This is a genomic window from Rothia sp. HMSC058E10 (assembly GCF_001809415.1).
Lineage (GTDB): Bacteria > Actinomycetota > Actinomycetes > Actinomycetales > Micrococcaceae > Rothia > Rothia dentocariosa.
On record NZ_KV797609.1, the window covers coordinates 1 to 57671 of the forward strand.

Here is a 57671-nt window from a genome sequence, read left to right on the forward strand (position 1 = left end):
AATCATCTACATAAATAACATCTGACCTATAAGGATACTTAACCCGTTGACCCTTTAGCCCTTCCCAGTCAATACGAGACTTAAGATAGTCATCTGCCGGTGGTGCATTATTAAAACCCCTACTATAGGTACCGCCTCCGTTGGGTATTCCCCTCTCTGCCATCTCGGGTACAGCTTGACCGTGGGCAACGGGCACCAAGTGATCGTCGCCGAAGCCGTGAAAGGTATGCCGTGGTTGGAGCTTGGGCACTACATGCTCGATGCCCAGCAGGCTGGTGCGCGTCCATGTGGCAATGCGGTCTTGGATTCCGTTGATGCGGGTTTTGACGGCATTAACGGTGTTTTGGGTTTTAATGACAACAGGGGACGTCTTAACCCGATCAACCGTTCTGGAGATAACGGGGACTTTCATCGCCTGGTTGCCGGTGGCGCGTGCTACGGGCGGCCCGGCTTTGAAGAGCATCCCTATGAGTGCGGCTGTGAGTGCTTCTTTCCCGCCTTCCTGAAGAGCGTAAGCCTGCACTTTATCCCAGTCGATATTGCCGTCGGGGGTGTGGAAATCCATGCCATCAGCGGCACCGTTGGCGGCACCAGAAATAAAACCAACACCGCCGGCCAAGAGGATACTTGTCGGCGCTATGAACAGCGAACCAATAACACCTACAAGAGCCAGAAGGCGCAGACTCTGCTGCATGAAACGTTCGCCTTCTTGGCTCTGATACTTACGGTAATCTGCAACCGTCATGGGGCGCTCACCCCGAGGGTCCACATACTCCAGCGGATTATTGCCTGCATATGCGTAAACGTCAGCAAACCAGGATGAACCAGCTATTGCGGCCTTCGGGTCTGTTGAGAGGAAACGACGTGAAGGGCTGTCATAGACGCGAGCGCCTAGCATATCTAGACCGGCTACGCGTAGCGACCCTGCACCCGTGAACTCGAAACCGGTGGGCAGCCCGGGAATCGGGGTAGCGTTTGCAGAAGGTACGCCCCAGTCTGTCGGCAGTCCGGGTGTGCTACCTAATGCCGAATCGAGGGTGTTGCCGGTCAACCCGGGGACGTTGAGGGTATGCCAAGGTGTCACTCCGCCGGGTATACCCGCCTGCGAAAAGCCGCCGTCAGAGCTGGGTGCGCTCGTTGCCCCAGCACCCAGAAGATGCGGAATATCCGACCTGGCATCCCACATGAGAGGCACTGTAATGCCCTCACCATCAGAAACAGCGGATACCTCACCCACCGCGTCAGAAATCAGTGAAGTGTGTGACATACCTACACGTGAGGAAACAGAGTCTGTTACCGATGTCAGACCGCCGTAGGCACCCCAGCTATATTCGCGAGAGTATGAGGCGCCGGTGAGCTTATCGGTCGTGACTTCACCACTACGTTCGCCTGCCAGATTGTAGGTGTATTCCGTGATGGTATGAGCGGCAAGCTCCCCAGCGTCGCCTCGTGCACCTGCGTATGCGCGAGCCTCAACGGCGACTAACTGGTTCGCTTCGTTATGGGTGAAGATACGCTCACCCTCCAGAACACGAGAGCCTGCAGCCGAGCGTTCAGATCCGTTAGAACTATCGAGAGCAAAGACGCGCTCGCGCATCATGACTCCGGCTGTGTACTCCCACTCCCACACGTGGGATGCTGAACGGGCGCCCACAAGCTGCCCGGCATCGTCATAGGAGTACAGCACAAGACCATCCTGTGAAGTATCAGATCCCGTTGAGTCCAACCCAATCACGCGGCCGTTATGGTCACGGATTACTTGTGTGCGTTCAAGAACCTTTGATTCTTCAAACCCTCGGACATCGGTGAGCGCCTGTTCCCGCACATAGTCTGAGATTAGCCCGGTAGCGCGCTCGTGTGTCCAGGAAGACACCATATCTCCCACCCGAATCCGCGTGAGACGTCCCAGAGGATCGTAGGAGAATACTGAAGAGATAACATCGTGAGCGGGCTGTCCCGTGGCATGTGTTGTTACAGCTACCGTTCGACCAGCACCATCTACGGTACGTGTAGATTTTGCGTAAGGGGTTACTGACGTGATCAGATAACCATCGGCATCATACGAGTACGTCAGCGTATATGCGCCGGTTTTGATAAAGGTATTCAAAGCGTGAAGACGCTCGTACATATCGTCGTCTGCATGAGCGTTGCTTTGATCGTCCGATCTTAGGAATCCTGAACGGCTGCGAGAGATCAGACGGTCGGAGGAGTCATAGACAAAACGATGCTCAAGGTACGGCTTTTCGATGCCAGCAAAGGCGGAAGAATCGCGAACCCGGAGTGCAGAAGCTGAGGCGTAGTCACGCACCGTCACGGTTCGATGACCAATAGATGATGCTCCGGGGGAGTACGAATACTCCGCCGCGCACACACCATTGACGCTCAAAGACGCGAGCAGACCGCCCCCCTGATAGTCGTAGGAGTATGCACGGGTTCGCTCACCATTATTTTCAGACAGCAGGCGACCTGCGGCATCGTAGGTGTATGTAGATGTTATCTCTGCCGTAGAACCCGCGCCCTTAACGGTGCGGATAAGCTGACCTGCGGCGTCATAAATATACGTGGTGACCTGGCCGGTCGCATCCAGGGTGCGCACCATCTGCCCAGCAGCGTCATACTCGAAATGGGTGCGATACCCTAAGGCATCTACAGCAGTCACTAGCTGACCGGCTGCATCATAGATGAATCTGCGGGTACCAGCGCTGTTATCACTCATGCGGATCAGGCGTGAGCACCGGTCGTATGCATACGTTGCCGTGCGAGCCCCATGCTGCACCCGTACAATCCGGCCAAGGGCATCGTACGTCGTATGCTCAGTTGTGCCGTCAGGATAGGTTCGGGCAATAATTCGAGATGCGGCGTCGTAGGTTAGCGTTGTGTACGCCCAAGCGGTAGGTTCTTCCCACTCCACGTTCTCGCTCACTGCCGGCTTCTGCTCGGGTACGCTTAGCCCCACACCTATACGCCGCAGACGCCCAGCTTGATCATAGTCGAATGTTTGGGTGCGTCCCGCCGCAGATACCTCGCGTATCAGCCGGTTTGCCGCATCGTAGGTGCGGCGGGTGAGCCCGCCATGAGCATCAAGAGTTTCAACGGGATTGCCTGCGGCGTCATAGGCTGTAAACTCGGTAACAGTTTCGCTGTTTCTTGGGGATGCACTCGGTGACTTTGAGTTTTGAGATGCACGTCTAACCGGCTGCGAAGAGTGGGTGTTGTTCTCGCCCTCAATAATCACCCGTCCCAGATAATCGACGTGACGGAATGAAGATCCGAGTATGCCGCCGGAGGACGTAGTTTCTTTGCCCGTTCTACGGTTTACAGTGCGGTGCGTAACAACACCGGTAGCATCCGTAATCTGGCTAATTTCGCCAGCCAAGTCGTAGTCAAACTCACTCCGGGCACCCAGAGGATCTGTTACCGCAATAAGTTGTGACAGGCCATCGTATTCATAGTTGGTTACGGCACCGAGGGCATTAATAGTCTTGACCATGTTGCCCCAGGCATCAAATACTGCACGGTTGGTACGACCCAGTGGATCGGTGACAGCGGTGATTTGGTTGCCGTTATTGTACTCAAAGTGTGTGACATGACCGTAAGGATCTGTCAAAGAAACGGGCAGCTGACCTATAGGCCGCGATGTATCGCGTACACGGTGAGTGTCGCTTGAAGTGAGGTTTTGGCGAACAAAAGCAGGAACCAGCTCTTCGGGAGCAAGCTCAGGGTACGTGAGGGACCAGCGTGAACCGGCAGCATCCGTAACCGAGGCGAGTTGCCCGGCGGAGTTCCAATGGGTAGAGGTTACGTGACCTAGAGCATCCCTAACCTGCACTATTCGACCGTGTTTGTCGTACTCTAGATGGACTGTATCGCCAACGCCGTTTGTTATGCTGATCAGCTCTTGACGTGCGTTATAGGTGTATGTGGTACGTACACCGGTGGGGTCAGTAACGCTTAGAAGGTTGCCGTACTCATCCCAGCTATATTCTGTAGTATGCCCATTCCCATCGGTCATAGTGATGGGGTTTGGGTTTGCACCTGTTGATTCGTAGGTATATGACACTACCACGGGATCACCGGGGTTGAGCCGATCACGGAAATCACATACAGAGGTCGTGAGCAGGCGGTTATGTTCGTCCCAGGTGTACTTAGACAGTGCGCCCTCGGGGGTAAGTTGTTTCGCTAAACGACTGTGAGAGTCGTAGGAACGGCTTATCGTAGAACCATCGCGTTCAGTAACGCTGATGCGGTTGCCGAACTTATCGTAGCGCATGACTTGGCGGCTGCCATCAGCAGCCGTCATAGAGCTAAGACGTCCGTGTTCATCCGAGCGCCAAATATTAGAGCTGTCGCCGGTTATCGCGTCAGCAACAATCGTCATAATGCCCGGAGCATAGACGAAAGACACTTCACGGGAATGTTCAGTCAGCTGGTGGACCACACGTCCTTGGCCGTCATAGGTATTAGTGACTTCACGGTGGCCGTTCACATCCCAGACTTCTTCAATAAGGCGCTTAGCATTATGGGTGTAACGACGAATACCGTCGGGACGGTTAACCGCTGCTAGCAGATCATCATCGTCGTAAATGTAGGTGACGGTATCAAGTATCTGCACATCATGATCTATAAGGTAGGTGCTGGCAGAGTCAGGGCGAATACGGTTATCACGGGGTGAGCTGCCGTAGCGTATCTGAAGACCTCGACCTGAGGCCGGGTGAACAATGTCAGTCAGCTCTAACGCACCCGTTGCGGAATCCGATGAGTAAAGAGGCAGCGTTAAGGTTGCATAATGCCCCTCCATCACGCCTGTCCAGGCACCAGAAGGATCGTAGAAGTATCGAACGTGCTTGGAATTGTAAACAACCCAATAATATGCGGGTGCAGTAGGTGCGCTGACCTTGCGCCCAGCGTTCTCTGCCGTCTTGATTGCTTTTGTCGTCGCTGTGGAAACATAGCTGTAAAGCTCGTCGCCGGGAACAGTTTTGCTAAGCCAATACGATTCGGAAGGAACACGACCAAAACCGTCGCCCATACGAGGGAATGCAAGAGTCCGACCATCAGGCGTGTGCCATACAGCGCCCGTGTTACTCAACGTAAGCTGAGTATCAAGCGTAGAAGACCAACCGAGACCAAAGATGCCCGAAGGGGCTTCTTCGGGATAGGTAACGGCAACGCTGTTGTACATACGTTCAAGCTTGATGAGCGATGCCGCAGGAGCATGCTCGAAGGAGAGATCACACTCATGCTCAATGAAATTCCCTGTGGCAACATTTACGGGATCAAGCGCATATCCCGCTGAGTATACCGCGCCGGTTATTGTCGCACGAGAAACGTCAATACTCGGACGATCTGTAGATATTTTCTGTTCCTTCAGATAATTCCGGATATACCCCGTATTAAGGTACTGCGGATAATCCAAAAAATCTGCTTCAGAATAAATAGGGCCTAACATTCCTTGAGAACCAGCCGTCGCGAAAGCTTCCGCAACAGTGAGAATCCAACGAACATCAGATTGGTTGGCATCAACCCATTTTGCTAGCGAGTTAAAAAGGCTTGTAGCATCAAAAAAACCCCATGACGTATGCTCAACAAAAGAGCTATAGCATTTGGTGATATTGGAGTAAAGCTCGGCAATTCTTTGATCTAATGTGGAGTTCTTCTGCGCAAATGTCACGATGTTGCCAGGAATAGCCGATGTAGTCTCGGTAGCATCCTGGGCGGCATCCCGAGCCCTCTTCTCGGCGCGATGCGTACGGTTGCGCCCGATAACCTCTGCATTTCTGCCTGTATTACGGGATTTAATAATCGGGGCGCGTTCGTCGAACTTGGGACCTTCGCTATCTAGATTAGGCTGTGGTCGGGGAGGGTAATAGGCAGCGGGATCTTTCTGAAAACTTATAAATGTATTGCGATTATCATTTTCAATGTTATCTCTAATCTTCTTCTTTTCTTCCTCCCAATGTGCCATAGCCTCACGGAATTTTTTACGATTCTCATTTTCTTGGTGTGCGGCATCAGTATATTTCTGTAGGTCGGCAGCGGCATCGCCTAAGGCTGTAATCAGGTTTTTACATTCAGAGATGGAATATTTACAGTTCTGATCAAAAACTCGTGCGAAATGTCCTTTAAACTCACGTTGGGCTATGCCAATATACCGCTGCCGTTCCGGAAGCTGTATTTCTAACTTTCTTTTTAAATACCTGAATATACTGAGCAGAATATCGGCATGATTAAAATCGAACTCAACATCACGTTCTAGAACGTGCATGTTGTCGTATTCGCCCATAGTTTATGTATCTTCCGTGATGCGTGGCTGGAAACTATGCTGAACCTAAGTGAAAGGTTGAAGCTCAACTTATGTTACCAGATGTGAACCCCCGATATGAGCACATCCTGTAGGGGTCTGAGGCGTTGCATAAGCCTGTCTAGTCATCTGGAATACTTGAGCCCCTCGAAAACTTTCGAGGGGCTCAAAACTCGCGCACTTCCATGCACATGGACCGCGAGAGTTCTGGTGCTAATCAATAACCGGGCGGATGGTCTCAACCGAGACGATACCACCGTGCTCGGCGGTTGAGACCTGCAGGACTACCGCATCCCCTGGCTCCATATAGGGGTCTTCGGTGGGAAGAATTTTCGCCGAACCCTTCATAAGGTGACCCTTAAGAGCCTTGAAAACCAACGGGAGCACGGGGCGATGCGTGCACAGCAGCGAAGGAACTTCCTTCACGAACAGCGATTCGGTCACTTTTGCCGTGCGTTTAGGATGCCCTGCCGCGCCGCTCTCTGAGAGGGACTTCTTCTCTTTGATCGCGATTGCATGGTCGTTCGCATAGGGCGCCACGGTCTGCATGCACCGCAGCCATGGAGACGAAAGCAAACGGGTGGGGGAGTATGCCTCCAGAAGGCGGCTATGCGCAAGCGCCTGGCGTTTACCGGTTCCCGCGAGCGGACGCTCGTCGTCGGCGGCAGTCCAGTTAGATCGTGGTTTTGCCTTGGCGTGCCGCATAATGACGACCGGGCGGGTGTGCAGAGTACCGGCTTTATGGTGAGCAACGAGCGCATCCAAAGGCTCGTGGTCGGTGCTGTTGCTCAAGAGCTTGCGTGCCTCTTTGGGGGTTACCCAGCGGATTTCATCAACTTCGCCTTCGTCAGCGCGGGGATGCTCACCCACGGGCAGCTGCGCGGCCCAGTAGAACACATCCTTGGGGCGCCCCGAGACCATATAGTTGGTGACCGCCAGCGGCACGCCGAGGGTTATTCTGAGGGTGACTTCTTCGCCTACCTCACGAATGGCGGTTTCAACGAGTGATTCGCCCGCATCCTGTTTGCCTTTGGGCCAAGACCAGTCGTTATAGCGGGGCCGATGAATCATGAGCACCTCAAGTTTTTCGCCGTGCAAGCGCCAGACGAGGGCACCTGCGGCAACGACTGGCGCTGTATTTTCGCGGGTGCGGGTGATGGCGAGTGAATTATCGTATACGTGGGCGGAATAGTACGTTGATTCGGTGGTCACGGGATCCTCTACGAGCTGGTAGTGATGATGCGGTGTACTCCCATTCTAGGGGAAAAATCTTCAGAGGCGTCACCGTCCCGTAACCTTGTGTTCACCTTCGTAGTAAAAATCCGAATGTTACGTGGCTTGGCACCCTGTGGAGCACAATTATGGGCATACAGTGTGGCTTTCAGACCGAAAATTCGCATAGTGCTACTTTTCGGTCTGAAAGCCACCTGCATACAGAAGTTACGGAAAGGGGGGGCACTAAATCTTGTCGTGGTTCTTCCGGGAGCGCGAGCGCAGGTAATAGGACTGCACATCGCGCAGCGGGTTGCCGTCGGCATCGGTATCGAAACGCTTCCACGTGCCGTCACCCGAGAGGTGCCAGGTGCGGGATTCATCGCTCATGTAGACCGTGAACATGTCGAGCAGGTACTTGATATGGCGAGGGTCTTTGACCCTTACGAGCGCCTCAATCCGGCGGTCGAGGTTGCGGTGCATCATATCGGCAGACCCGATATAGACGATGGGCTCGCCCGCATTCTCAAACGCGAAGATGCGCGAGTGCTCCAGGAAGCGCCCAAGTACCGAACGCACCCGGATATTCTCGCTGAGGCCAGGCACACCGGGGCGCAGGGCGCAAATACCGCGCACGACCACATCGACGGGAACTCCCGCCTGTGAGGCACGGTAGAGGGAATCGATAATCGCCTCGTCCACCATGGAGTTGCACTTGATCTGGATGCGCGCCTCCTTACCAGCCTTATGATTCTCAATTTCGCGGTTGATGCACTCGATGAGCCCGCTGCGCAGCGAACGCGGGGCAACCAGCAGCGACTTGTAGGTGGTTTTTGGCGCGTACCCGGAGAGCTGGTTGAATAGGCGCGAGACGTCCTCACAAATCTGCTCGTCACAGGTGATAATGCCGAGGTCTTCGTAGAACCGCGCGGTGGAAGGATGGTAGTTGCCGGTGCCGATGTGCGCGTAACGGCGCAGCTGGTTGCCTTCGCGGCGCACTACCAAGGAGAGCTTGCAGTGGGTTTTCAGTCCAACCAGACCGTAGACCACGTGCACGCCCGCGCGTTCGAGTTTGCGCGCCCAGGAGATATTAGCTTCCTCGTCGAACCGTGCCTTAATCTCAACGAGCGCGACAACCTGTTTGCCTGCCTCGGCGGCTTCGATCAGCGCATCGACAATGGGGGAGTCGCCGCTGGTACGGTAGAGGGTCTGCTTGATAGCCTGTACCTTCGGGTCGGCCGCCGCTTGCGCAAGAAACGCCTGCACACTGGTGGCGAAGGAATCGTAGGGGTGGTGCAGAAGCACATCGTGATCGCGGGTTGCGGCGAACACGTCCGCCTCTTTGGCGGTTTCGGCGGCGTTGAGCCAGCGGGAGGTATGCGCAATATGCTTGGGGTAGTGTAGGGCAGGACGGTTAGCGCGCACGATCGCGCCCATACCGCGCAGATCCAGTGGCGCAGGGAGCTTGTATACTTCGGAGTCGTCGATATTGAGCTCAGAAATGAGCAGGTCGAGGATCGTGGGGTTGATCGTATCTTCAACCTCAAGACGCACGGGCGGACCGAAACGGCGGCGCAGCAGCTCCTTTTCGAGGGCCTGCAGCAGGTTCTCGGCATCGTCCTCTTCAACCTCAAGATCTTCGTTACGGGTTACGCGGAAGACATGGTGCTCAACAACCTCCATGCCGGGGAAGAGCGTGTCAAGGTGCTCGGCAATGATAACCTCTAGCGGAATATAGCGGGATTCCTTGCCGGTCGTGTTGGCGGCGCGGGGACCATCCACCGAAATCATGCGGTCAAGCTGATCGGGCACCTTCACACGCGCGAAAAGTTCCTTTCCGGTCTGCGGGTTGCGCACCAGCACCGCAAGGTTCAGCGAAAGCCCCGAAATATAGGGGAAGGGGTGCGCCGGATCTACCGCGAGCGGTGTGAGAATCGGGAAAATATCGCGCAGGAATTCTTGGCGCAAACGGGTTTTAGCGTCTGCATCCAAGTCATCCCAGCCCACAATATGAATGTTCTGTTTTTTCAGCTCGGGAAGTATCTGCTCGTGGAATACCTGGGCGTGGCGCTTTTGTAGGCTGTGAGCGGCGGTCGAGATCGCCTCCATCTGTTCGTCAGGACTCAACCCTGCGGCGGAAGGTACCGCCAGTCCGGTAGCGATGCGGCGTTTGAGCCCCGCCACGCGCACCATAAAGAACTCGTCAAGGTTCGAGGCCACGATAGAAAGAAAATTCAGGCGCTCCAGCAGGTACAAATCAGGGTCTTCGGCGAGCTCCAGCACCCGGGAATTAAAATCGAGCCAGCTGCTTTCACGGTCGAGAAAACGCTCGGCGCCAAAATCGCCTTCGATATTGGGTAGATCGAGTTTTTCTCCCGCCTCAATGCGGTCGGCACGGGTATCGGCACGCTCAATCTTCGAGATATCGTTTCCGATGTGAATCAACCCGGTCATCGGTGCCGGTTCGGTATTCTTTTTGGTATGCGGGTGGGGTGCCACAGGCTATTCCTTACTATGTTGAGGGACTAAGTTTACGATGCGCCGCTCGTCATCGAGCACAACGCAGAAAGAACGTTCGGTACGGGTATGAGCCGGTAAAGAACCCGCGCCCCACCCCGAATAAACGCTAGATGCTGCCGGTCGAGATAACCGCTGTGGTAACAGCGGAGAGCACACCCGCATCCACACCGTTAGACGAACTCTTGCCGGACCCGCGTTCGGGGGCATACATGCGATCCACGGTCGCAACTGCGAACCCTAACGATTCATAGAGCTTCAACGCAGGGGCGTTATCGGCGTCCACATACAGTTCGATTGCATGCAGAGGCTCGCCGTTTTCGTCGGATGCAAGCGCCAAATACGCCAGGGCACGCAGGGTCACGGTGCGCCCCAGACCGCTACCCTGGGCGTTTGGACTGACCCCCACCACATAAATCTCACCCGCAGGCACCAGATCATCGAGCGGCTGCCCCGGCTCGGTCTGAGCGGTGGGAATTTTTGTCCACGTAAACGCCGCAATATTATGCGGATCTTCCCGCTTAGAGATGAGAAAGAACCCCTCCGGGCGGAACCAGTCGCTGCCGGTGCGCTCGCGTAAGTCCGCGAGAGTCAGGCGACCTTGTTCGGGGTGCTCGGCGAAGGCTTCCGCGTTAACGCGAAGCCAGGGGTTTTCGTCGGCGGGGGTGAAGGTGCGCAGCTCAAGCGAGTCGGGCAGGGTGCGCGCATCCGAGAGCTCGGCAAGATTCTCACGGGTTTGTTCGTCGAGCGGAAGTACCATTTTGTACAGCACGCGTACCGGGGTAAAACCTGCGGTTTCGGCGAGCTCATTGGCGGGACTCTCAATACCGGTGTCGGTTGCGCTTCCGTGTACCCAGAGGTTGTAGTTGGCGGCCTCGCTTCCTAGATCCTGAATAACGCGAGTGAAGAAGGCGGGACCGAGCCCCTGCCCGCGCATCTGCGGGTGAACGGCTGCCTCAAGTACACCGGGCTCGTCAGAGTCTTCGGGGGAGGGAACGGCAACGAGCACAGCCTGTAACTCGGAATTATCGGCGGCCGGAGTGAATGCGAAAACTTGCGGTTTAACCAGACTCTCACCGCGCACCGCTTTCGAGAGCTCCACCAGAGTTTGTTCGGAGAAAGCCGGGGTGCCGTCGTGCTTCTGTACGGCGCGTGCGAACTGCGTGAAATGCTCTAGAAGCTCAGCATTGAGGGGCATATTTTCGTAGTGCCCAGAGTCGAGGGTGAAGTTTTCGGGTGATGCCGCCATTCTCGCCTTCTTTCACATTGCCTACTGTTTAACTTTACCGGGTGAAAGCCTGCGTTTGAACCGGTTTGATGCAATAAGCGCAATCTTCGGCGCACCAGAAAAAGAAAAGTATTTCGCCGCGCCGTTAGTCTTCGGCAGAAGGATCATGATGGGTATTCTGCGCGTGGAACGAATACCCCACATTACGTACCGTGGTAATCATCTGTTCGTGCTCAGAACCGAGCTTTGAACGCAGTCGACGAACGTGTACATCGACCGTGCGCGTACCACCATAGTATGAATCGTAGCCCCAGACCTCCGAGAGTAGCTGCGCCCGCGAAAATACTCGCCCGGGATGCTGCGCCACAAACTTCAAAAGCTCAAATTCCTTGAAAGTCAGGTTGAGTGCTGCCCCGTTCAGATGCGCCGAATAGGTTTGTGCATCAATGACCAGATTGCCGATGCGGATAATCTGCTGGCTGCGATCATCCGTATCTTTGAGTTCGGGCGCCGTAACCAACAGGCGCAGGCGCGCATCCATTTCGGAGGGCGAAGCCTGGTCCAGCACAATATCGTCCACCTGCCACGAGGCGGAAACAGCCGCCATTCCGCCCTCGGTCAGGACAATCATGAGCGGGATAGTGATCCCCGCAGTCTTCAGAAGTTGGGCGGTATTGCGTGCTTTGAGCAGGTTTTGGCGCGCATCCAGAATAACAATATCGTGTTCCGTGCCGATAGTACTCAGGGGCGAATCGAGGGGAAGCTCAATCACACGGTGGCTGAGCAGGCTGAGGGCAGGAATGAGTTCTTGCGCTCGCGGCGCATCGCTCAGTAACGCAATGCGGTACATACACCCTCCTGAATCTGCAATCCTTACTCGCACGGTTTTGTACTATTTTACTCATGCCTTTGTGTGCTCTTCGGGCACAGTACCTTCAACGGAGCTAAAACACGCAGCAGCGGTGCGCGTTAAAGTTATTTTTACCCAGGAGAGAGCGCCGTGATCCGTGCTTTAGCTCAGCTATCTATGGTACTTTTAAGGCATGGACAACATCTTGTACTTAGAGATCTTCTTCATCTGTTTGATGGCTCTCATCTCGGTATGCATCGCCGTTGGTGCATACGCAGTACTTAAGGGTCTCTTCGCAGGGCAGAAGTAGAGCGTAAAATTTTTTGAGCCGAGGAAGGCTCACGGTGCCCCCGGTTAACGCTGAGGCACCCCGGCGGGGGTGCGCAGACAGTGCCGGGGGCTTTTGCATGCCCGGCTCTCGTGTATCCCAGCCTATGGCGAAATAGCCCACGTTTTGAACTGCTGGCCATAGAAAACCCCTAAAATAGAGGAATGGCAATTGAAATTCCAACCAACCTAACCCCTGAGCTCGTTCCCTTCGCGTGGCTTCTGGGTACCTGGGAAGGTACCGGAACCATGTGGTACGAAGGACAAGAGAACACCCCCTTCGGGCAGATTATTAACTTCACCCAAGACGGTCTGCCGTACCTTGAATACCGCGCCGAGTCTTTCCTGCTCGACGATAACGGGCAAAAGCTGCGTCCTATCACTATCGAAACCGGTTTTTGGCAGATCGACCGTCCTCTCACGGATGCTGACGGCGGGTTCGGGCTGGTACCCAAAGATATCGTCCCCGCTTTTGCCGATGCGGAATCGGTTGAAACTCTGCGCAACGAAGATGACGGGTTCAATCTGATCGCCACTATCGCGCACCCCGGCGGCATCAGCGAAAACTACGTAGGCATGATTAAGGGACCGGTTGTGCGCATGCAGACCGGTAACCTGCTGCGCGACGAAATATCGCACGACTACGCCGGATCCGTGCGCCTGTGGGGGCTGGTGAACGGCAACCTCATGTGGGATTGGGAAATCGCCGATCAGGAAGGCAACCTGCATAAGCACGCCTCGGCGGAGCTGCGGAAAACCTCATCCATGACCGGCGATTCGTTGGGCACAGGCATGTTCGGTTCCCTCGACGACGGCGCAGAAGAAGGCTCCGCCGAAAACTAGGACTACTCCACGCAGAGTAAAGCCCGCATACCCGCCATTCCGCTGCGGTGTGCGGGTTTTGCAGACCGTCTGGCCTCCACTCACGATAAAAACAGCACGAGAGGAACATCATGAGCACCGCCGAAAATACCGCCGCCGATGCGCCCGAATACACCCCCACACTCAGCCCCCTTCTGCAGGTACACGGTGCCTTCGCCGCAGACGGTCCGGATGCGGGCATCGCGGCGCACTACGGCAATCCCCTGGCCGAACAGCGCGCCCTAGCCCGCGACCGTGGAGCCACAACGGGGGAACCCGTGGTTGTGGACCGTTCCTCTCTCGGCGTCGTGCGGGTCTCGGGGCCCGACCGCGCCAGCTGGCTCACCTCCCTCGCATCCCAGATTTTGACCGACATGAACCCGGGGGACAGCCGCGAATTTTTACTACTCTCCCCGCAGGGACGCATCGAATATGCACCCGCCGCCGTCGAGGACGGGCAGGCGCTCTGGCTTATTGTCGAGGGTAACCAGGCAGAACCGCTCACCGACTACCTGAACCGCATGAAGTTCATGCTTCGCGTCGATATTGAGAATATGAGCGGAGAGTATGCCGTCATTGAGACCGCCCGAAACCCGCGCGGGGAACAGGGCGCTATCCATCCGGGCTTTGAGGATGCACTGATCTGGCGCGACCCGTGGACGGCACTTGTCGAAGGCGGCTACCATTACAGCGCCACGCCTGATGCCCATCCAGGTGCCGACTACGAACGGTACCTGAGCATTATTCCCCGTGATAAGCTCACCACTCTCACGGAAGGCGCTCAGCTGGCGGGTGTCTGGGCGGCGGAGGCGCTGCGCATCGAAGCCTGGCGCCCGCGCGCAGGTACCGAAATCGACAATAAAACCATTCCGCAAGAGCTGGACTACACCCGCACCGCCGTGCACTTCGAGAAGGGGTGCTATAAGGGACAAGAAACCGTCGCGCGTGTGCACAACCTGGGGCATCCACCGCGCCGCCTGGTCTTTCTCGACCTTGACGGCTCTGAGCACACCCTGCCCGCAGCGGGCAGCGAACTCTTCGTAGAGGGCAAGCCCCGTGCGGTGGGGCGCATAACCTCGGTGGCGCTGCATCACGAGGCGGGCCCCATAGCGCTCGCCGTCATCAAGCGGGCCGTGGACCCTGCGGCACCTCTGCGTGCGGTAGCTACCGGTGAGGCTTCAACCGATGAATCTTCAGCCTCTGCGACCGAATATGCCGCAGCACAGACCCTCATCGTCTCTCCCGAGGCTGGTGAAATCGCCCGCAAATCCCTTGCGGGGCAAGACTTCCTCAAGCGCTAACGAACATGCGAGCATAGAAAACGCGGGTGCCCGGCCAGAAACACTCTGACCGGGCACCCGCTGCGTTCTGTCTGTGATAGGCGGACTACCGCCGAACCCTTAGCGGCCGAAGAGAACCGCAGCCTCGTCCCAGCGCTCGCGAGGTACCGCCTTGAGACCGTCCAGAGCTTCTTCAAGAGGTACGTACTTGATTTCGGTGCCCTGAACCGAGACCATCATGCCCCACTTCTTTTCGTGCACCATATCGACGGCGCCCATACCCAGACGGGTTGCCAGCACGCGGTCGTAGCCGGTGGGTGCGCCGCCGCGCTGAATATGGCCCAGAATAGTGTTGCGGGTTTCGATGCCGGTGCGTTCCTCAATCTCTTGGGTTAGGTATTCACCGATACCGCCCAGGCGGGGGCGACCGTCCTTTTCCGTGCCCTTATTGGCTAGAACCTCGTCAAAGCCTTCAGGAATGAAGCCCTCGGCAACTACGACAAGCGGGGAACGGCCACGGTCGTGTACTTCTTTCACCCAGTGGCAGATCTCGTCCATTGAAACCTTGACTTCGGGAATCAGAATAGCGTGTGCGCCCGCAGCCATGCCGGAGTGCAGTGCGATCCAGCCTACGTGGCGGCCCATGACTTCAGCGACCATGCAGCGGTGATGCGATTCGCCGGTGGTACGAATGCGGTCCATAGCCTCGGTCGCAATAGAAACAGCGGTGTCAAAACCGAAAGTGTAGTCGGTGGCGCGCAGATCGTTATCAATGGTCTTGGGAACACCGATGACGGGCAGACCCGCATCCGCCAGACGCTTGGCACCGGCAAGAGTGCCTTCACCGCCGATGGCGATAATGGCGTCAATCCCGTGGCGTTCCATCATAATTTCGATATTTTCGGGTCCGCCGTTAGGTCCATCAAAGGGGTTGGTGCGCGAGGTACCGATAATAGTGCCGCCGCGGGACGCCAAACCGCGTACCTTCTGCCGCGGAAGGTCCATGAAGTCGCCTTCGACTACGCCACGCCACCCGTCACGAAAACCGACGAATTCGTAGCCGTACTTCTTGACACCGTTGAGAACTGCGCCGCGGATAACGGCGTTGAGACCGGGGCAGTCGCCTCCGGAGGTAAGCAGACCGATTTTCATGATGGCTCCTTATGTCTGCGCGTGTTGGGTGTTCTGCGCGTGGGTAAAAATATGGTCTCCGCCAGCGTCGTGCAATGGATGCGCGAGCTCGGGAGACCATCCTCTTAGATACTATTTTAGCCGCGTTTGGGTTATGTGGGTAGCTGTGGAATTACTTGTGTTTTGCCACGAAACGGCATTAAAGTTCAGGTTTTAAATACTCAAAGCGCGGAAAAGCGTCTTATCGGGAGAGAACCATATGTGCGGTGGTAGCTCAATGCTGCCGAGAGTGCGTGTGGTATCTGGGGTGTAACCCAGAAAAGCAAGACATTAGGCAAGAAAGCCATTTCTCTGTTCGCTCCATGGGATAACCAAAGCTCGGGTAATAATCTCGATCGTGAGAAAACGTTCGGTAAAAGCCTTGAGCTCCTCACCCCGAACCTACAATGCATATGCGAAGCACCCGCCGGACTTTGCGTACACGTCAGAACGGGTGCCTCATGCATGAGATGTATGCGGTGCGATCAGAAGTGCTTAACTACTCTCTTGAGGACCGCAAAAACGCCTAGGTTTAGCGTGCGGAACCGAGTAGCTTCTGCAGACGAGAGATACCCTCCATTAGGTCTTCATCGCTCAGCGCATAGGAAAGGCGCAGATAGCCGCTAGGGCCGAAAGCCTCACCGGGAACCACCGCAACCTCCGCCTCTTCGAGGATGAGCTCGGCGAGCTCGGCAGAAGTCTGGGGGTGTTTGCCCGCAATTTCTTTGCCAAGAAGCCCGCGCACATCCGGGTAGGCGTAGAAGGCGCCCTTGGGGCTAGGGCAGTGAACCCCATCGATCGCGTTTAGTCCGTCTACAATTTTGGTGCGGCGGCGGTTGAACGCGGCATGCATTTCCTCAACGTCATTCTGGGATCCGGTGAGAGCCTCCAGAGCCGCACGTTGCGCGATATTGTTCACGTTCGAGGTCAGGTGTGACTGAAGGTTGGAAGCTGCCTTAACTACATCTTCGGGCCCGATAAGCCAGCCCACGCGCCAGCCGGTCATAGCGTAGGTTTTCGCCACGCCGTTGAGAATAACGCAGGTATCGGCAAGTTCGGGAACAACCTTGAGTATAGAAACGGAATCCATGCCGTCGTAGGTCAGGTGTTCGTAAATTTCATCGGTCAGCACAAAGACGCCTTTTTCAAGCGCCCACTGGCCGATCGCACGAGTCTCCTCCTCGGTGTACACCGCGCCGGTGGGGTTAGAAGGCGAGACAAAGATGAGCGCTTTCGTCGCTGGGGTGTATGCCGCCTCCAGCTGTTCGACGGTGACCTTATAGTCCTGGTCGCTTCCGGCAAAAACCTCGATCGGGTTGCCGCCAGCCAAACGGATGCACTCGGGGTAGGTTGTCCAGTACGGGGCGGGGATCAGAACATCGTCGCCGTCATCGATCACGGTAGCGAAAGCTTCATAGACCGCCTGCTTACCACCGTTTGTAATAAGTACCTGAGAAGGATCGACCTTAACGCCGGAATCACGCAGGGTTTTATCCGCGATAGCCTGTTTGAGCTCGGGCAGACCCGATGCGGGGGAGTAGCGGAAGTTTTTAGGATCATTGAGGGCTTCGCGGGCAGCATCAACAATATGTGCGGGCGTGGGAAAATCGGGTTCACCGGCACCGAAACCAATTACGGGACGTCCGGCTGCCTTGAGTGCTTTAGCTTTGGAATCGACGATAAGGGTTGCTGAGGGTGCAATTGCGCCGATACGGCTGGATATGCGCGCCATATGTGAATGTACTCGCTTTCATAGTTATTCCGCCGTGCGCCTTCGAGAGGGCTCTACGCGGCAGGCGGAATCGTGAAGTATCTCTCCTAAAGTGAAACTCGGCGGTGCGTGTGTGAGGCACGTCGAGCCCTTTTTATAAGCATAGAGAACATTGAGGGGATGGAGAAAGTGTATATGCAAGATTTTTTAAGTGCGAAGCCCGAAAAGCACAAAATATTGCCTCCAATACTGTGTAGAAAGTTGCCAAAGACGCGAGGCTTAGGATAGAGTTATCTCAGCACCCCATGAGGGTGTTTTAGTTTGCCTCCTCGTGGGCCCACGGCTACGAGGCATTCGAGGATGTAAACACGTGGAGTAATCCACAACCAACGAAGTTTATGCTTCGAAGGGCGGTGGCTCAATTGGTAGAGCAGCGGTCTCCAAAACCGCAGGTTGCAGGTTCGAGTCCTGTCCGCCCTGCTAGTGCCTCAATGAAGTGTTCTGGCATCGTATAGGATGCGCAACTAGACGTAGAAAGGGGCAGCGAAAATGGCTAAAACTGCCACTGTGAAGACCACAGATACAGATATTTCTGATGACGTTCAACCTGGCGTCTTTGGTCGTATGTTCCGTTTCCTCCGCGAAGTTATCTCGGAGTTGAAAAAGGTTACCACCCCCACTCGCAAAGAACTCGCCATTTACTTCTTCGGCGTTCTTTTCTTTGTTGTTTTCATGATTTTGTTCATTTCGGGGCTTGACTGGGTTTTCGGTCAGGGATCCTTCTGGGTGTTCGGTAACGGAACTCTGTCACCTAATCAAGGCGGGCGATAGTCTTCATAAGGCGCATCCGCGCTTATACCCGTACTATTTATCGAGCCCCCGGTGCGGGGTTAGATTCACGATGTAAAGAAAGTAGGAGCGACGTGTCCGAACAGGAACAGGTACCCGAACTTGAAGAGACTGAGTCAGTCGAGGCTGCGGTTGATGCCGAGTCTGTTGAGGCAGAAACCGCCGATGCGCCTGTCGCTGCCGAGAACGCATCTGATGAGAGCGCTGTAAGCCCTCTCGAAGAGTTCAAAGCGAAGCTGCGCCGCCAGATTGGTGACTGGTACGTGGTGCACACCTACTCGGGTTACGAGAACAAGGTGAAGACCGGTATCGAGACCCGCATCCAGAACCTTGAGGCCGAGGACGAAATTTTCGAGGTTCAGGTTCCGATGGAAACCGTCGTCGAATACAAGAACACGGTCAAGAAGACTATTCGCCGCGTGCGTGTGCCCGGTTATGTGCTGGTGCGTATGGATCTGACCGACCACTCGTGGGGCGTGGTGCGCCACACTCCCGGTGTGACCGGTTTCGTGGGTCAGGATGCGTACAACCCGGTGCCGCTGCGCATGGATGAAGTTTTCGACATGCTCCTGCCCGTGTTCGAGGAAGAGCAACAGAGTAAGGGGCTTCCGACCCCGCAGCCCGTGGTGGAATCCGATTACACGGTGGGCGAGAACGTGCGCGTGAAGTCCGGCCCGTTCGAGGGTATGGATGCTACTATTTCCGAAATCAAGCCGGAGTCGCAGCAGGTCGTAACCCTGATCTCGGTCTTCGAGCGCGATACCCCGGTGACCCTGGAATTCAACCAGATCGAAAAGATCTAATCTTTCATTTTTCACCATAGAAAGGCTCTTTATTCAATATAAAGAGCCTTTCTTATATTTAAGAGAACTCTAAAAGTTTAGGATACTCACCGAATAAACGTTACATATCAGCATGATAAATTCCTTGCATCTGGACGGGTGAAATGGCAGGGTGGGTAGTGTCTGCCATAGAGAATACTCCCGCCTTGAAAATCGCTCGCCATGTGAGCGGACAGAGATAAGGAGAAATAGATGAGTTATGAGCTTTTGACGAACCGTAAGACCGAAAATCGTCATAAAAATTACCGCAAGGTCGACGATATTTTCTTCCTTGTTGTTCACTGGTGGGACGATAAAAAAGGATTGTCTTTTGATAGCAATGTGAATTTTTTGTGCAAAAATAACAATAAAGTTTCCGCACACTATGTTTCGGAGGGCGGTCGCGTAGCGCAGATCGCAGAAAACGAGGATGTAGCGCTTCATGCGGGTAACTGGAATATGAACGTTGCCTCAATCGGAGTTGAGAACCGTCCTGAGGCCGACTCCGATGACTTTGCAACCCTTGCCGAACTTATCGTAGATATTGAAACCAAGATTGGGCATACGCTCTATATCATCGGGCACCGGGATGTCGTCAGCAGGTTATGCCCCGGCGTGTACTATCCTCGCATTCCAGAGTTGATTAATCGTGTAAATACCATCAAGTCTCAGCGCGGAAACGCTCCTGCTCCTTTGACCGAAGAACAACGTGCGGATATGCTTTCTCGGCTGCAGAACATTAAGAATAACCCCGGGTAGCTGTTATCGTGAGCGGTGGTGGAAGCACCATTTTCCAGTTCACCGTGCTTTAGCCGTAACTTCATGAGCAGCTGATTAGCTCATAGACACGAAGGTGTACCGCTGTCCGCAAAACGGTACACCTTCGAGGTCTGTGATAACCAAGAGCTTTCCTGAACCTGCGTGCACTCCAAGCTAATCAGGTCAGGTGTGTACTTCGCCTCTGCACCCTAGAGAGCGAGCCGTCAGCTAAAAGGCTCGTCGCAAGAAATTCCAGTGGATTTAAAGCTGCTTTAACGCTAGAATATTCGTTTGTGTATGCGCATGCTCACGCTTTCATGCGCCCGCACGGGTGACCGCGCCACGGTCACCGTCTGCTGGCGTACGCTCCTGTACGTCAGTTTCCCAGCTAAGAAAAGGACCCTAACATTGGCTCCCAAGAAGAAGGTCACCGGCCTTATTAAGCTGCAGATCCAGGCAGGCGCCGCTAACCCGGCTCCGCCCGTCGGCCCGGCACTGGGCTCGCACGGCGTGAACATCATGGAGTTCTGCAAGGCATACAACGCTGCTACCGAATCGCAGCGCGGTAACGTGATCCCCGTTGAAATTACCGTATACGAGGATCGTTCCTTCACCTTTATCACGAAGACCCCTCCAGCTGCTGAGCTTATCAAGAAGGCTGCTGGCGTTGCTAAGGGCTCGGCTGTTCCCCACACCACGAAGGTTGGTTCTATTACCGAGGCTCAGGCACGCGAAATTGCTGAGACCAAGATGCCCGACCTGAACGCGAACGACCTAGACGCCGCAACTAAGATCGTTGCCGGTACCGCTCGTTCCATGGGTATTACCGTCGAGTAATTAAGCCGTTTTCGGCACCGCGGTTTTCCGCATTTTAACTTGTAAATGCCCACGTTTGGGCGTGGGATGTGGCAGAGTCGAGCGCGGCTCACGAGACCACAACTGCATAAGGAGATAAGCAGATGGCAAAGCGCAGCAAGGCGTACAAGGCGGCTGAAGCCAAGATTGAAGAGGGCAAACTATACACCCCCGCTGAGGCAGTAGCCTTGGCGAAGGAGACTTCCTCCGCTAAAACTGATTCAACCGTTGAGGTAGCTCTGCGCCTCTCGGTTGACCCCCGTAAAGCCGATCAGATGGTTCGCGGCACCGTGAACCTTCCCCACGGCACCGGTAAGACTGCTCGCGTGGTTGTTATCGCAGCTGGCGATAAGGCAGCCGCAGCTGAGGCAGCGGGTGCTGACTTCGTGGGTTCGGACGAACTGATCGCTAAGATCGCTGGCGGCTGGACCGACTTCGATGCGGCAGTTGCAACCCCCGATATGATGGGCAAAGTTGGTCGCCTGGGTAAGGTTCTGGGTCCCCGTAACCTCATGCCGAACCCCAAGACCGGCACCGTGACCATGGACGTTGCGAAGGCTGTTGCAGACATCAAGGGTGGCAAGATCGACTTCCGCGTTGACCGCAACTCGAACCTGCACTTCATTATCGGCAAGGCATCCTTCTCCGCCGAGCAGCTGGAAGAGAACTTCAACACCGCTCTGGAAGAGATCAACCGTTTGAAGCCTTCCTCGGCTAAAGGACGCTACATCTCGAAGGCTACCGTTGCGACCACCTTCGGCCCCGGCATTCCGGTTGATCCCGCATCCGTAGTTTCGGCTGCAGCCTAAGGTTGGGATTCTAGGAAGCCTGTGGGCTTCTCAGATGTGAAAGAACCCGCCGCCCATGCGTACTGCACGCACGGGCAGCGGGTTTTCTTTATTCTGGCACCATATCCCACAAGATTTGTAGAAGAACCACCCAGCCTGAAGCAGGCTTAGAGGAACACGCTTCCGATCCATATTTCCGCTCCCATGGTATTTCCCAGCGGTTCTGCCGACATATCTATTCTGGATGAAGCCGCCGGGAATAAACGGAGCTTCTTTCCCCTTATGTGTCGTGGCGTTAAAACGCTGACACACGATCTTCGCATCGCTCTCGAAGGGGCGAGCGCCGCCGTATACTGTGCATATAACCCGGGAGGATTACATGAGTACTGCCGCCGCGCATCCCGTACCTTTGGGTACGCCCACCACCACAAAACCGTTCCCTATTCCGACGAGCTATTTTTCGGTAGCGCTGGGAACGAGTGCGCTGGGGTTGTCGTGGCGGTACGGTGCCACCGCACACCTGGTACCGTCCTGGGTGGGGGAGAGTATACTGGCGCTCGCCTCGGCAACCTGGCTGGCGCTGATCGCGGCGTTTGCCGTCAAACTTATAACCCGTCGCGATGCGCTCCAGAACGAACTTCGCGACCTCGTGATGTGCTGCTTTCTGGCGCTGGTTCCGGTCACCACCATTGAGGTCGGGATATCCGCGTACCCCTATGCGGCACCGCTCGGGTATGCATTGATTCTTATCGGTGTGCTGGGGCAGCTGGCATTTTCGATGTACCGCACCGCCGGACTCTGGCGTGGAACGCATACAGTTGCGGCGACAACCCCGGTCATCTACCTACCAACGGTGGCCGCGAACTTTGCCTCCGCGTCCGGGTTAGGGGCGTTGGGGCACCGCGACTGGGCGATGCTGTTCTTCGGTATGGGTCTTCTCTCGTGGTTTAGCGTGGAGGCCGCAATCCTGGGCCGCCTGCGCACCGAACCTGCGTTGGATCCTGCAGTACGCGGCATTATAGGGGTTCAGCTGGCCCCTCCGTTTGTGGGCGGTAATGCCTATCTGGCAGCTAATGGCGGGCACGTGGACTGGGTTTTCCTAGTGCTCACGGGTTACGGTGTGCTTCAGCTGCTGTTCCTGCTTCGCTTAGTGCCGTGGATTCTCAAAGCCGGGTACACCATGAGCCTGTGGGGATTCTCCTTCGGGCTGGGTGCTATGGCGGGCGCCGGAATGCACCTGGTCGCGGTTTCTCAGCTCGTGCAGCTTGGCTGGGCGCTGTGGATTCTTGGCACCGCACTGATCGCGGTGCTTTGGCTCGGGATGCTGATGCTGGCAATACGCGGCAGGCTTTTAGTGCGGTAGCTTCATCGAATACAGATCGTCAGGAACGTGCGGGCCGTGGCGCTGCTTTTCGGGTAGAATGTCGGGACGTCATAATAGAAGCATGACAACTCAAGGTTCAACACCTCAGCCTTCCTCAACGACGACTCACGAGGGGCTTCAGATTCGTGGTGTCGCGAAGAGTTTTGGGACGGATACTCATGTTCTGCGTGAGATCGACCTTGAGGTGGAGCCGGGCGAGATGGTGTCGCTGGTGGGTGCATCCGGAACCGGTAAATCTACGCTTTTGCGCATTATTGCGGGGCTTGAGGAAGCCAACGCCGGGCGCATTACCTATGCGGGTCAGCCGTTGAGCGCCGGGCAGGTAGGGTTCGTTTTTCAGCACCCGATTCTGTACCCGCATCTGTCGGTTCGTAAGAATATTCTTTTTCCAACTACCCTGCGCGGCTACCGCCAAAAGGCCGATAAAAATTACTATACGGATCTTATGGATGCGCTCCAGATTGGCGAGCTTCAGCGCCGCAAACCCCAGGAACTCTCAGGCGGGCAGGCGCAGCGTGTGGGTATTGCGCGCGCCCTCATTCGCAAAGCACCTGTAATCCTTTTCGATGAGCCGCTGGCGAGTGTTGATGAGGAACTGAGCGCAAGTATTCGGGCGGATATTGCGCGTCTGCACGCTGAGTACAAGTTCACGGGGCTGTACGTGACACATGATCAGAATGAGGCACTGCAGCTTGGGCAGCGCGTGGCGGTCATGGATGCCGGGTACCTGGTGCAGGTCGATACCCCCGAGCATTTGCTGGCAAATCCGCATACGCTGCAGGCGGCGCGGCTGACAGCATCGCCAGCCCTGAACGAACTGACTCTCACGGAAGGGCAGCATCTTCCGGAAGGGGCTTCGCTCTATGTGCGTGCAACCTCGCTGCGGCGTGTAGAGGGCATTGTTGAGAATCCCGCAGAGAATACGATACCGGTGCAGGTTCAGGGGGTACTCCCGCAGGTGGGCGGCACACTCTACCGTGCTGTAACGCAGGCAGAGGTGACTTTATATGCCGCGTCGCATGACGGTTCGGCGCGAGTCCCTCTGCAGGTTCCCGGTGGGCAGCCCCTCGAATTTTTTGAGCCGGATGCGCTCGCCCTGCCCGTCCTTACATCGGGAGGGCAGGTACAGGTTCAGGTTCCTCCGCATCATTGTTTTATCTTTGCCGACGGCATGCGGCACTATCTATGAGACACTAGGAAATTGTTAGACTTGTATATAGTTTGAGGATTCTAGAAGATGATCTCCGATGCCACGTTGCCCCACCGAGTAACAATGCGGTATCTGATTCGCATGGCGAATACGGGGGAACGTCCAGTGCTTTGCAGATGCGATGATGAGCAGGAATACTGGTGCAAAAGTTTTGAGCTAAGTATCAACGAGGATACGGTGGTGAATGAAATCGTTTCTGCCGAAGTTGGTCGAGCTATTGGTGCTCCCGTGTGTGAGTGGGCAATAGTCAATCCTGAAGAATTTGCGGGGACATCATTTGAGGGTAAGGAAATATCGGATGCACCGCTTTTTGGATCGCGTGTGGTTCAGACTGCACAAGAGAAGGATACTCTGGATCATTTGAACCGTGACGGTAACCAAGAACGTATTCCTAGGCTGGTTGCTCTCTGGTATCTTTGCAATGCCGTGGATATACAGGTGTTGTATAAGCAGGAGAATGATTTCCAGATATTTTCTTTTGACCACGGCTACTGGTTCGATTCACAGGAGCCGCCAGGACGTCAACTTATCAGTTTTCATCAGTTAGCTGGAAGGACCGAAATACCTGCAATCCCGGGGCATATCAAAAAAGATAACTGGCAGGCAGCCATCAACGCGGTGGACGCGTTAGAATATTCAGACCTACATCATATTATTGACATGATTCCGTCTGAATGGAATCAGTCAAAGCAAGGTATGGACGAAATACTTCGCTATGTGCTGGGGCGAAAAGGCTACACGATAGAACGTCTCACGCACCACATGAATCAGACGAGCCACTGAGAGGAGGAGAGAAAGACTGATGCTGTATCGCTACTGGACTGTTCGGTATGTTCCCGACGCCGTGCGCCCCGATACGGTCGGTGTCGGTGTGATCGTCGCCGATGAACAGAACACTGATTCTGCAAGCAGGTTCGTGACCAAGGTTTCCGATATTCCGAATATCGGCGGACCACGCAAAGAATTTCTGGCCTCTCTCAACGGTTTGAAGGAAGATCTGAAGTTAAGATCAGCGACTCAGTCGGATTTGGACCCCACTTCGACCGTGAGCGGGTTCGTGGAACGCGCTCGCAGGCAGGGGCACGGTATTCTTCAGATTGACCCGGCTCGTCCAGCTGCTGGTATTTCTGCACAAGCTATTGCAGATGACCTATATCGGCGGATAATTGATCGTTCACATGAGGCTCGTGCGCAAAACCTTACTCGTGTGCGCGGTATCGTTCGTGAAGAATATGAAAATTCAGTTATTATCGACCAATATCTTCAGAAGAAGCCAAAAATAGATATTCTTGGGGATTCTGCAACTGTTGACTTGGCGGTACTAGGAGAAAACTACACTGAACTCAGCAGCGCTTTCTCATTCTTGGCTGCCCCCAGCGCAGAGTTCCGCAACCGCCTCAAAGCTTTTATTGCTGATATGAATGAGGTCCGTGAAGGTAACGTGTCGGTTTTGCAGGGAGCTGATAAGAAGATGCTTCACCTTTCTGAAGATACCCCTGTGATTGGGTATTTTGAAGAGCCTCAGGGAAAGGAACAGGGCAGACTCTTTGAGTCGATGCTCAAACGCTGGGACCAAATAGGGGTTAAACCTCTATCCGTGGACCAAGCACACGAACACGTCCTAGATGTAGAGCGTAAACTCCAAAAGGTATAAGCCTCTCCTGTGCCTACGTGGCTCTCACATAGATAGTCAGGTGATTCTTACAGAGGCGGCAACGGACTGCACCCGGGCAATAGGGTTTAACTTGCTTTTGCCGATTTAACCTGTCATGATGATTAGACCAAAGACCGCCGGTCTAGGGCTGTATGCTGTGCAAATTTCGGTATTTTACCGTCATGAAATGCAGCATAATCTCTGATAAGAGCAGATTTCCTGTCGGGAAATCGCCGCCCGCGCAGGTGCCCGATGTGACAGTTTCATCCTACGTGGATGCATTTCCATGCTGTCTGCCTCGTACGTCTGCGCGTCGGGGCATTTTTTATTGCCTCAAACACTGCACTTATTCGGCGACCTTACAAGAATCGGAAGAAGGAACTACCATGGCGACTCAGGAAAAGATCGCTGCAGTATCCGAGCTGAGGGAACTCTTCGAAGCCTCGAACGCAGTCATCCTGACCGAATACCGCGGTCTCACGGTGGCACAGCTCAAGGAGCTGCGCCGCGCACTCGGTGCTGAGACCGAATACGCCGTGGTGAAGAACACGCTTGCTGCTATTGCAGCAAAGGAAGTTGGCATCAACTCGTTTGAGGGTCAGCTTCAGGGTCCTTCCGCGCTGGCATTCATCAAGGGTGACCTCGTTGATGCTGCTAAGGGACTGCGTGACTTTGCCAAGGCAAACCCCCAGCTTATCGTGAAGACCGGTTACTACGAGGGTGAAACCCTGACCGAGGACGATGTGAAGCGCTACGCTGACCTCGAATCTCGCGAGGTTCTGCTGTCCAAGGTTGCCGGTGGCGCAAAGGCTGCTATTGCCCGCGTTGCCCAGGCCGTGGATGCACTGCGCGTCAAGCTGGAAGAGCAGGAAGGCGCAGCCCCCGCTGCAGCCGAGGAGGCTTCGGAGGAAGCATAAGCTCCCCGCACCTCACCGCGTGAAAACGCACCAAAACTTCAACCCGCCCGCCCGGGCAGGGTACTAATAAACCAGACCGCGGGCAAGACCCGCACCTGATAGTGAAGGAGCCACACATGGCTAAGCTGTCCATCGAAGAACTCATTGCAGCTTTCAAGGAACTGTCCCTCGTAGAGGTTTCTGAGTTCGTTAAGGCATTTGAGGAAGAGTTCGACGTTACCGCTGCAGCTCCCGTTGCAGTTGTAGCAGGCGGCGCTGGCGGCGGCGGCGACGCTGCTGAAGAGAAGTCCGAATTCGACGTTATCCTCGAATCCGCTGGCGACAAGAAGATCGCCGTGATCAAGGAAGTTCGTGCCCTGACCTCCCTCGGCCTGAAGGAAGCAAAGGACCTCGTTGACGGCGCACCCAAGCCCGTCCTTGAAGGCGCTTCCAAGGAAGACGCTGAGAAGGCTAAGGAGCAGCTTGAGGGCGCAGGCGCAACCGTTACCCTCAAGTAATCGATTTCTTCTCGATTCTTATTACGCTGGGCGGCGCATCCACTACGGATGCGCCGCCCAGCGGCTTTTAATCCTTAAACACGAAACGTGTTGTTCTTACAATACGCAGGAAGGAATCTAACCCCGGAGAAACCTTTAAGCTGTACGCCAGCTGTGGCGATGCTGAGTCTGCCTGTACATCAGACGATAAAAGGCACACGACCCTAGGGAGGGCGCTCATGGGCTGGTATGATAACGCTTGAACCCCCACTCAGAGGTATATTGCCAACAGTCGGGGGAGCAGAGCACAGATATCTGAGAGTTGGAAAGATCGAGACCATGAGCCCGAAGAAAACCAAGACCTCAAAGAAGGCATCGAAAGCACGCCCCGAACGAGACCTAGCCCTTGAGGCACAAGACGTTCTGGATACCTTCGGCGCTGCTGTTCGATCTGACCGCGACTATCCGGCGCTGCATTTAGCGCCTCCGGTAGGAAGACTGAATGACCCCAACGGACTGGTCTATGATGGGCACAACTACCACGCCTTCTACCAGTACTCGCCACTTCACCCCGAACGCAAAGTGTACTGGCGCCACGCCGTGAGTACCAACCTCGTAGATTGGAAAGACGTGGGGACCGCTCTGGTCCCGAATACCCGCTACGACTCCCACGGATGCTACTCGGGTTCGGGTATTCGCGTGAAAGGCGGTTTCGAGTTCTTCTACACGGGCAACGTCAAAGACTCCAAGAATAAGCGTGAAGTCTACCAGATTCTTGCCACCGCTGGGAAGGATGGGAACCCCGTTCGCCAGCTTCCGCCGCTTATTTCTGGTCCTCACGATGGTTATACTGCTCATTATCGTGACCCTCACGTATTTGAGCGTGATGGAAAATGGTGGATGGTCATCGGAGCGCAGCGCAAAGATAAGACCGGTGCCGTGGTCGTGTATACCTCGAAAGATCGCCGCGACTGGAAATTCAAGGGCGAGCTGGGTATCAAGGCTAAAGAGCTTGAGAAATGCTACATGTTCGAGTGCCCCTCTCTGCTGCAGCTGCGTGACGAAGTCACCGGCGAGATACGGGATGTGCTCATCTTTAGCCCGCAGGGTTTAAAACCGATGGGGGAGAAGTACCTCAACATCTACCAGAGCGGTTATATTGTGGGTGAGTTCAGCCCTAAAACCCTCAAATTCAAGGTAGAAACCCCTTTTACTGAGCTGGATGCGGGCTTCGAATTCTACGCCCCGCAGACTATCTCGGGCACCGGAACCTCAGCGGCTCAGGATGCTCCCCACGAGGAGACCGTGATGATCGCCTGGTTCGGCAATGCCGAGCAGGACGACCAGCCGTCCTGGTCGAAACGCTGGGTGCATATGATGACCTTCCCCCGCGAACTGCACTTGCGCGATGGTAAGCTCTATCAGCATCCTGTGCCTCAGCTTGACGATGCCATGCCGCTTCAGCCAATTGAGCCAGACGAGAAAGGTAGGCTCAAAGAACTTAAGGACGCACGCGTCTTCCGCCTGCGCGGTCGCGTGAACGTTGCCGATGAGCGCGTGAAAATCAAGATTAAGGATACGCACGGCGTGGCGCTGAGTATCGTACTGGATCAGGATTTCGTGCAGATGGATCGCGGCGGAACCCGCTACACCGAGGGAGGTAGCCTACGCCGCCGCACCCTCAAACGTGCTAAGACCCGCCAGTTCGAGCTGCTCGTCGATGGCTCGGCCGCCGAACTCTTCGTAGGCGGTAAGCTTGCGGCTTCGCTGGGTGCAGAGGTATTTAGCGCCCGCACCTTCTTCAAGGGTGAGAAACGCCGCGTTCGCCTGACCGGCGGGAAGGTTCTTTCGCTGGAGTATGCCCGAAAAAACTAGACCCATCAGGAAGTTTCATAAGTAGAAAAATATATCGTGCAGGAGCCTGGGATTTCATGGTCCCGGGCTCCTATCATCGGGTATACTGCATACTAACATGTCAAGCGATTGACATATCACAAAACGGTGATTTTTCACCGCCTTTAACACAGACAGCACCTCGGGGTGCCAATCCAAAGGAGAGTAGCGTGGACCACAAATCAGTGGCAGAGCGCGTGCTGCAGGATGTCGGAGGCGTGGACAACATCCGCGCGGCGGCTGCGGCGGCTCCTTTTGGGCTGCTAGCACTTTACTCCTGCGATCATCCTCAAAGCAAAGGTAGCAAAAACATGTGAATTGGATTTGGAACATCCAAAACAAGGAGGGTTAATGTATTAGGAAGTAACTTCCTAATACATTAACCCTCCTTTATTATCCGTATTCTAACTCTTACATGTGTCCAGAACCATCTCCTGCGAACACATACTCACACCTCAAATTAGTGGTGAAACCAACATTGTCTACTTGGTTAGTCACGACATGCTGATCAAAGGTGATATTGTACACGCCTAATCGATTAATGTTTCCGTATTTTTCTTCGCATGCTTTACGGCCAGGACCTATAATCTGTTGCCAATCTGGTCCTTCAAGAAGCTCCCGACCGCTATAGATTTCAGTAATGTCGGAGTAAATGCGCCATGGTGGAGTGTAAGTTACTGCATTAGCAGACGGCATGCCCCCTAAAATAGAGGCTACTGACAATCCAGCGATTAAAGTAAAACTCTTGAGATTTACGCGAGCCATGGTACCTCGTACCTCCTAAGGTGGAATATCCTTACCTAAAACCCTAGCTATATAAGATAAGTTCTTCGCGCAATATTTTTGATAGTATTACAAGATATTAATTGTGCTTGAAAAGTAAAATATTTAATTTATCTATGTATTTTGTCTATTTATAAATGACCAGAAATCCCTTGTGGCACCCGCCGACGGTAAGATTACCGTGGCATTTCCCACCGGTCACGCCTACGGCATGCGCACCGAAGATGGGCTGGATTTGCTCATGCATATCGGTATGGATACCGTCGAGCTGGACGGCAAGCACTTTACCCCCAAGGTTGCTAAGGGTGATATCGTCAAACGCGGTGATGTTCTGGCCGAGTTCGATATTCCCGCCATCAAGGATGCCGGGTATGTGCTGGTGACCCCGCTGGTCATTACCAACGCGAAGAAACTCACTACCGCCGTGCGTGATGCACAGACTCCGGGTGCCTCGGTTGCTGTCGGTGACAACCTACTTCAAGTTGGTCTCAAAGAGAAAACTTCGGCATAGATCTCACTGAGCGAGACATAAATTTACGCTCAGAGGTGCATAAAGTGTGTGGCACCCTATCACGAAAATCTCTGATGGGGTGCCACGTTTTCGTTGTGGTGACAATGGTTTCGCAGAATTCTGCGTTACATTGAATGGGTGCGAGGCTGTGCGAAGGTGTGTTGTACCTCCTTGTTCGCTTCTGGTGAGTTAGATAACGTTATATAAGTCAGTGTTTTCTGCATAAAAATGCAGATATTGAGAGGGGGATGAGACCCCAGCCCAGCCGGTAGCCACTGCCCAACCACATGAAAGGTGATCATCATGAATACCACCCCGTACACCGTCCGCCAAGCTCGTCCAGAAGAAGTATCGCAGGTTCTTGATACGCTCACCGAGGCGTTCCTGAACGACCCCTATATGTACAAGGTCTTGGGCGAAAAACCGCAGGAAGATAAACTGCGCGCACGTTTTGAAGTCCAGCTCGAAGGCACCTATATGCCTCGCGGATGTGTAGACGTCGCCGTTGATCTCGACGGAAAGATTTTGGGTACCGCCCTGTGGCTTTCTCCCGAAAATCAGCAGACCGATGTCAAACAAGAGCTTCGAGATAACGCGAAGTTCATGAGGATCTTGGGACCGCGGACTATGCGGCATGTGATGGCTGAGAACCGTGAACTGCACAAGTACCGTCCGAAGTTTAAGCACTGGTATCTGCACACGATTGCGGTGCGGAAGACCGCTCAGGGTATTGGGGTTGGAACGGAGCTCCTGCGCCACGCGATAGACCGCTTTGACGGTACCGCCGCATATTTGGAGGCTTCCACCCCGCGCAGTGCGGCTCTGTACGAGCGTCTTGGGTTCATTCCTATGGGCACCTTCGCCTCGGGAGACCCCTATATGGGCATGCTGTATCCCATGAATCTTGAAACCGCTCAGGATGATGAGCACAGCGTATCCGCCCGTGAAGAAGACTCTCACGACGAGGGACATTTCATGATGCGGGAGCTCGTCGGCTCCTCCTCATAGAACGTACCCAATTCATCGCCGCGTGTCTTGAGCACTCGCAATTCTAACGTTGCGAGGGTTCAAGACACGTATTTTTATCTGAAGTACTTGAGAGGAAATACCCTTAAAGCTTGAGCGGTCGTTTAGGCATATTAGACACGTGATACGGCGTATGCACAACACTCAATCTCGTGCAGGTCGCACCGTGCCGCCCAACCGCAGGGTTACCGGCAGAACGTCCTCACCGCCCCTAGCATCTGCGGGTTCTGCATCTTCCTCGGTCTCGGCTGCAATCGCCTCCGTTAAGCGCCGAACGGCACGCTCGGCAAGAGCATCAATCGGCTGCACTACGCTCGCAAGTTCGGGCAGAAGCGTGTGAACCGTATCCGTGCCGTCAAAACCTATAACCTGGAAATCTTCGGGCATCTGTATCCGGCGGCTCTGGGCCCAGGCCAAGGCGAGCGACGCATAGGTGTCATTCGATGCGAAAACCGCCTCAACGGGTTGGGTGCCGCGATGCGCATCAAGATATTCGTACAGCATGTTGCGCTGATGCTCCGCTGACTCGTGAAACCCAAGCTCCAGAAAATCCGGTGATAGCCCGGCGGCGGTAAGCGCATCCGCATAACCTCTCTGCCGTAAATTCTGTTCGCTGACAGTTGAGGTAATGTGCAGTATACGTCGCGCCCCAGTGCCGATCAGATGCTCGGTCGCTTGCCGTGCCCCCGCATAATTATCGGAACGAATATTGGGGTAAGGGCCGGTTTCGGGGCGATCGATAGCCACCAGCGGCGCCTGTACCTGAGGAAGCTGCGCGACGGCCTGCGAATGAGAGCCGGTAATAATTCCGTCCACCTGGTGGGCAAAAAGCATATCTAAATAACGGTGCTCAAGCTCTGGTTGCTCATCGCTATTGCACAGAATCACCCGGTAACCCGCGTTCGCCAAACGCGACTCCAAACGGTACACCATTTCGCCATAAAAAGGATGCGCCACGGTCGGAAAAATAAGCCCGATAATATGCGAACGCCGCTCCTGAAGCGAACGGGCAATGGCATTAGGACGGTAGCCTAGCTCGCGGATAGCCGCAAAAACCTTGTCACGAGTCTTCTGGCTCAAATAGCCGCGGTTATTCAACACTCGCGAGACTGTCGTGGGCGAAACCCCGGCACGGGCGGCGACATCGCCGAGTTTGGGCTGTGCCATAGCGCGTCCTTTCGCGTGTCAGATAATCTCCCAACACTATACAGCCTCCCGGATGCACCGAGAACCCTGTGCGAGCCCGTGTTTACAGTACGGCATATCTTCCCTCATGCGGCAAGTTTTTTTACTGAGCGGGGTTCCGGGGTACTTAGGTAATCCGGCCTGTACAGCAGAACGATGTGCGGGCTAGAAAACAGGCACGAGAATTGCGTGCGTGCCCGCCCTCTGTCCGGTCGCATCCACGAGAGCAAAGTGGGTCGCCTGAGCCAGCCCTGAAAGCATATGAGAGGCTAGAGCGTCCAGAGGATACGCCTTACCTTCAGAAACCCGCACCGGCATGAGACGATGCTGAGAACGCTTGCGCAGAGGCGGAATATCCGTAGCGAGTTCGGCCCGATCAAGCGCCGGAATCGGCAGACCGCGCAGCCCCGCCAGGATTACGGGAAGATACGAATATAACGCCGTATACGCTGCCAACGGGTTACCGGGAAGGCCCAGCACCAAACGCTCTTGTCCCGCATTCATGCCCTCTTCGGGGGCGGGAATCTTCGCCGCCAACGCTGGATGCCCCGGTCGCACCCGCACCGACTCGAAAATATACTCGGCACCAATATCGGTAAGCGTCTGCCGCACCATGTCTATCCCGGATGTGCTCGACCCACCCGTAAAAATCAGGATGCGTGCCGTCGAGGTCGTCACAAAGGTGTGGAATTCTTCGGCGATATCCGCAAGCCGCGCGGAAGGACGCACCTCGCACCCGGCCGCTGCGAGAGAGACCTCCAGAAAACCGCCGAACGCATCCCGAACCTGGCCGGGAGAGGGCATACCAAAGGTAATAACCTCGTTCCCCGTGAAGGCACACCGCACCGGAACGTTCTTAAGCACGGGAAGCTCGTCAAAACCGTTGACTCCCAAGAATGCCGCGCGCTGCGCCGTCATAAGATCGCCGCGAGAGCTTAGAATCGCGCCGGGAGAAAGCTCCGCGCCCGCATAGCGGATATCCGTTCCGGGTTCCGGGGCCGTGTAACCCTCCGCCATGTCAAGATAGTGAATTCCTGAACCGAGCGCACCGGCACCCTCGTACCGGTGGGAATGCTCCTCACGCACAATCGCCTCGGTCCCCTCGGGCAGAAGCCCACCCGTGAGAATCGGGGTTGCCTCCCCAGCGGTAATGGGCACCGCCAGACGGTGAACGTTTGTGCGCGCATCCTCGGGGTAATCCGGCGATACGAGACGCCAAGGCGGTGCACCGGCGACCGCATACCCGTCCATCGCCGAAGAACTATAGTGCGGCACAGGCATGCGCGCCGTCAGGTCTTCCGCCACATACCTGCCGATGGTCGCCTGCAGGGGGAGAGCCTCGGTGCTCAGTGTTGGGGTGAGCGCGCTCGCGGCGGCGTGAAGCAGTTCGCGTGCTTCATGCCAGGAAACGGCGGGTGGGTGGTGGTGAGACATGGAATCCTCTGCTGAAGTTGATGGTTATTAGTAGTCGAGCCAGCGTGGGGTGCTGTAGCCGAGTTCGTGCGCCTGCTCCCAGGTATCGACGTCGGCAGTATGCGCGGGATCGAGCTCGACGGCGACCGGGGCAAGACGCTTCACAAAAGAGCGCACGGAGGCGTTTGTGCTGCCCTCTGCAAAGACTTCGCGTAGGGGTGCGAACCGGTAGATGCCAATGAGCGGTTGGAAGACTCCCTCCGCTACGCCCCAGTACCCCAGAGTTTCGGTCGGTGCGTCTACTGTGTGCGCGAGAAGTTTCTGCACTGCGGGCGCTATCTGCGGGGTATCTACCCCCAAAATAAGGCACCACGCGGGAGGGGCTTGTTCGCACGCCGCATAGGCTGCCGCTAGTTTTTCGAGTCCGGCATGAAGCGCCGCCGCAGGACCGGAATAGGGAGGGTCTTCGCGCGTATGCAGTGCATCCGACGGCACCGGCAAGGTTTCGGGGCCTACGACTACGCGCAGCTGTGCCTGCCCGGCGGCATCAAGCGCGCGTTCCAAAAGGGTCTGGGAACCATTGGAAAGCCCGGCCTTCGGGGTGTGATTGAGGCGCGAAGATTTACCGCCCGCCACAATAATGGCGCAGAACGCGGGAATCTGGGCGGTGCGGGTCACCGGATGTTGGGTTCGTGTACCGTTATCCGGCGCACGTAATGGGTCATGCGGTGTGTGCACAGAGGTGAGACCTTCCGGGATGATGGCAGCAAGTGTAGCGTGGTGCGCATCCTGGTGGAAAACATGAAGCAACCGCCAAAAGCGAACGACAGCCCATAAGTCTGAGTTTACCCGCCAGCAAAGGGCGGCAGAACGTCTACGCGCACATTTTCGGTGAGCACAGTATCGAGTTCGGAACGGGTACCGTCGATCAGGAACGAACACTGGTGCATAACCTGCGCGAGCGTCATGCCGGAGGCAGTTTTCCCGGTAAACGCCTCACCCAATTTTTCGACGAGCGCACGCAGGGTCGGCTCGACCAAATCTGTAAGGCTCACCTGTGTCTCGGCAACGCCGGATGCGGCACGTGCGGCAGCGAAGAAATGTATCTGCACGTTTTAACCTCCGATAGCGCTCATTGAGCGGCTTGCTTGAGCGAACTCTTCAATATCGAAATCAGCGTCTTCTTTGCCGTGAGCGCGCGGTTTGAACCACATACCTTCGCGCCACCTCAAGGCAATCTCGCGGTCGCTGGCGCCCGAACGCAGCAGGTCGAGCAGGTCGGTTTCGGAATCCGAGAAGAGGCAGGAACGGATTTTGCCGTCGGCGGTCAGGCGGGTGCGGGTGCACGCTCCGCAGAATGATTCGGTGACTGAGGCGATAATACCCACACGCCCGAGCGAAGCGGTATCTCCGCGCGGGAATCCGGTGCCGTCGAGGGCGGTGCCCAGCGGATAGACCTCCCAAAGCTGGGCGGGGGAGTCGCCGCGTTTTTCGGCGACTGCGCCTAGAACGAAGTGTTCGGAGAGCATCGTGCGAATCTGTGCCGCCGTAATCGTTCCTTCACGCGTCCATTTGTGATCGGCATCTAGCGGCATCTGCTCGATAAACCGCAGCTGGTAGCCGCCGTCAAGCGCCCATTGCAGAAGTTCGGGAGCCTGAGCGTCGTTGATACCGGGCATGAGCACAGCGTTAATTTTGATGGGTTTTAGACCCGCTGCTGCCGCGCCGTCAATACCTTTAAGAACCGACCCCAGCTTATCGCGGCGGGTCAACTCGGCGAAGGTTTCGGGGCAGATAGTGTCGAGTGAGACATTGATGCGGCTTAATCCAGCATCGGCGAGCGCCTGCGCACGTTTTTCAAGCCCTATGCCGTTGGTGGTGATCGCCAGCGGAATCGTGGGGTGTTCGCGGTGAATTCGCCCGATAATATCGACGAGGTCTGCGCGCACCAGGGGCTCCCCGCCGGTAAAACGAATTTCTTCGACTCCAAGTTCACGAATGGCGATGTCGGCAAGGCGTGCAATTTCAGCGGATGTTAGTAGATTATTTTTAGGCAGCCACTCCAGACCTTCGGCGGGCATGCAATAAATGCAACGAAGATTACATTTATCAATCAGCGAAATCCGCAAATCGGTGGCGATGCGCCCCCACCTATCTAAGAGCGGACCGCGGTTTGTAATATATGGGGTCTTGCGTGCGGGTTTATGTAAGGGCTTTTGGGCGTCACCAGAATTTTCGGGCGTAACAAAAGCCGTGTTCGCATCCTGCTCAGAAGCTAAGGTGCGTAACACGGGGCCCGCAATAAGCTGTGTCCGACCTGAACCGGCGGTGTATGCCATGGAATGACCTCAAAGAAAATTCGTATATTAGAGGTGACAATTAGATTATTCCATGTCTGCGGGTATGAGGATAGTGTGCGTACCTTAAGTTACATCGAGCGCAAACGTACGGCACATTATTATCGCGGCGGGAATGCACGTTATTGTGCGTCATCACACCACAGGAAAGAAACATACACTATGAAAACTTCGTTGAAGGTTGCCAGTGCCAGCGCGGCACTTTTTGCCTCTGTCGCCATGACCGGATGCGGCTCCAACTCCTCTAACACCGATGCGTCTGCCTCTGCTTCTTCGGCAGCATCCGGATCCGTGTCTGGCAAGGTTGAGGTCTATGCGGCTGCTTCCTTGCGCAATGCGGGTGTCGAGCTGAAGGAAGCGTTCGAGGAGGAAAACCCCGGCGTTGAGATCACCTACTCCTTCGAAGGTTCCTCCAAGCTGGTGCAGAAGATCGAGCAGGGCGCAAGCCCGGATCTCCTGATTACCGCCGATACCCAGAACATGGATAAGGCGGCTAAACTCGACGAATTCAAGGATGCCAAGCGCGAGGTTATCGCCACCAACAAGCTGGTACTGGTCACCGCGGAGGGTAACCCCGGCAAGATTAACTCGCTGGACGATTTGAAGAACACCGAAGGTGTTGTTGCCGTATGTAAGGTGAATGTACCCTGCGGTACCCTGGCGGACGAAGAGCTCAAGAAACACCATATTGAGCTTAAGAACGCGACCACCGAAGGCAATGTGAGCGAGGTGACCACCAAGGTCACTACCGGTAACGCGGATGCTGGCTTCATCTATACGACTGACCTTGCCGCCGCTAAGAAAGACGGCAAGAACCTGGGCTCGGTAGACCTGCCGGATGTTCCCAAGAACGAGTACCCCGCAGCACTGACCACCAAGGGTTCTTCCTCCGACGCTGCGAAGAAGTTCAACGAATGGCTCTCTTCGGATGAAGCCCAGAAGATTCTGGCGAAGTACGACTTCGAGTCTCCTCAGGCAAACTAGAATCTTCAGCGCATAACAGCTGTCACGTAACGGTCGCCTCCTGAAAGAACCAATGCGAGATTCTTGCAGGAGGCGGCTGTGTCGCCGCAGATTCCGAAAGACGTACCCGTGAAAAAACATACCGCTTTCACCGCCGTTCCCCGTTATTTTGCCGTTCCCGCGCTCCTGGGTTTCCTGCTCATTCTGGGTCCGCTCGTGGGTTTGCTGTACAACATCCCCTGGATGCGCCTGCACGACATTATCGACAAAGAAGTTCTCGACGCCGCGCGTCTCTCGCTCACCACCGCCAGTATTTCAACGCTGATCTGTGGGCTTTTAGGCGCCCCCTTAGCGCTGGTGCTCTCTAAAGTGCTCAGCCGCTCTCGCCTGAAAAAATTTGGGGGAGTACTGTACGCGATTATTTATACGCCCGTGATCCTCTCCCCGGTGGTTTCGGGTTTGGGGCTGCTCTTCTTCTGGGGACGTAAGGGCATGATCGGTGAACATCTGTACCACTTGGGCATCATAATTCCTTTTACACCCACCGCAGTTATTCTTGCCCAAACTTTCGTGGCTCTGCCTTTCTTCGTGGCGACCGCCGTAACAACCCTGCAGGCTATTCCTGAAGAATATGAGCAGATAGCTCGGGTGGAAGGGGCAAAATCCTCCGAAATCACCTATAGGGTGCTCCTTCCCTTAGCAGCACCGGGAATTGCTACCGCTTTCCTGCTTTCCTTCGCACGTGCGCTCGGCGAATTCGGCGCCACCGTCACCTTCGCGGGTAATGTGCAGGGCAAAACTGAAACTATTCCGCTCGGTATCGAATTGGCGATTGCCGGCGGAAGCATGAGCTCCGCATTGGGTAACGCCCTCATGCTCATAAGCCTGTACGTGTGCATCTTTGGGCTGCTTGGCCTATTTTCCGTGGTGAAGAAACTGCGTGCCAAAGCCTCTTACAATAGCTAGTAGATAATTCATCACCATTTGGGAGTACAGATGCACAAGCCCCAGTTCGATGGCACCCCCAGCACCGAAGAGTATCGCGCCTATCTGGCGCTTTTACTGCGTGATACTTTTATTGGTCGCGCCGAAAACCTGCCGCTGGCGCGTGCTACCGACCGTATCCTTGCGCAGGATGTGCTGGCCAGGCTTGATGTACCGAGTTTCGATAACTCCCAGATGGATGGTTACGCCCTAACCGCCGAGGGTGCCAGCCGTGAGAACCGCATCTTTACGGTGGGGCGTGAAATTCCGGCGGGACGGCCGCTGCAGCGTTCGCGCGCATCCGACGATTTAACCTACCCGATTATGACCGGTGCCCCCATTCCTAAGGGATATGTTGCGGTGGTGCCGGTTGAGCATTCTGAGCGCATCGAATATCCAGACCTACCCGAATCCTTCGGGCGTCCCAGCGAAAAAATTAGGCTCCCTCAGGCGCCCAAAGGGCAGTTTATACGTCGACGTGGCGAAGACGTGGTAGCTGGGCAAATCATGGCGCGCTCTGGCGAGCGCGTGACCCCCGCACTGCTGGGTACACTCGCCGCACAGGGGTATACCCGCGTGACGGTTGCCTGCGGGCCGCGCGTGCTGGTGTGCACCGGCGGCGACGAGATTCGCCCCACCCTCACCGAAGACGGTGACGATACGGCTACAGAGCTTGCCTATGGCCAGATTTATGATGCTAACGGTCCCATGCTCACCTCAATGTTGGTCGAGGACGGCGCCGTGGTGCGGCGCATCTCGATCGGAGACGATCCGGAGCTTCTGATCGAGCACTTGCGGGAAGAATATGAGACTTTCGCACCGGATATTATTATCACCTCCGGCGGGATCAGCCACGGCAAATACGAGGTTGTGCGTAATGCCATCGCTATGGCACCGTCTTTGGGGCTGCCAATTCCGCTTAGCTGGTTTGGGCATGTGAGCCAGCAGCCCGGCGGGCCACAGGGCGTGAATGTGCTGGATTTCAACGGGCACCGTCTGCCCATGATTTCTTTCCCCGGTAACCCCGTCAGTACCCTTATTTCCTATGTGCTGATGCTTCGCCCCTACCTGCGTGCGGGCGGACCTTACGGCACCCCGCACGAGGTGGCCTCGCGCATGGCGACTCTCGAAAATGCCCCGCGCGGCGTGCTCGTCATTGATAAACCGCTGACGGCACCGGCCAATAAACGCCAATTTTTGCGCGGTAACCTGGCGATGGTTGAATTTGAACCGGGGACCTATCGGGTGGAGCTATACCCTGATGTTTTGCCCGGATCGCATTTGCTGCATCATGCTGCGACCGCCGATGTGCTCATCGAGCTGGCGCCGGGCACCACGTACACTGGGGGAGAAGCGGTGCGGTACCACCGCATCCGGCTTACGGATAACTGAACGTGGCTGAACTCTCACCCCAACACAGATCTTAAGGACATATCGTGACTGAGAAGAATCTTCACCCCGATGCGGCACAGCCAGCCCAAGACTTGACTCATGTGCGCGCCGACGGGTCTGCCCATATGGTTGATGTGACTTTGAAAGACGTCACCACACGCACGGCGCTCGCTGAGGGAACCGTGCACACTCGCGCCGATGTGATCGCCAAGATTTTTGATGCCGATTTGCCTAAGGGCGATGCCCTGCCGGTTGCGCGTGTAGCGGGTATTATGGGCGCTAAACGCACCCCAGATATTATTCCGCTGTGCCACCCGCTGCCGCTGGGTAAAATTACCCTGGATTTTGAGCGTGGCGAGGACTTTGTACGCATTGTGGCGTCGGTGAAAACCCGGGGCGTTACCGGGGTTGAGATGGAGGCGCTAACTGCGGTCTCCACAGCAGCGCTGACGATTTTCGACATGATTAAGGCGGTCGATAAATACGCCGTGATCAGCAATATTCGGGTACTAGAGAAATCCGGCGGAAAATCCGGTGACTGGGCTGTTTAGCGTTCCCCACTTTGCTATTTTGTGAAGCCCAGAAGGAAAACCTATGAACAACAGCATGAGAGGGAGCACATCGTGAGTGCAGAAGAAATCCAGCTTCCCGAGAATCTGACCGGGCTTGTTATCGTGGCGTCTACTCGCGCCGCCCGCGGTATCTATGAGGATAAATCGGGGCCTATCGCGGTTGAATGGCTGCGTTCACGCGGGTTTAAGACCCCGGACGCTGTCGTGATCGAAGACCGGCAGATTATCGACTACTTCAACTCCCTCATTGCCGATGGGAAGAAGAATAATAACCTGCCCACGTTTATTCTCACCAGCGGCGGTACTGGGCTGAACACGGACGACCAGACCGTAGAGGCGGTGCGCCCGCATCTGGATAAGGAAATCCCCGGAATCATGCACGCTTTCTGGGCGAACGGCCTGCAGAACGTATCTTCCGCCGTGCTCTCACGTGGGGTTGCGGGCGTGATCGATAAAACCTTCGTGATGACTCTGCCCGGGTCGCGCGGCGGGGTTAAAGATGGAGTGAAAACCCTGGACCCACTCGTGGAACATATTTGCCGCCAGATGGAGGACTATCATGACCACTAAGCCGCAGGGGCTCGATCACAGCGGGGCGCACGGCGCTGAGCCCACCGGTTCGGTAGTCATTTTCACCGATATTACCGAGGAAGCCTTAGAACCGCTTGCCGCCGCCGCGAAGGCTCAGATCATGACAGAAGCCATGGGCGCCCTTGTTGTATTCGACGGCATTGTACGCAACCATGATCACGGCAGTGCGGTGCGCGGTCTTTGCTATAGTGCGCATCCGCAGGCAAAAGAATATATTGCGCGTGTTGTGCAGTCTGTAGCGGATGAGCTGGAGGGGGTTCGTCTGTGGGCAGTTCACCGCGTCGGTCCTATCGCTATAGGAGAGTCTGCGCTGACGGTGCTTGCCGCTGCGGCACATCGTGGGCGGGCCTTCGAGGCCTGCGAGGCGGTGGCTGACCGTGTGAAAGCCCAGGTTCCCATTTGGAAAGAACAGGAGCTGACAGACGGCAGCACCGAATGGGTGGGCATAGACACCTAGAGACTCAACACGTATTCCCGCGAAAGATACCATCAGGATGAGCTTTATCCCAGACCCCGAAACCGCGCCGGATCCCGTAACTCAGCTGAGCGCGGCCGAACGTGCCTTCTATGCACGTCAGCTGATTCTGCCCGAGATCGGCATGGCGGGGCAGCTGAAGCTGAAGGCGGCACGGGTTGCGGTGCTCGGCGCCGGCGGGCTTGGTGCACCCGCCCTGCTCTATCTTGCGGGAGCCGGGGTGGGCGAGATTATCATCATCGACGATGATTCCATTGAGATCTCAAACCTGCACCGGCAGGTCATTCACACTTATGCACGGGCGGGAAACTCGAAGGCAGAGTCGGCTGCCGAAACGATGCGCGCGCTCAACCCCTTCATCACGGTGACCATTATCCGCGAACGCCTCACCGACAGTAACGCTTTGACTCTCCTCACTGGCACGGATGCGGTGCTTGACGGCAGCGATAATTTTGAGGCTCGCTATGCGGTTTCGGCTGCGGCACAACAGTTGGGTATCCCGCATATTTGGGCAGCAATTCTAGGGTTTGACGCACAGCTCAGCGTATTCTGGGCAGGTCATGGGCTGGTCTATGAGGACCTCTACCCGCAGGCCCCCGCACCGGGAAGCGTTCCTTCGTGCAGTACCGCCGGGATTATCGGGGCGCTCGCCGGGGTAGTGGGCTCAGCGATGGCAATGGAGGCTATTAAGGTCATCACGGGTTCCGGAAAGCCGCTGCTAGGTGAGGTTGGGCTATACTCCGCGTTAACAGGAAAATGGGAATATATACCTCTCTTAGCTTCGATGCAAGCAAAACCTAAGAAATCGGTAGAAACTCACCCTAAAGAGAGTCAAGACACTAAAAATCACTTAATATTTCGTCATAATTCAGGAAAATTGACGGGTAACCATCACACGCAAAAGTTAGAAGACATAACCCCTGTTCAAGCCCGGCAGCTTTCGCAGCACGAAAAAATGACCCTTATAGATGTCCGTGAAGCTATCGAGTTTTCTTCTTTTGCGATCGATGGGGCAATTAATCTGCCGCTGACAGAAATCTTGGAAGCTGCCCGTGAAGGCCGTCTTGCCGCGAAAATTCGCGAAAAAATTGACCCCGCATCGAAATATCTTGTGGTCTACTGCACGGGATATACACGGGCGTTGGAGGCAGCACGGGATATTGCTGCCGCTACAGATACTCCCGTGCGTGTTTTAGTGGGTGGAATTTCCGGATGGCTTACGGTCTGAATAACCCTATGAATTTCCTGGATTAGAGAATATTTTTATATCGTATTTGGCATACCAATTTTTGCGATATATTGGCTGTATGGAACAAGCATCACAGACCAAAGGTCCGGATGGACCCCTTACCGATCAGCTGATCAAATTCGGTAAGTTCTTCTCTCGCTGGGACGAGACTGATGACGGTCGTGCGGTTTTCCGTGAAGGTGGTCGCAAAGGCGATACCTTCTACCGCGACCGCTGGAGCCATGATAAAGAAGTTCGCTCAACCCACGGTGTGAACTGTACCGGCTCCTGCTCATGGAAGGTGTATGTCAAAGACGGCATTATCACCTGGGAAGCACAGCAGACCGACTATCCCACAGTCGGTCCCGACCGCCCCGAATACGAACCGCGCGGATGCCCCCGTGGCGCTGCATTCTCGTGGTACACCTACTCGCCGACCCGCGTGAAATACCCTTATGTGCGCGGTCTGCTCCTCGAAATGTACCGCGAAGCAAAAGCCCTGCACAGCGACCCGGTTGAAGCATTCCACTCCATCGTCTCCGACCCCGTCAAACGCAACCGCTACATCAGCGCGCGCGGTAAAGGCGGATTGGTACGCTCCACCTGGGCGGAAGCACTCGAAATCGTAGCCGCCGCCCACGTGCACACCATTAAGTACTACGGACCCGATCGCTGCACCGGCTTCACCCCGATTCCCGCAATGTCGATGGTCTCCTTCAGTGCCGGTGTGCGCTTTATCCAGCTCATCGGCGGCGTGATGACCAGCTTCTACGACTGGTATGCCGACCTTCCCGTAGCATCGCCGCAGGTCTTCGGTGACCAGACCGACGTACCCGAATCCGGTGACTGGTGGGATGCTTCCTACCTCATCATGTGGGGGTCAAACATCCCCGTCACCCGTACCCCGGATGCCCACTGGGTTGCCGAGGTACGTTACCGCGGTACCAAGGTTGTCTCGGTCAGCCCTGACTATGCCGACAACACCAAATTCGCCGACGAATGGTTGCCCGCACAGGCAGGTACCGATGCTGCGCTCGCAATGGCTATGGGTCACGTGATTCTCAAGGAAAATTACGTGGATCAGCGCGTGGAGTTCTTCGAAGACTTTGCCCTGACCTACACCGACCTGCCCTTCTTGGTTACCCTCGAAACTCGTGAAGACGGCACGAAGGTTCCCTCGAAGTTCCTGACCGCCGCATCCCTGGCGGGGGAGCAGCACCAGGAAAACGCCGATTTCAAGACCGCCATGATGGATCGCGAAACCGGCGAGGTCTTTGTTCCCAACGGTACGATGGGTCACCGCTACTCCGAATCCGATCAGGGTAAATGGAACCTTGAATTGGACGGGCGCAAACCCATTCTCTCGATTCGCGATCTGCCGCAGGGCGAGTCCGCCGCTGTCGAGATCAAGATGCCGACCTTCGATAACCCCAAGGGCCACGGCGACATCATGACCCGCGGCGTGCCCGTCACCTACGTTGAGGGTCAGGAAGTTACCACCGTCTTCGACTTGATGCTTGCTACCTACGGTATCGGTCGCCCCGGCTTGCCCGGCGACTGGGCCAAGGATTACGAAGACTGGTCGATTCAGAACACCCCGGCATGGCAGGAGCAGATTACTTCAGTTCCGCCGGAGGCCGTTATTCGCGTGGCGCGCGAATTTGCGCAGAACGCTATTGACTCTCACGGTCGTTCTATGATTATCTTCGGTGCCGGTATTTGCCAGTGGTACCACGCGGATACAACCTACCGCGCTATCTTGGCTCTGCTGAACCTGACCGGCTGCCAGGGCCGCAACGGCGGCGGCTGGGCTCACTACGTGGGTCAGGAGAAGGCACGTCCGCTCACCGGTTTGACCAATATGGCAAACGCTTTGGACTGGAGCCGCCCGCCGCGTCATATGATCGGCACCGGTTTCTGGTACATGCATACCGACCAGTTCCGCCAGGACGGTTACTCCACCGATTACCTGCAGTCCCCGCTGGGCACCGGCGAGCTCAAGGGAGTACACACTGCGGATGTTGTCGCGCGCTCCACCCGTATGGGCTGGATGCCGTTCTACCCGCAGTTCCCCGAGAACTCGCTCGATCTCGCCGATAAGGCAGAGGCGGCAGTAGCGCGCGGAGAAGCCAAGGATAACGCCGATTATGTGGCACAGCGCCTGAACTCCGGCGACCTTGAATTCTCTGTTGAAGACGTCGATAATCCCGTGAACTGGCCGCGTACCCTGATGCTGTGGCGCTCGAACCTCTTTGGCTCCTCCGCTAAGGGTGAGAGCTACTTCCTCAAGCACCTTGTCGGCAGCATGGACAACGTGCAGGGCGCCGATCATGAGGAATCCATTCCGCGTGAGGTCACCTGGTACCAGGAAGCACCGCAAGGCAAGCTCGATCTGCTGGTCACCTCGGACTTCCGCATGACCACCACGACCCTGCTTTCGGATGTTGTGCTCCCCACCGCTACCTGGTACGAGAAGCACGATATTTCCTCGACCGATATGCACCCCTTCCTGCACGCGTTCTCGCCTGCTATCGACCCGCCGTGGGAAGCACGAACCGATCACGATACCTTCAAGGCTCTCTCATACGAGTTCACACGCCAGGCCAAGAAACACCTGGGCACCCGCAAGGATATTGTTTCGGTTCCGCTCCTGCACGATACCCCCGGTCAGATCAAGCAACCCGGCGGTCATGCACCCGACTGGAAGAGCACTCCCGGCATGTTAGGTGTTCCCGGTAAGAACATGCCGAACTTCATGACTGTCGAACGCGACTACAGCGCGATGTACGATATGTACACCTCTGTAGGCCCGCTTTTCGACAAGGTTGGTGCCACCACCAAATACGTGACGTACGATCTGAAGGACGAAGTCGCTCAGATGGCGAAGGAATTTGGTGTAATGGACTCCGGTAAGGGCGCGGGTCGTCCTGCACTGGATACCGACACCAAGCTCGCCGAGTCGATTTTGCGCATCTCTGGTACTTCCAACGGTGAGGTGGCCCTTAAGGGCTTCAAGGAACTTGAGAAGCAGACCGGTCTGCACCTGATGGATCTTGCCGAGGGTAACGAGGAACGTAAGATTACCTTCCCCATGACCCAGGCAGCCCCACAGTCCGTGATGACCTCTCCCGAGTGGTCCGGTTCGGAAACCGGCGGCCGCCGTTATGCGCCGTTCACCGTGAACATTGAAAAGAAGAAGCCGTTCCATACCCTAACCGGTCGTATGCACTTCTTCTTGGATCACGACTGGATGCACGAAATGGGCGAGGCGCTGCCGATTTACCGTCCCCCGCTGGATATGACCGGGCTCTTCAAAGAACCCGAAATCGGTACTACCGACGGCGTTTCGGTTGCAGTGCGTTACCTAACCCCGCACAACAAGTGGGCTATCCACTCCCAGTACTTCGACAACCAGCATATGCTGACCCTCTTCCGCGGTGGTCAGACTGCCTGGATGAGCCCCCAGGATGCCGAGAAGATCGGCGTCAAGGACGGCGAATGGATCGAATGTGTGAACACCAATGGTGTGTTCGTGGGTCGTGCGGTTGTCTCGCACCGTATGCCTGAGGGCGTGTGCTACGTGCACCACGCTCAGGAGCGTATGATGACGCCGAAGACCGAAACCACCGGCAAACGCGGCGGTATTCACAACTCGATGACCCGCATCCTACTCAAGCCGACCCATATGATTGGCGGCTACGCACACCTGGCATTCGCTTTCAACTATCTCGGACCGACCGGCAACCAGCGTGACATTGTCTCGTATATTCGCCGTCGCAAGTCGCAGGAGGTTACATTCTAATGCGTGTTATGGCACAAGTTGCAATGGTGATGGCGCTTGATAAGTGCATTGGCTGCCACACCTGCTCCGTGACCTGTAAACAGGCATGGACAAACCGTTCCGGTACCGAGTATGTGTGGTTCAACAACGTTGAGACCCGCCCCGGTCAGGGCTACCCGCGCCGCTACGAGGACCAAGAAAAGTGGAAGGGCGGCTGGGTGCTGAACAAGCGCGGTCGTCTGGAGCTCAAGAGCGGTAACCGCTTCCAGAAGCTCTTCTCCATTTTCGCCTCGCCGATTCAGCCCGAGCTCAGCGACTACTATGAGCCCTGGACTTACGACTACCAGAATCTCACCACCGCACCTCTAGGCGATGACTTCCCCGTGGCTAAGCCGGTATCGATGATTACCGGTCAGGACGCCAAGATTCAATGGGGCCTGAACTGGGACGATAACCTGGGCGGCGCCCCCGAGCACGGTCACCTTGACCCGCTTGTGGAGAAGGTGCGCAAGAAGGCCGAGGACAAGATTAAATTCGAGTTCGAGCAGACCTTCATGTTCTACCTGCCGCGTATTTGTGAGCACTGCCTGAACCCGTCCTGTATGGCGGCATGCCCCTCCGGCGCTATCTACAAGCGAGCCGAGGACGGCATCGTGCTGGTCGATCAGGATCGCTGCCGTGGCTGGCGTCAGTGCATCACCGGCTGCCCCTACAAGAAGGTGTACTTCAACCACAAGACGGGTAAGGCAGAGAAATGTACGTTCTGCTACCCCCGTATCGAGGCCGGTATTCCGACCGTATGTGCCGAGACCTGCGTGGGTCGTATGCGCTATATCGGTATCTTCCTCTACGATGCAGACCGCGTGACTGAGGCAGCATCCGTTGCCGATGAGAAGGATCTGTACGAGTCGCAGCTTTCGCTTATGCTCGATCCTTCGGATCCCGAGATTATTCGTTTGGCACGCGAGAACGATATTCCCGAGGCGTGGATTACCGCAGCCCAGAAGTCGCCCGTGTACAAGCTGGCGAAGGAATGGAAGGTTGCGCTTCCGCTGCACCCCGAATACCGCACCATGCCGATGGTCTGGTACGTTCCGCCGCTGTCGCCGATTGTGGATCTGCTCAAGGACCAGGGACACGATGCTGAGAACAGCCAGAACCTGTTCGGCGCGATCGAGGCGCTGCGCATCCCCGTTGAATACCTTGCTGAGCTGTTTACCGCTGGCGATACCGAGGTCGTGACCTTCGTGCTCAAGCGCCTAGCCGCAATGCGCGCCTACATGCGTGACATTAATTTGGGCGGCGAAGGCAATGAAGAGATCGCAAACTCGGTGGGTATGACCGGTGCACAGATGTACGAAATGTACCGTCTGATGGCGATTGCTAAGTACAACGAGCGTTATGTGATTCCTCCGGCTCATATGGAGGATGCGCATAACCTCGAAGAGATGGGATGCTCGCTGAGCGTTGATGGTGGTCCCGGCATGTACGGTGACGCATTCAATGACATGGAAGGTCGCCCGACCCCCGTTTCGACTGGCGTATATGAGAGCTCTAACAAGGTGAGCCTCTTTAGCTGGGATGGGAACTCGCGCCCGGATGGTCTGTTCCCGAATACCACCGGAAAGAAGTAAGTAGTGGCTGGATTCTTTTCCAAGCTTATGGGCAAAGCCGATTCCGGGAATACCCCGGAATCGGCGCAAGCCGCGCACGATAACATTGATCCGTTTGATCGTGACTATGGTGCAGGTGAAGACCGAGACTCGGTGATTTACCAGGTCAGCGGCATGCTGTTGAGCTATCCGACGGAAGAAACTCTTGATCTTCTGCCGGAGTTTACGCGCTTGGCGCAGGCAACTGAGAATCCCGATTTCGTGCAGGCTGTGCAAACCGTTGCGGATTGGCTTACGGCTCGCGAGCTTGAAGAAGTTCAGAGTGACTACGTGCAGGAATACGACCTCTCCCGCAGGCACGCTCTGCACCTCTCTTACTGGACGGATGGCGATACTCGCCGTCGCGGCGAAACCCTTCTTCGATTTAAGAAAATGTATCGCGATTCGGGGATGCTCACCCGCCTTAACGGGGAACTTCCCGACTATTTACCTCTCGTCTTGGAGTTTGCGGCGCTGGTGGATCGTCGCCAGGGTCGCGCAGCGCTTCAAGCATACCGTCCCTCATTAGAGCTGCTTCGTTTAGCGCTTCGGGACGGAGACCTCCCACACTACGGGTTATTACAGAGTATCTGCAATACCCTCCCCGGTGTCTCTCCCGAGACTCAGGAACAGGTGCAGCAGATGGCGGGTTATGGCCCGCCCGTTGAGACCGTTGGTCTGAGCGGGTATGCCGATCCGCGGCTGACCCAAGTTAACCCTAATAATATTTAGACCCCTCAAATTAGGAGTACATCGTGTACGCACTCGCATCCGAGCACGCAGCACATGCGGTGCCTGTCGGCGAGCCGGGGATTGTAGACACCCTCCTGTGGGGCGTGCTTCCCTATGTCACTATTCTTGTTCTGATCGGCGGCACCATTTGGCGTTACCGTACCGATCAGTTTAGTTGGACCACTCGATCATCACAGATTTATGAATCCAAGATGCTGCGTCTGGGATCGCCTCTATTCCACTATGGTCTAGCCGCCGTGTTTATGGGACACGTGGGCGGTCTAGTGGTGCCTAAGATGCTCACAGACCTCGTGGTGGACGACCACACTTATCACATTGTCGCTTTGGTGGGCGGTTCCGCAGCCGCTGCAGCAACTATTCTTGGTTTGTTCCTGCTTCTGTGGCGTCGTCGTCGTAATGCACAGGTTTTCTCTGCAACGACGATGAACGATAAGTTTATGTACTTTGTGCTGGTCGCCGTCATTCTGGCGGGTACCGCCGCAACTTTGATTTCCGCTTTTGACCCCTCGGGCGGTCTGCCCCCGGTTAACGGGCATGAGGTGGAGTTCAACTACCGCACCTCCATTGCGGTGTGGTTCCGTTCTATCTTCTACTTCCACCCAGAGGTAGCGTTGATGGTGAATGTGCCTGTCGCCTTCAAGATTCACATCATTGTGGCTATGGTGCTGTTCATTATCTGGCCTTTCACTCGTTTGGTGCATGCACTGACCGTGCCGCTGCACTACCTGTTCCGTCCCTACACCATCTACCGTTCTCGCGGCAATGAGCGCGTGGGCGCACGTCGTGGTTGGGACAACCCGCAAGAGGCGCTCCCACGTGAGCGCGTCAATCGCTAACAATATACACACAACACATAACACAAAGAGGAATAATGAGTGCTCCCACTGCTGAGAGTTACGACCTAAAAAAGGGGCAGCTTTTTAACCTGCTGCTGGTTACCTTCGCCTCAACCGTTGGGTTCTGGGCGTGGACGATTGTCGGTCCGCTTGCGAAGTACTACGCCAAGCCGGATCAGATGCATTTGAACCCGGGAACTACGAGTTTGCTGGTTGCTATGCCTATCTTTATTGGTGCGATTGGGCGTATTCCGGTTGGTGGTCTAACCGATAAGTACGGTGGGCGCATCATGATGAGTCTGGTACTTGCCGTCAGCACTCCGCTGGTGCTCTTGGTCGGTGTTGCCGGCTCGATGAAGTCGTTCCCCCTGATATTGGTCTTCTCGTTCCTGCTGGGTATCGCCGGTACCGTGTTCGCGGTGGGTATTCCGTTCAGCTCCGCTTGGTACCCGCCCGCTCGTAAGGGCTTTGCAACCGGTGTTTTCGGCGCTGGTATGGTCGGTACCGCTCTGTCAGCGTTCTTTACTCCGCGCCTGATGAACCTCGTGGGTTATATGAATACCCACTACATCATTGCGGCTCTGTGCGCGGTAACCGCCATTATCTCATTCTTGTTCCTGCGTGATTCACCGGCTACCGCTAACCGCGAGGTTACCCCGCTGATGCCGAAGATCATTCGGGCGTTCAAGGTGAAGTCAACCTGGCAGCTGTGCTTCCTGTACTCGGTAGTATTCGGTGGCTTTGTGGCGTTCTCGAACTACCTGCCGACCTACCTGAACAATATCTACAGTTTCAACTCTGAAGATGCTGGTGCTCGTGCCGCAGGCTTCGCGGCGGCTGCCGTGATCGCTCGTCCCTTCGGCGGTATCTTGGCTGATAAGTTTGGTCCGAAGATTATTACCTTCATTGCGTTGGGCGGTGTGTCGGTTTTGGCTCTGGTTACCGCATTTCAGCCGGATGCTGAGCATGTCTACGGTCCCATCTTCTTGGCGATGGCAGCTCTGCTGGGCTTGGGTTCCGGCTCGGTCTTCGGTTGGGTTGGCCGCGCGGCTGACCCGAAGAACGTGGGTGCGGTCTCCGGCGTGATCGCTGCTGCCGGCGCTTTTGGCGGCTTCTTCCCGCCGCTGGTGATGGGTGCAACCTACGATGCCGCACATCGTAACTACTTTATCGGTCTAACTCTGTTGGCTGTAACTGCAGCTGTGGCCTTTGCCTCGGCATTCTTGGTCAAGCATGGCGGTAAGCCGGAACATCATAAGGCTGATGCCGTAGCGAAGTAGTAGCTGAGTTTTTCACTCAATTGTTTGTTTCCATGGCTCTGGCCGTTCCCTGCTCTGAGGGAGCGGCCAGAGCTTTTTACGTGAGTTTCGTACCCTAAAACCAATATGGGGTGGCGGTCACAAATTCGGAACAGATGGCTCTGAACGTAAATACCTCTAATTTATTGATTACAATGCAGGTTTTGGCCGACGCTGCCGGTGGTCTAGGCGGGTTCTTCCCGCCGCTGGTGATGGGTGCAGCCTACGACGCTGCCGCAAACAGCTACTTTTAACGGATAGATGCTCTTATCTGTAACGGCTGCCGCCAGAGGGGGGATGACGCTCCTGTATGTGGCGGTAAGAAATCGCTCGCCGTGCCGTAACAGGTGGTCGCATGTATGCCGATAAACCCTTATAACATACGTGTCACAGGGCATATGTAGCTAGAAGTTTGAGCCCACAATATGGGAAAATTAGTACTGTATATACACAACAGTACTGTTGTGAACCGCTAACGGTTTGCGCCGAATAGGAGAAGATATTATGTCTTTCATCGATCGTCATCTCGGCCCCCGTTCCGCAGACGCTGAGCAGATGCTCAAAGCCCTGGGATATGATTCCCTGGGAGCTCTGATGGACGACGCTGTCCCGCCTCAGATTCGCCTTCACGGCGAGCTTGATCTTCCCGATCCGTTGACAGAGCAGGATGCACTCGCCAAGATCGCCGAGTATGCCGCCGAGAACAAAGTTTATACGCAGATGATTGGCGAAGGCTATTACGATGCCGTAACCCCCGCCGTTCTGCGCCGCAACATTCTTGAAAACCCCGGATTTTACACCTCGTACACCCCCTACCAGGCTGAAATTTCGCAGGGTCGTCTGGAGGCTCTGCTGAATTTCCAGAACGTGGTTATGGAACTCACCGGCCTGGATATTGCGAATGCTTCCCTACTCGATGAGGCAAGCGCGGTTGCGGAGGCGGTTGTGATGATGCACCGCGCCAACCGTAAGGTTAAGAACGGTTTCTTCGCGATTGATTCTCGGTGCCTACCGCAGGTTCTTGCCGTGGTACGCGGTCGTGCCGAACTTCTTGACATTCCGTTCGTGGTCACCGATTTCTCGGAGGGGCTGCCCGAGGGCGATCTGTACGGTGTGGTGCTTGCATACCCCGCATCCGACGGGGAAATTCGTGACATTGAACCGCTGGTGAAAGCGGCCAAGGAACGTAACGCCCTAGTGACCGTGGACGCCGATTTGTTGGCGCTCACCCTGCTGAAGTCTCCAGGGGAACTCGGTGCCGATATTGCCGTGGGCAATACCCAGCGTTTCGGTTTGCCCTTCTTCTTTGGTGGTCCGCATGCCGCCTACATGGCTGTGCATAAGGGTATGGAACGCACTATGCCGGGTCGTCTGGTCGGTGTGTCGCAGGATTCCGCCGGTAAGCCTTCTTACCGTTTGTCTCTGCAGACCCGCGAACAGCACATCCGTCGCGAGAAGGCTACCAGTAACATCTGTACTGCTCAGGCTTTGCTGGCGATTGTTGCCGGTGCTTACGCTGTGTATCACGGTCCCGAGGGGCTGCGTGCTATTGCCGAACGTCTGCATACTAACGCGGCTCGTGTAGCAACAGCCTTGGAAAGTGCCGGATACGGTATTGCCTATGAACATTTCTTTGACACCGTGGTGGTTGAAGCACCGGCTCGTGCAGATGAACTCGTCGCCAAGGCGCTTGAGGCTGGCATTAACATTCGCCGTATCAACGAGAACCGCGTGGGTATTTCGGTTGGTGAATCTCATGATGACCGGGTTCTGGAGCGTCTGGTGAAGGCATTTGGTGCGGTACTTCCCTCCGAGGCAGATGCCAAGTTCAGCATTCCCGCAAATCTGCTCCGTACCGATGAGTATATGCAGCATCCCGTCTTCCATAGGTACCGTTCCGAGACCGAGATGATGCGCTACCTGCGCCACCTCTCTGATAAGGATTTGGCTCTGGATCGCACGATGATTCCTCTGGGTTCGTGCACTATGAAACTCAATGCGGCTGCGGAAATGGAACCGATTTCCTGGCCCGAATTTGCGAATATTCACCCGCTGGCACCCGCCGATCAGGCTCAGGGCTGGCATAAGCTCATCAAGGAACTTTCCGACTGGCTGGTCGCTATCACCGGATACGATGTCGTGTCTTTGCAGCCGAACTCCGGTGCAACCGGTGAGTACGGTGGTCTGCGTGCTATTCGTGCCTACCACGAGGCTAACGGCGATCACGAGCGTGATACCGTGCTTATTCCGCTTTCGGCGCACGGCACGAATGCCGCGTCCGCAGCGCTTGCTGGGCTCAAGGTTGCGGGTGTGGCGACCGCATCCGACGGCTCGATTGATGTTGATGATCTGAAGACGAAGATCGAGAAGTACGGCGATAAGATCGCTGGCATCATGATTACTTATCCCTCGACGCACGGCGTGTTTGAGCCTCAGGTATCTGAGGTTTGCGAGCTTGTGCATGCCGCGGGTGGTCAGGTCTACGTGGACGGCGCAAACCTGAACGCGCAGATGGGCTTCGCACAGCCGGGTAAGTTCGGCGGCGATATTTCCCACCTGAACCTGCACAAGACCTTCTCCATTCCACACGGCGGTGGCGGTCCCGGTGTTGGACCTCTCGCTGCTCGTGAGCATCTGGCGAAGTACCTTCCCGGCGATGCCGCGACTGCGGATGCCGAAGGCAAGCTGCCTAGCGGTGCGGCACTTCCGATTGCGCAGGCGTTCTTTGGCTCTGCCGGTGTGCTTCCCATCAGCTGGATGTACATTGCTATGAGCGGTGCTGAGGGCTTGAAAAAGTCCTCGGAATACGCGGTGCTGAACGCGAACTACGTGGCGAAAAAGCTCAACGATAAGTTCCCTGTGCTCTACACCGGCAACGCAAACCTGGTGGGTCACGAGTGCATCCTAGATATCCGTGAGCTTACCGACCGCTCCCATGTGACCGCCGAAGACGTATGTAAGCGCCTGATGGACTTTGGCTTCCATGCGCCTACTCTGGCGTTCCCGGTTCCGGGCACTTTGATGATGGAGCCGACCGAATCGGAGTCGAAGGAAGAACTCGATCGCTTTATTGAGGCGATGGAGACTATCTACGGCGAAATTCTTGAGGTTGCCGAAGGCAAGGTTGCGGTGGAAGATTCTGTGCTGCGCAATGCTCCGCATACGGTGGATGTTGTTTCTGCCGACGAGTGGGATCGCCCGTATAGCCGCACCCAGGCTGCCTTCCCGGTTCCTTCACTTCGCGCCAACAAGTACTTTACGCCTGTGGGCCGTATTGACGGTACGGGCGGAGACCGTCACTTTGTCTGCGAATGCCCTCCGATGGAGGCATTCGATCTTGAAGCTCACGCCGAGTAGCTTCGATGATTCGATGAACTTCTGTGTGTCCCGCGTTTTTCGCCTGTTTGTTAGGAGGCTGGGGAGCGGGGCACCCGGGAGGCTTACCGTACACACATAAAATAGAATGAATGTTCTTAAAAACAAGAATAATCGTTCTGGTATAAACCGTTCTGGCACAAAGCAGTGTATCTGACTATGTACTAAGGAGAAACATGTCACCCAAGAAGACCGCACTCTACCCCGTCCACGAAAAGCTAGGAGCCGCATTCACCGACTTCGGCGGCTGGGATATGCCGCTCAAGTACGCCAACGATGTTGCCGAGCATCAGGCTGTGCGCACCCGCGCCGGTATTTTCGATCTCTCTCACATGGGCGAGTTCCGCATCACCGGGCCCGATGCCGCTGCATTCCTCGACTACGCTCTGGTCTCCAACATGTCCGTACTCAAGCCTGGTCGCGCCAAGTACTCGATTCTCGCCAACGACAAGGGTGGCGTGATCGATGACCTTATCACCTACCGCTTGGGCGACGAAGAATTCTTGGTCGTGCCCAATGCCGCCAATATTGATAACGATTTTGCGGCCATGAGCGAGCGTCTGGGTAATTTTGATGTGAAGTTCGTCAACGAATCTGACGACACCTCCCTAATTGCTGTGCAAGGACCGCGTGCCGAAGAAATTCTGCTTGCGGCTGGTGCCTCAGATGAGGATGCGGTACGTGAGCTCAAATACTACGCTTCCGTTCCGGTCACCATTGCCGGGGTAGATGTACTTCTGGCACGTACCGGCTACACCGGCGAGGACGGTTTTGAGCTCTTCGTACCGAATGCTAACGCTGTGAAACTGTGGGATGCGCTCGCTGCCGCTGGTGAGTCCTTCGGCTTGACCCCGGCAGGCTTGGCAGCACGCGATTCGCTGCGTTTGGAAGCTGGCATGCCGCTTTACGGTCATGAGCTGGGCCTGGATATTACCCCCTTCGAGTCCGGCTTGGGCCGCCTAGTTGAGATCGCTTTGGAGAAGAAGGCCGTCGATTTCGTGGGTCGTACCGCTCTGACCGAGCTGGCGAAGTCTCCGTCGGAGCGTATTCTGGTTGGACTGAAAGCCCAGGCAAAGCGCCCGGCACGTGCGGGTTCGTTCCTTGTCGATGCCGAGGGGCATCAAATCGGTGAGGTAACCTCCGGTATTCCTTCCCCGACCCTGGGTTACCCGATAGCAATGGCATTGGTGAAGCGCGAATTCTCCGAGGTCGGTTCCGAGGTGGACGTGGATATTCGCGGTAAGCGTGCAACTTTCGACGTGGTCTCGCTTCCGTTCTACAAGCGCGAGAAGTAAATACTGCTTCATCTCAGGTAACCCGAGCAAGAGGCATAGGGCGGGTGAATGTGCTGAGGTATATTTACCCGCCCTTCAGCATGTCTGTGTCGGTATATCGACTCGGAGTTTATCGTCCAGGCAAGCCCGGGTGCGCACGCAAACATAATGTCGCCTTAGTTTATCCGTGACTTGAAGTAAGCTAGGATGAACTCAGCAGGTTGCAAGGTGCTCGGTGAGCATAAACCTCAGGGAAAATCAGCAGACGATGAAGGCTGCATACCGTCTTCGGGCGGTTACGTCGGGAGAACCTACAGGTGTACTCCCAGAAGCTAATCCCAATAAACGGACGGACCGCCGCATATAAAACCTGGCGGGCAAGCGCATACTCACACAGATGAAGGAATAATGTGGCACTAGATACTGGCGTTCCAAGTAGTGTGCAAAAACAAGCTGAAGCGCTCGAATACGATATCAGCGTTTTCGAGCTTTTTAGCATCGGCATAGGTCCTTCCAGCTCCCACACCGTAGGGCCGATGCGCGCCTCCAACCGTTTTATCGCCGAACTTATTGACACCAACCTGCTCTCACGCACCACGAAATTGCATATCGACCTGTATGGATCACTCGCCGCAACCGGGGCAGGGCACGGCACCATGAGCGCGGCGCTCAAAGGGCTGTGCGGGCATGTGCCCGAAACTATCTGCCTCACCGAGGCAGACGCCATGATCGAGCGTAATAGCGTGGACGGCACTTTGCCGCTCGCCGGGTATCCTTCCAGTATGTACGGTGCGACGGCTCCCTGCGGCGAGGAGGGCAAAGTTTACGGACCGGTTCTGAACTACCGAGAACTCGATATAACCCTGCGCCCCTTGACCGTGCTTCCGCGCCACACAAACGGTATTAAGATCGCCGCATTCGAGGGCGAGAAGATGCTTTTGGAGCGCACCTATTTTTCCATCGGCGGTGGATTTATTGTCGAAGGTGACGAGCCCGCAACCGGGGGAGCATCCCTGGAACACCCGCCCTACCCGTTCGGTTCCGGTGCTGAGCTCCTAGATATGGCGAACGAGACCGGGATGAGTATTGCCCAACTCAAAATGACGAACGAATGTTCGCTTCGCAGCGAGGCCGAGGTACGCCAAGGAATTCTACACATCTACAAGGTCATGAAGGAATGCATCGGGTCTTCACTATCGCGTGTCGGTTACCTGCCTGGACCCCTCAAGGTACGTTGCCGCGCCGGGGCATGGCACCGCGACCTGATGACCGAAGACCCCAATAAATCGCCCGAATACGCCATCGACTGGGTGAACCTAATCGCGCTCGCCGTGAACGAAGAGAATGCGTTTGGCGGCCGCGTAGTGACGGCGCCGACGAATGGTGCATCCGGCATTATTCCGGCGGTTTTGCACTATGCGATGAACTATACGCCCGGAATACGGCATTGCGGTCGGGGCAAGCGTGAGGATGCGGTGATCGACTTTTTCTTGGCCGCCGCCGCAATCGGGGTGCTGTATAAGAAGCGTGCCTCAATTTCCGGTGCCGAGGTGGGGTGTCAGGGAGAGGTAGGCAGCGCCAGCTCGATGGCCGCCGCCGGTCTTGCTCAGGTTTTGGGCGGTACGAACGAGCAGATTGAAAATGCCGCAGAGATTGCGATGGAGCATAACCTGGGGCTGACCTGTGACCCTGTGGGCGGGTTGGTGCAGATTCCGTGCATTGAACGCAACGCGATGGCCGCGTCGAACGCGGTCACAGCGGCACGCATGGCACTGCGCGGTGACGGTGCGCATCGTGTTTCCCTAGACCAAGTGATCGAAACGATGCGCCAAACCGGCATGGATATGTCGCACCGTTACAAGGAAACCTCAATGGGTGGCCTGGCGGTTAACGTGGTGGAGTGTTAGCTCCAAAACGGTGGGGGAGCGCTCGCCCGGAAGCCGCAGGGGCATTCAGGGCGAGCGTTTTCTTGATCTTTTATTGTGCAGTCGGCTAGAACACCGGTCGAGTGGTTACCGGTACGGCGAAAGACTGGCGATCTCCCACCCAACCGTTTGTTGGTACCATGCTCTATGTGAGCGATCCGGTAGACGTGCCTGCGCTCAAGAAGGCATCGGTAACGTTTAGTTTCGATATGCAGACTATTGACTCTGCCGGGT

At 55.7% G+C, this 57671-nt stretch carries 47 protein-coding genes and 1 tRNA gene (1 of these 48 running past the window's edge); 35 read left to right on the plus strand and 13 right to left on the minus strand.

Going from position 1 to position 57671, the window contains the following annotated elements:
• The 5 genes from HMPREF2609_RS00470 to HMPREF2609_RS00490 all read right to left on the minus strand — a co-directional run.
• Positions 1-6283, minus strand: a 6283-nt coding sequence (locus HMPREF2609_RS00470; RefSeq protein ID WP_246825523.1) for a DUF6531 domain-containing protein, incomplete at its 3' end; no start/stop codon positions are given.
• Positions 6284-6514: 231 nt separating this feature from the next.
• On the minus strand, positions 6515-7513 hold the full coding sequence (locus HMPREF2609_RS00475; RefSeq protein WP_070534465.1) for an NUDIX hydrolase: 999 nt from the start codon (positions 7511-7513) through the stop codon (positions 6515-6517).
• A 246-nt stretch (positions 7514-7759) separates the two neighbouring features.
• A complete protein-coding gene (locus HMPREF2609_RS00480) occupies positions 7760-10012 on the minus strand; it encodes an RNA degradosome polyphosphate kinase (protein WP_048779607.1) in 2253 nt (750 codons plus the stop codon).
• Between the two features lie 127 nt (positions 10013-10139).
• The gene (mshD, locus tag HMPREF2609_RS00485) at positions 10140-11279 is read right to left on the minus strand and encodes a mycothiol synthase (protein ID WP_070534466.1); all 1140 of its coding nucleotides are present in this window, start codon (positions 11277-11279) and stop codon (positions 10140-10142) included.
• A 124-nt stretch (positions 11280-11403) separates the two neighbouring features.
• Positions 11404-12108, minus strand: coding sequence for a winged helix-turn-helix transcriptional regulator (locus HMPREF2609_RS00490; RefSeq protein WP_004005341.1), 705 nt, complete (start codon positions 12106-12108; stop codon positions 11404-11406).
• A 492-nt stretch (positions 12109-12600) separates the two neighbouring features.
• Between HMPREF2609_RS00490 and HMPREF2609_RS00495 the strand changes: the two genes are divergently transcribed.
• Together HMPREF2609_RS00495 and HMPREF2609_RS00500 are read left to right on the plus strand one after the other, a co-directional pair.
• Positions 12601-13278: a heme-binding beta-barrel domain-containing protein gene (locus HMPREF2609_RS00495; protein ID WP_013397656.1), complete on the plus strand. Its 678-nt coding sequence runs from the start codon at positions 12601-12603 to the stop codon at positions 13276-13278.
• A 110-nt stretch (positions 13279-13388) separates the two neighbouring features.
• Positions 13389-14597, plus strand: a complete 1209-nt coding sequence (locus HMPREF2609_RS00500; protein ID WP_070534467.1) for a CAF17-like 4Fe-4S cluster assembly/insertion protein YgfZ — start codon at positions 13389-13391, stop codon at positions 14595-14597.
• 99 nt (positions 14598-14696) lie between these two features.
• On the opposite strand, the gene HMPREF2609_RS00505 is transcribed toward HMPREF2609_RS00500, so the two are convergent.
• Positions 14697-15728: a 6-phosphofructokinase gene (locus HMPREF2609_RS00505; protein WP_004005338.1), complete on the minus strand. Its 1032-nt coding sequence runs from the start codon at positions 15726-15728 to the stop codon at positions 14697-14699.
• A 550-nt stretch (positions 15729-16278) separates the two neighbouring features.
• Complete coding sequence (locus HMPREF2609_RS00510; protein ID WP_070534468.1) at positions 16279-17478, minus strand: pyridoxal phosphate-dependent aminotransferase; 1200 nt, start codon at positions 17476-17478, stop codon at positions 16279-16281.
• Positions 17479-17864: 386 nt separating this feature from the next.
• On the opposite strand from HMPREF2609_RS00510, the gene HMPREF2609_RS00515 reads away from it, so the two are divergent.
• The 14 genes from HMPREF2609_RS00515 to HMPREF2609_RS10850 all read left to right on the plus strand — a co-directional run bounded on the left by HMPREF2609_RS00515 (position 17865) and on the right by HMPREF2609_RS10850 (position 29380).
• Positions 17865-17937 (plus strand) — tRNA-Trp (locus HMPREF2609_RS00515).
• 69 nt (positions 17938-18006) lie between these two features.
• A complete protein-coding gene (gene secE / locus HMPREF2609_RS00520) occupies positions 18007-18288 on the plus strand; it encodes a preprotein translocase subunit SecE (protein ID WP_004005336.1) in 282 nt (93 codons plus the stop codon).
• Positions 18289-18380: 92 nt separating this feature from the next.
• Complete coding sequence (nusG, locus tag HMPREF2609_RS00525; protein WP_070534469.1) at positions 18381-19109, plus strand: transcription termination/antitermination protein NusG; 729 nt, start codon at positions 18381-18383, stop codon at positions 19107-19109.
• 231 nt (positions 19110-19340) lie between these two features.
• Positions 19341-19886, plus strand: a complete 546-nt coding sequence (locus HMPREF2609_RS00530) for a peptidoglycan recognition protein family protein (protein ID WP_013397651.1) — start codon at positions 19341-19343, stop codon at positions 19884-19886.
• Positions 19887-20294: 408 nt separating this feature from the next.
• Positions 20295-20723, plus strand: coding sequence for a 50S ribosomal protein L11 (gene rplK / locus HMPREF2609_RS00535; protein ID WP_004005333.1), 429 nt, complete (start codon positions 20295-20297; stop codon positions 20721-20723).
• Positions 20724-20845: 122 nt separating this feature from the next.
• Positions 20846-21550 (plus strand): 50S ribosomal protein L1, encoded by a 705-nt coding sequence (gene rplA / locus HMPREF2609_RS00540; RefSeq protein WP_013397650.1) that lies wholly within the window; start codon positions 20846-20848, stop codon positions 21548-21550.
• A 358-nt stretch (positions 21551-21908) separates the two neighbouring features.
• Positions 21909-22892: a dicarboxylate transporter/tellurite-resistance protein TehA gene (gene tehA, locus HMPREF2609_RS00545; RefSeq protein WP_048751133.1), complete on the plus strand. Its 984-nt coding sequence runs from the start codon at positions 21909-21911 to the stop codon at positions 22890-22892.
• Positions 22893-22974: 82 nt separating this feature from the next.
• Positions 22975-24102 (plus strand): ABC transporter ATP-binding protein, encoded by a 1128-nt coding sequence (locus HMPREF2609_RS00550; RefSeq protein ID WP_070534470.1) that lies wholly within the window; start codon positions 22975-22977, stop codon positions 24100-24102.
• 48 nt (positions 24103-24150) lie between these two features.
• Positions 24151-24906 carry a HipA family kinase gene (locus tag HMPREF2609_RS00555; protein ID WP_048751135.1) on the plus strand — a complete coding sequence of 252 codons (756 nt, stop codon included), beginning with the start codon at positions 24151-24153 and terminating at the stop codon, positions 24904-24906.
• 19 nt (positions 24907-24925) lie between these two features.
• Positions 24926-25777: a hypothetical protein gene (locus HMPREF2609_RS00560; protein ID WP_048751136.1), complete on the plus strand. Its 852-nt coding sequence runs from the start codon at positions 24926-24928 to the stop codon at positions 25775-25777.
• 386 nt (positions 25778-26163) lie between these two features.
• The gene (rplJ, locus tag HMPREF2609_RS00565; RefSeq protein ID WP_070534471.1) at positions 26164-26694 is read left to right on the plus strand and encodes a 50S ribosomal protein L10; all 531 of its coding nucleotides are present in this window, start codon (positions 26164-26166) and stop codon (positions 26692-26694) included.
• Between the two features lie 116 nt (positions 26695-26810).
• On the plus strand, positions 26811-27191 hold the full coding sequence (gene rplL, locus HMPREF2609_RS00570) for a 50S ribosomal protein L7/L12 (protein ID WP_070534472.1): 381 nt from the start codon (positions 26811-26813) through the stop codon (positions 27189-27191).
• 318 nt (positions 27192-27509) lie between these two features.
• Positions 27510-29045, plus strand: coding sequence for a glycoside hydrolase family 32 protein (locus tag HMPREF2609_RS00575; RefSeq protein WP_070534473.1), 1536 nt, complete (start codon positions 27510-27512; stop codon positions 29043-29045).
• A 188-nt stretch (positions 29046-29233) separates the two neighbouring features.
• Positions 29234-29380 (plus strand): hypothetical protein, encoded by a 147-nt coding sequence (locus HMPREF2609_RS10850; RefSeq protein WP_160311320.1) that lies wholly within the window; start codon positions 29234-29236, stop codon positions 29378-29380.
• Between the two features lie 94 nt (positions 29381-29474).
• Here HMPREF2609_RS10850 and HMPREF2609_RS00580 read toward each other — a convergent pair whose 3' ends face one another.
• On the minus strand, positions 29475-29828 hold the full coding sequence (locus HMPREF2609_RS00580) for a hypothetical protein (RefSeq protein WP_070534474.1): 354 nt from the start codon (positions 29826-29828) through the stop codon (positions 29475-29477).
• Between the two features lie 151 nt (positions 29829-29979).
• Between HMPREF2609_RS00580 and HMPREF2609_RS00585 the strand changes: the two genes are divergently transcribed.
• Complete coding sequence (locus HMPREF2609_RS00585; RefSeq protein WP_256387750.1) at positions 29980-30357, plus strand: PTS sugar transporter subunit IIA; 378 nt, start codon at positions 29980-29982, stop codon at positions 30355-30357.
• Positions 30358-30660: 303 nt separating this feature from the next.
• Positions 30661-31365, plus strand: a complete 705-nt coding sequence (locus tag HMPREF2609_RS00590) for a GNAT family N-acetyltransferase (protein WP_070534476.1) — start codon at positions 30661-30663, stop codon at positions 31363-31365.
• Between the two features lie 162 nt (positions 31366-31527).
• On the opposite strand, the gene HMPREF2609_RS00595 is transcribed toward HMPREF2609_RS00590, so the two are convergent.
• The 5 genes from HMPREF2609_RS00595 to moaA all read right to left on the minus strand — a co-directional run bounded on the left by HMPREF2609_RS00595 (position 31528) and on the right by moaA (position 36320).
• Positions 31528-32550, minus strand: coding sequence for a LacI family DNA-binding transcriptional regulator (locus HMPREF2609_RS00595; RefSeq protein ID WP_070534477.1), 1023 nt, complete (start codon positions 32548-32550; stop codon positions 31528-31530).
• A gap of 183 nt (positions 32551-32733) precedes the next feature.
• Entirely contained in the window at positions 32734-34002 is a 1269-nt protein-coding gene (locus tag HMPREF2609_RS00600) for a molybdopterin molybdotransferase MoeA (protein ID WP_070534478.1), read from the minus strand.
• Between the two features lie 27 nt (positions 34003-34029).
• Positions 34030-34719: a molybdenum cofactor guanylyltransferase gene (locus HMPREF2609_RS00605; RefSeq protein WP_246825524.1), complete on the minus strand. Its 690-nt coding sequence runs from the start codon at positions 34717-34719 to the stop codon at positions 34030-34032.
• A 107-nt stretch (positions 34720-34826) separates the two neighbouring features.
• Positions 34827-35093 carry a MoaD/ThiS family protein gene (locus HMPREF2609_RS00610; RefSeq protein ID WP_048751142.1) on the minus strand — a complete coding sequence of 89 codons (267 nt, stop codon included), beginning with the start codon at positions 35091-35093 and terminating at the stop codon, positions 34827-34829.
• 3 nt (positions 35094-35096) lie between these two features.
• Positions 35097-36320, minus strand: a complete 1224-nt coding sequence (gene moaA / locus HMPREF2609_RS00615) for a GTP 3',8-cyclase MoaA (protein WP_070534480.1) — start codon at positions 36318-36320, stop codon at positions 35097-35099.
• Between the two features lie 180 nt (positions 36321-36500).
• On the opposite strand from moaA, the gene modA reads away from it, so the two are divergent.
• The 17 genes from modA to HMPREF2609_RS00695 form a co-directional block, all read left to right on the plus strand.
• The gene (gene modA, locus HMPREF2609_RS00620; protein WP_070534481.1) at positions 36501-37322 is read left to right on the plus strand and encodes a molybdate ABC transporter substrate-binding protein; all 822 of its coding nucleotides are present in this window, start codon (positions 36501-36503) and stop codon (positions 37320-37322) included.
• Positions 37323-37400: 78 nt separating this feature from the next.
• On the plus strand, positions 37401-38267 hold the full coding sequence (locus HMPREF2609_RS00625) for a molybdate ABC transporter permease subunit (protein WP_048754775.1): 867 nt from the start codon (positions 37401-37403) through the stop codon (positions 38265-38267).
• Between the two features lie 30 nt (positions 38268-38297).
• Positions 38298-39677, plus strand: a complete 1380-nt coding sequence (locus tag HMPREF2609_RS00630; RefSeq protein ID WP_048751146.1) for a molybdopterin molybdotransferase MoeA — start codon at positions 38298-38300, stop codon at positions 39675-39677.
• Between the two features lie 44 nt (positions 39678-39721).
• Complete coding sequence (gene moaC / locus HMPREF2609_RS00635) at positions 39722-40228, plus strand: cyclic pyranopterin monophosphate synthase MoaC (RefSeq protein WP_004005310.1); 507 nt, start codon at positions 39722-39724, stop codon at positions 40226-40228.
• 72 nt (positions 40229-40300) lie between these two features.
• Entirely contained in the window at positions 40301-40819 is a 519-nt protein-coding gene (locus HMPREF2609_RS00640; protein WP_037231153.1) for a MogA/MoaB family molybdenum cofactor biosynthesis protein, read from the plus strand.
• Positions 40809-41297, plus strand: coding sequence for a molybdenum cofactor biosynthesis protein MoaE (locus HMPREF2609_RS00645; RefSeq protein ID WP_070534482.1), 489 nt, complete (start codon positions 40809-40811; stop codon positions 41295-41297). The genes HMPREF2609_RS00640 and HMPREF2609_RS00645 overlap by 11 nt, the downstream gene beginning before the upstream one ends.
• Before the next feature lie 37 nt (positions 41298-41334).
• Positions 41335-42543: a ThiF family adenylyltransferase gene (locus tag HMPREF2609_RS00650; protein WP_070534483.1), complete on the plus strand. Its 1209-nt coding sequence runs from the start codon at positions 41335-41337 to the stop codon at positions 42541-42543.
• Positions 42544-42622: 79 nt separating this feature from the next.
• The gene (locus HMPREF2609_RS00655) at positions 42623-46345 is read left to right on the plus strand and encodes a nitrate reductase subunit alpha (protein WP_004005308.1); all 3723 of its coding nucleotides are present in this window, start codon (positions 42623-42625) and stop codon (positions 46343-46345) included.
• Positions 46345-47958, plus strand: coding sequence for a nitrate reductase subunit beta (gene narH, locus HMPREF2609_RS00660; protein ID WP_048751150.1), 1614 nt, complete (start codon positions 46345-46347; stop codon positions 47956-47958). The genes HMPREF2609_RS00655 and narH overlap by 1 nt, the downstream gene beginning before the upstream one ends.
• Before the next feature lie 3 nt (positions 47959-47961).
• Positions 47962-48708 carry a nitrate reductase molybdenum cofactor assembly chaperone gene (gene narJ / locus HMPREF2609_RS00665; RefSeq protein WP_041321532.1) on the plus strand — a complete coding sequence of 249 codons (747 nt, stop codon included), beginning with the start codon at positions 47962-47964 and terminating at the stop codon, positions 48706-48708.
• 23 nt (positions 48709-48731) lie between these two features.
• The gene (narI, locus tag HMPREF2609_RS00670) at positions 48732-49565 is read left to right on the plus strand and encodes a respiratory nitrate reductase subunit gamma (RefSeq protein ID WP_013397629.1); all 834 of its coding nucleotides are present in this window, start codon (positions 48732-48734) and stop codon (positions 49563-49565) included.
• Between the two features lie 35 nt (positions 49566-49600).
• Positions 49601-50845: an MFS transporter gene (locus HMPREF2609_RS00675; protein ID WP_070534484.1), complete on the plus strand. Its 1245-nt coding sequence runs from the start codon at positions 49601-49603 to the stop codon at positions 50843-50845.
• A gap of 134 nt (positions 50846-50979) precedes the next feature.
• The gene (locus HMPREF2609_RS10855; RefSeq protein ID WP_168162142.1) at positions 50980-51117 is read left to right on the plus strand and encodes a hypothetical protein; all 138 of its coding nucleotides are present in this window, start codon (positions 50980-50982) and stop codon (positions 51115-51117) included.
• A gap of 250 nt (positions 51118-51367) precedes the next feature.
• Positions 51368-54220 carry an aminomethyl-transferring glycine dehydrogenase gene (gene gcvP / locus HMPREF2609_RS00680; protein WP_070534485.1) on the plus strand — a complete coding sequence of 951 codons (2853 nt, stop codon included), beginning with the start codon at positions 51368-51370 and terminating at the stop codon, positions 54218-54220.
• A gap of 194 nt (positions 54221-54414) precedes the next feature.
• Complete coding sequence (gene gcvT / locus HMPREF2609_RS00685) at positions 54415-55533, plus strand: glycine cleavage system aminomethyltransferase GcvT (RefSeq protein ID WP_070534486.1); 1119 nt, start codon at positions 54415-54417, stop codon at positions 55531-55533.
• Positions 55534-55922: 389 nt separating this feature from the next.
• Positions 55923-57419: an L-serine ammonia-lyase gene (locus tag HMPREF2609_RS00690; protein ID WP_070534487.1), complete on the plus strand. Its 1497-nt coding sequence runs from the start codon at positions 55923-55925 to the stop codon at positions 57417-57419.
• Between the two features lie 101 nt (positions 57420-57520).
• A protein-coding gene (locus tag HMPREF2609_RS00695) for a DUF6985 domain-containing protein (RefSeq protein ID WP_246822600.1) crosses the window boundary here: on the plus strand, positions 57521-57671 show its start. Its footprint extends 368 nt past the window's final position; the window shows 151 of its 519 coding nt (coding positions 1-151); the start codon lies at positions 57521-57523; the stop codon falls past the right edge of the window.

What these genes read in the sequence shown, in the direction of transcription:
- gcvP (WP_070534485.1), top strand. Translation starts at nt 51,368, where the DNA reads ATGTCTTTCATCGATCGTCATCTCGGCCCCCGTTCCGCAGACGCTGAG.
- rplL (WP_070534472.1), top strand. Translation starts at nt 26,811, where the DNA reads ATGGCTAAGCTGTCCATCGAAGAACTCATTGCAGCTTTCAAGGAACTG.
- narH (WP_048751150.1), top strand. Translation starts at nt 46,345, where the DNA reads ATGCGTGTTATGGCACAAGTTGCAATGGTGATGGCGCTTGATAAGTGC.
- HMPREF2609_RS00655 (WP_004005308.1), top strand. Translation starts at nt 42,623, where the DNA reads ATGGAACAAGCATCACAGACCAAAGGTCCGGATGGACCCCTTACCGAT.
- HMPREF2609_RS00575 (WP_070534473.1), top strand. Translation starts at nt 27,510, where the DNA reads ATGAGCCCGAAGAAAACCAAGACCTCAAAGAAGGCATCGAAAGCACGC.
- HMPREF2609_RS00555 (WP_048751135.1), top strand. Translation starts at nt 24,151, where the DNA reads ATGATCTCCGATGCCACGTTGCCCCACCGAGTAACAATGCGGTATCTG.
- HMPREF2609_RS00645 (WP_070534482.1), top strand. Translation starts at nt 40,809, where the DNA reads ATGACCACTAAGCCGCAGGGGCTCGATCACAGCGGGGCGCACGGCGCT.
- HMPREF2609_RS00675 (WP_070534484.1), top strand. Translation starts at nt 49,601, where the DNA reads ATGAGTGCTCCCACTGCTGAGAGTTACGACCTAAAAAAGGGGCAGCTT.
- gcvT (WP_070534486.1), top strand. Translation starts at nt 54,415, where the DNA reads ATGTCACCCAAGAAGACCGCACTCTACCCCGTCCACGAAAAGCTAGGA.
- HMPREF2609_RS00595 (WP_070534477.1), bottom strand. Translation starts at nt 32,550, where the DNA reads ATGGCACAGCCCAAACTCGGCGATGTCGCCGCCCGTGCCGGGGTTTCG.
- tehA (WP_048751133.1), top strand. Translation starts at nt 21,909, where the DNA reads ATGAGTACTGCCGCCGCGCATCCCGTACCTTTGGGTACGCCCACCACC.
- HMPREF2609_RS00530 (WP_013397651.1), top strand. Translation starts at nt 19,341, where the DNA reads ATGAGTTATGAGCTTTTGACGAACCGTAAGACCGAAAATCGTCATAAA.
- HMPREF2609_RS00600 (WP_070534478.1), bottom strand. Translation starts at nt 34,002, where the DNA reads ATGTCTCACCACCACCCACCCGCCGTTTCCTGGCATGAAGCACGCGAA.
- HMPREF2609_RS00630 (WP_048751146.1), top strand. Translation starts at nt 38,298, where the DNA reads ATGCACAAGCCCCAGTTCGATGGCACCCCCAGCACCGAAGAGTATCGC.
- HMPREF2609_RS00505 (WP_004005338.1), bottom strand. Translation starts at nt 15,728, where the DNA reads ATGAAAATCGGTCTGCTTACCTCCGGAGGCGACTGCCCCGGTCTCAAC.
- HMPREF2609_RS00500 (WP_070534467.1), top strand. Translation starts at nt 13,389, where the DNA reads ATGAGCACCGCCGAAAATACCGCCGCCGATGCGCCCGAATACACCCCC.
- rplA (WP_013397650.1), top strand. Translation starts at nt 20,846, where the DNA reads ATGGCAAAGCGCAGCAAGGCGTACAAGGCGGCTGAAGCCAAGATTGAA.
- HMPREF2609_RS00580 (WP_070534474.1), bottom strand. Translation starts at nt 29,828, where the DNA reads ATGGCTCGCGTAAATCTCAAGAGTTTTACTTTAATCGCTGGATTGTCA.
- HMPREF2609_RS10855 (WP_168162142.1), top strand. Translation starts at nt 50,980, where the DNA reads ATGGCTCTGAACGTAAATACCTCTAATTTATTGATTACAATGCAGGTT.
- mshD (WP_070534466.1), bottom strand. Translation starts at nt 11,279, where the DNA reads ATGGCGGCATCACCCGAAAACTTCACCCTCGACTCTGGGCACTACGAA.
- rplJ (WP_070534471.1), top strand. Translation starts at nt 26,164, where the DNA reads ATGGCGACTCAGGAAAAGATCGCTGCAGTATCCGAGCTGAGGGAACTC.
- HMPREF2609_RS00510 (WP_070534468.1), bottom strand. Translation starts at nt 17,478, where the DNA reads ATGGCGCGCATATCCAGCCGTATCGGCGCAATTGCACCCTCAGCAACC.
- HMPREF2609_RS00495 (WP_013397656.1), top strand. Translation starts at nt 12,601, where the DNA reads ATGGCAATTGAAATTCCAACCAACCTAACCCCTGAGCTCGTTCCCTTC.
- HMPREF2609_RS00590 (WP_070534476.1), top strand. Translation starts at nt 30,661, where the DNA reads ATGAATACCACCCCGTACACCGTCCGCCAAGCTCGTCCAGAAGAAGTA.
- modA (WP_070534481.1), top strand. Translation starts at nt 36,501, where the DNA reads ATGAAAACTTCGTTGAAGGTTGCCAGTGCCAGCGCGGCACTTTTTGCC.
- HMPREF2609_RS00490 (WP_004005341.1), bottom strand. Translation starts at nt 12,108, where the DNA reads ATGTACCGCATTGCGTTACTGAGCGATGCGCCGCGAGCGCAAGAACTC.
- moaA (WP_070534480.1), bottom strand. Translation starts at nt 36,320, where the DNA reads ATGGCATACACCGCCGGTTCAGGTCGGACACAGCTTATTGCGGGCCCC.
- HMPREF2609_RS00560 (WP_048751136.1), top strand. Translation starts at nt 24,926, where the DNA reads ATGCTGTATCGCTACTGGACTGTTCGGTATGTTCCCGACGCCGTGCGC.
- HMPREF2609_RS00550 (WP_070534470.1), top strand. Translation starts at nt 22,975, where the DNA reads ATGACAACTCAAGGTTCAACACCTCAGCCTTCCTCAACGACGACTCAC.
- secE (WP_004005336.1), top strand. Translation starts at nt 18,007, where the DNA reads ATGGCTAAAACTGCCACTGTGAAGACCACAGATACAGATATTTCTGAT.
- HMPREF2609_RS00650 (WP_070534483.1), top strand. Translation starts at nt 41,335, where the DNA reads ATGAGCTTTATCCCAGACCCCGAAACCGCGCCGGATCCCGTAACTCAG.